Annotated in this window: 53 protein-coding genes and 1 tRNA gene (1 of these 54 only partly in view); 15 read left to right on the top strand and 39 right to left on the bottom strand. The window is 56.4% G+C overall.

The genetic code is table 11. From position 1 onward, the window contains the following. A protein-coding gene (locus QMN93_RS11620; RefSeq protein ID WP_193140005.1) for a LysR family transcriptional regulator crosses the window boundary here: on the bottom strand, nt 1-224 show its start. Its footprint begins 664 nt before the window's first position; 224 of the gene's 888 nt are visible here — the first part of the coding sequence; its start codon is at nt 222-224; its stop codon lies off the left edge, out of view. 108 nt (nt 225-332) lie between these two features. On the opposite strand from QMN93_RS11620, the gene QMN93_RS11615 reads away from it, so the two are divergent. Next, nucleotides 333-1,535, top strand: a complete 1,203-nt coding sequence (locus tag QMN93_RS11615; protein WP_182382628.1) for an MFS transporter — start codon at nt 333-335, stop codon at nt 1,533-1,535. Further along, the gene (locus QMN93_RS11610) at nt 1,532-1,909 is read left to right on the top strand and encodes a DUF4440 domain-containing protein (RefSeq protein ID WP_069303243.1); all 378 of its coding nucleotides are present in this window, start codon (nt 1,532-1,534) and stop codon (nt 1,907-1,909) included. The genes QMN93_RS11615 and QMN93_RS11610 overlap by 4 nt, the downstream gene beginning before the upstream one ends. Nucleotides 1,910-1,961: 52 nt before the next feature. Here QMN93_RS11610 and rpoS read toward each other — a convergent pair whose 3' ends face one another. The 13 genes from rpoS to cysG all read right to left on the bottom strand — a co-directional run bounded on the left by rpoS (nt 1,962) and on the right by cysG (nt 13,041). Continuing rightward, nucleotides 1,962-2,954 (bottom strand): RNA polymerase sigma factor RpoS, encoded by a 993-nt coding sequence (gene rpoS, locus QMN93_RS11605; RefSeq protein WP_008499600.1) that lies wholly within the window; start codon nt 2,952-2,954, stop codon nt 1,962-1,964. A 59-nt stretch (nt 2,955-3,013) separates the two neighbouring features. Beyond that, the gene (nlpD, locus tag QMN93_RS11600) at nt 3,014-4,138 is read right to left on the bottom strand and encodes a murein hydrolase activator NlpD (protein ID WP_033146405.1); all 1,125 of its coding nucleotides are present in this window, start codon (nt 4,136-4,138) and stop codon (nt 3,014-3,016) included. Nucleotides 4,139-4,254: 116 nt separating this feature from the next. Next, nucleotides 4,255-4,881, bottom strand: coding sequence for a protein-L-isoaspartate(D-aspartate) O-methyltransferase (locus tag QMN93_RS11595; RefSeq protein WP_023333224.1), 627 nt, complete (start codon nt 4,879-4,881; stop codon nt 4,255-4,257). Continuing rightward, nucleotides 4,875-5,636 (bottom strand): 5'/3'-nucleotidase SurE, encoded by a 762-nt coding sequence (gene surE / locus QMN93_RS11590; protein ID WP_069303244.1) that lies wholly within the window; start codon nt 5,634-5,636, stop codon nt 4,875-4,877. The genes QMN93_RS11595 and surE overlap by 7 nt, the downstream gene beginning before the upstream one ends. Beyond that, on the bottom strand, nt 5,617-6,666 hold the full coding sequence (gene truD, locus QMN93_RS11585) for a tRNA pseudouridine(13) synthase TruD (RefSeq protein WP_182382629.1): 1,050 nt from the start codon (nt 6,664-6,666) through the stop codon (nt 5,617-5,619). The genes surE and truD overlap by 20 nt, the downstream gene beginning before the upstream one ends. Continuing rightward, nucleotides 6,663-7,142 (bottom strand): 2-C-methyl-D-erythritol 2,4-cyclodiphosphate synthase, encoded by a 480-nt coding sequence (gene ispF / locus QMN93_RS11580; RefSeq protein ID WP_029741541.1) that lies wholly within the window; start codon nt 7,140-7,142, stop codon nt 6,663-6,665. Before ispF ends, truD begins: the two co-directional genes overlap by 4 nt. Continuing rightward, a complete protein-coding gene (ispD, locus tag QMN93_RS11575; RefSeq protein WP_047059983.1) occupies nt 7,142-7,852 on the bottom strand; it encodes a 2-C-methyl-D-erythritol 4-phosphate cytidylyltransferase in 711 nt (236 codons plus the stop codon). The genes ispF and ispD overlap by 1 nt, the downstream gene beginning before the upstream one ends. Nucleotides 7,853-7,871: 19 nt before the next feature. Beyond that, complete coding sequence (gene ftsB, locus QMN93_RS11570; RefSeq protein ID WP_008499609.1) at nt 7,872-8,183, bottom strand: cell division protein FtsB; 312 nt, start codon at nt 8,181-8,183, stop codon at nt 7,872-7,874. Nucleotides 8,184-8,349: 166 nt separating this feature from the next. Next, nucleotides 8,350-8,676, bottom strand: a complete 327-nt coding sequence (locus QMN93_RS11565) for a DUF3561 family protein (protein WP_008499610.1) — start codon at nt 8,674-8,676, stop codon at nt 8,350-8,352. Between the two features lie 58 nt (nt 8,677-8,734). Further along, entirely contained in the window at nt 8,735-9,340 is a 606-nt protein-coding gene (gene cysC / locus QMN93_RS11560; RefSeq protein ID WP_010434543.1) for an adenylyl-sulfate kinase, read from the bottom strand. Beyond that, complete coding sequence (gene cysN / locus QMN93_RS11555; protein ID WP_182382630.1) at nt 9,340-10,764, bottom strand: sulfate adenylyltransferase subunit CysN; 1,425 nt, start codon at nt 10,762-10,764, stop codon at nt 9,340-9,342. The genes cysC and cysN overlap by 1 nt, the downstream gene beginning before the upstream one ends. Nucleotides 10,765-10,773: 9 nt before the next feature. After that, on the bottom strand, nt 10,774-11,682 hold the full coding sequence (gene cysD, locus QMN93_RS11550) for a sulfate adenylyltransferase subunit CysD (protein ID WP_010434549.1): 909 nt from the start codon (nt 11,680-11,682) through the stop codon (nt 10,774-10,776). A gap of 9 nt (nt 11,683-11,691) precedes the next feature. Further along, a complete protein-coding gene (gene cysG / locus QMN93_RS11545) occupies nt 11,692-13,041 on the bottom strand; it encodes a siroheme synthase CysG (RefSeq protein WP_167819077.1) in 1,350 nt (449 codons plus the stop codon). Nucleotides 13,042-13,287: 246 nt separating this feature from the next. Here cysG and QMN93_RS11540 point away from each other — a divergent pair, with 246 nt between their 5' ends. Next, on the top strand, nt 13,288-14,331 hold the full coding sequence (locus QMN93_RS11540) for an aminopeptidase (protein ID WP_182382631.1): 1,044 nt from the start codon (nt 13,288-13,290) through the stop codon (nt 14,329-14,331). Nucleotides 14,332-14,435: 104 nt separating this feature from the next. On the opposite strand, the gene cysH is transcribed toward QMN93_RS11540, so the two are convergent. Genes cysH through cysJ form a run of 3 tightly spaced genes read right to left on the bottom strand, consistent with a single transcriptional unit; the run spans nt 14,436 to nt 18,703 of the window. Next, a complete protein-coding gene (gene cysH / locus QMN93_RS11535; protein ID WP_033146413.1) occupies nt 14,436-15,170 on the bottom strand; it encodes a phosphoadenosine phosphosulfate reductase in 735 nt (244 codons plus the stop codon). Nucleotides 15,171-15,185: 15 nt separating this feature from the next. Continuing rightward, on the bottom strand, nt 15,186-16,898 hold the full coding sequence (gene cysI, locus QMN93_RS11530; RefSeq protein ID WP_029741545.1) for an assimilatory sulfite reductase (NADPH) hemoprotein subunit: 1,713 nt from the start codon (nt 16,896-16,898) through the stop codon (nt 15,186-15,188). After that, entirely contained in the window at nt 16,898-18,703 is a 1,806-nt protein-coding gene (gene cysJ, locus QMN93_RS11525) for an NADPH-dependent assimilatory sulfite reductase flavoprotein subunit (RefSeq protein WP_182382632.1), read from the bottom strand. The genes cysI and cysJ overlap by 1 nt, the downstream gene beginning before the upstream one ends. Nucleotides 18,704-19,009: 306 nt before the next feature. On the opposite strand from cysJ, the gene queD reads away from it, so the two are divergent. Beyond that, complete coding sequence (gene queD / locus QMN93_RS11520) at nt 19,010-19,372, top strand: 6-carboxytetrahydropterin synthase QueD (protein WP_023309002.1); 363 nt, start codon at nt 19,010-19,012, stop codon at nt 19,370-19,372. Nucleotides 19,373-19,400: 28 nt separating this feature from the next. Here the strand turns inward: queD and queE are convergent, their stop codons facing one another. From queE to QMN93_RS11505, 3 genes are read right to left on the bottom strand one after another with little or no spacing between them, the layout of a single operon-like run. Further along, nucleotides 19,401-20,072, bottom strand: a complete 672-nt coding sequence (queE, locus tag QMN93_RS11515) for a 7-carboxy-7-deazaguanine synthase QueE (RefSeq protein ID WP_023333236.1) — start codon at nt 20,070-20,072, stop codon at nt 19,401-19,403. A gap of 54 nt (nt 20,073-20,126) precedes the next feature. Next, nucleotides 20,127-20,834 carry an N-acetylmannosamine-6-phosphate 2-epimerase gene (locus tag QMN93_RS11510; protein ID WP_064673513.1) on the bottom strand — a complete coding sequence of 236 codons (708 nt, stop codon included), beginning with the start codon at nt 20,832-20,834 and terminating at the stop codon, nt 20,127-20,129. Next, nucleotides 20,834-22,393 (bottom strand): PTS transporter subunit EIIC, encoded by a 1,560-nt coding sequence (locus QMN93_RS11505; protein WP_182382633.1) that lies wholly within the window; start codon nt 22,391-22,393, stop codon nt 20,834-20,836. Before QMN93_RS11505 ends, QMN93_RS11510 begins: the two co-directional genes overlap by 1 nt. Before the next feature lie 165 nt (nt 22,394-22,558). Here QMN93_RS11505 and QMN93_RS11500 point away from each other — a divergent pair, with 165 nt between their 5' ends. Then, on the top strand, nt 22,559-23,383 hold the full coding sequence (locus QMN93_RS11500; RefSeq protein WP_193139900.1) for a MurR/RpiR family transcriptional regulator: 825 nt from the start codon (nt 22,559-22,561) through the stop codon (nt 23,381-23,383). A gap of 345 nt (nt 23,384-23,728) precedes the next feature. Then, complete coding sequence (locus tag QMN93_RS11495) at nt 23,729-24,838, top strand: SDR family oxidoreductase (RefSeq protein ID WP_193139902.1); 1,110 nt, start codon at nt 23,729-23,731, stop codon at nt 24,836-24,838. A 53-nt stretch (nt 24,839-24,891) separates the two neighbouring features. Here QMN93_RS11495 and eno read toward each other — a convergent pair whose 3' ends face one another. The 5 genes from eno to rlmD form a co-directional block, all read right to left on the bottom strand. Then, complete coding sequence (eno, locus tag QMN93_RS11490) at nt 24,892-26,190, bottom strand: phosphopyruvate hydratase (protein WP_023309012.1); 1,299 nt, start codon at nt 26,188-26,190, stop codon at nt 24,892-24,894. An 82-nt stretch (nt 26,191-26,272) separates the two neighbouring features. Next, nucleotides 26,273-27,910, bottom strand: coding sequence for a glutamine hydrolyzing CTP synthase (gene pyrG / locus QMN93_RS11485; protein ID WP_023309013.1), 1,638 nt, complete (start codon nt 27,908-27,910; stop codon nt 26,273-26,275). Between the two features lie 223 nt (nt 27,911-28,133). After that, a complete protein-coding gene (mazG, locus tag QMN93_RS11480; protein ID WP_039263346.1) occupies nt 28,134-28,925 on the bottom strand; it encodes a nucleoside triphosphate pyrophosphohydrolase in 792 nt (263 codons plus the stop codon). 67 nt (nt 28,926-28,992) lie between these two features. Then, the gene (gene relA / locus QMN93_RS11475) at nt 28,993-31,224 is read right to left on the bottom strand and encodes a GTP diphosphokinase (RefSeq protein WP_047059994.1); all 2,232 of its coding nucleotides are present in this window, start codon (nt 31,222-31,224) and stop codon (nt 28,993-28,995) included. A gap of 51 nt (nt 31,225-31,275) precedes the next feature. Continuing rightward, on the bottom strand, nt 31,276-32,574 hold the full coding sequence (gene rlmD / locus QMN93_RS11470; RefSeq protein WP_182382634.1) for a 23S rRNA (uracil(1939)-C(5))-methyltransferase RlmD: 1,299 nt from the start codon (nt 32,572-32,574) through the stop codon (nt 31,276-31,278). A gap of 57 nt (nt 32,575-32,631) precedes the next feature. Here rlmD and barA point away from each other — a divergent pair, with 57 nt between their 5' ends. Then, nucleotides 32,632-35,391, top strand: coding sequence for a two-component sensor histidine kinase BarA (gene barA, locus QMN93_RS11465; protein WP_182382635.1), 2,760 nt, complete (start codon nt 32,632-32,634; stop codon nt 35,389-35,391). 95 nt (nt 35,392-35,486) lie between these two features. On the opposite strand, the gene QMN93_RS11460 is transcribed toward barA, so the two are convergent. The 8 genes from QMN93_RS11460 to syd form a co-directional block, all read right to left on the bottom strand. Beyond that, nucleotides 35,487-36,626 (bottom strand): glycerate kinase, encoded by a 1,140-nt coding sequence (locus QMN93_RS11460; protein ID WP_182382636.1) that lies wholly within the window; start codon nt 36,624-36,626, stop codon nt 35,487-35,489. A gap of 77 nt (nt 36,627-36,703) precedes the next feature. Then, entirely contained in the window at nt 36,704-38,041 is a 1,338-nt protein-coding gene (gudD, locus tag QMN93_RS11455; protein ID WP_182382637.1) for a glucarate dehydratase, read from the bottom strand. 15 nt (nt 38,042-38,056) lie between these two features. Continuing rightward, the gene (locus QMN93_RS11450; RefSeq protein WP_182410865.1) at nt 38,057-39,397 is read right to left on the bottom strand and encodes an enolase C-terminal domain-like protein; all 1,341 of its coding nucleotides are present in this window, start codon (nt 39,395-39,397) and stop codon (nt 38,057-38,059) included. Further along, nucleotides 39,397-40,752 carry a galactarate/glucarate/glycerate transporter GudP gene (gene gudP, locus QMN93_RS11445; RefSeq protein ID WP_023309021.1) on the bottom strand — a complete coding sequence of 452 codons (1,356 nt, stop codon included), beginning with the start codon at nt 40,750-40,752 and terminating at the stop codon, nt 39,397-39,399. The genes QMN93_RS11450 and gudP overlap by 1 nt, the downstream gene beginning before the upstream one ends. A 335-nt stretch (nt 40,753-41,087) precedes the next feature. Next, complete coding sequence (locus tag QMN93_RS11440) at nt 41,088-41,537, bottom strand: flavodoxin (RefSeq protein WP_023294459.1); 450 nt, start codon at nt 41,535-41,537, stop codon at nt 41,088-41,090. 24 nt (nt 41,538-41,561) lie between these two features. Beyond that, nucleotides 41,562-42,338: a tRNA pseudouridine(65) synthase TruC gene (gene truC, locus QMN93_RS11435; protein ID WP_033146427.1), complete on the bottom strand. Its 777-nt coding sequence runs from the start codon at nt 42,336-42,338 to the stop codon at nt 41,562-41,564. Next, nucleotides 42,335-42,664 (bottom strand): YqcC family protein, encoded by a 330-nt coding sequence (locus tag QMN93_RS11430; RefSeq protein WP_033146428.1) that lies wholly within the window; start codon nt 42,662-42,664, stop codon nt 42,335-42,337. The genes truC and QMN93_RS11430 overlap by 4 nt, the downstream gene beginning before the upstream one ends. Before the next feature lie 630 nt (nt 42,665-43,294). Continuing rightward, nucleotides 43,295-43,840 carry a SecY-interacting protein gene (gene syd / locus QMN93_RS11425; protein WP_045888075.1) on the bottom strand — a complete coding sequence of 182 codons (546 nt, stop codon included), beginning with the start codon at nt 43,838-43,840 and terminating at the stop codon, nt 43,295-43,297. 69 nt (nt 43,841-43,909) lie between these two features. Here syd and queF point away from each other — a divergent pair, with 69 nt between their 5' ends. The 5 genes from queF (at nt 43,910) to xni (ending at nt 50,344) form a co-directional block, all read left to right on the top strand. Further along, on the top strand, nt 43,910-44,752 hold the full coding sequence (queF, locus tag QMN93_RS11420; RefSeq protein ID WP_087823260.1) for an NADPH-dependent 7-cyano-7-deazaguanine reductase QueF: 843 nt from the start codon (nt 43,910-43,912) through the stop codon (nt 44,750-44,752). Nucleotides 44,753-44,868: 116 nt separating this feature from the next. After that, entirely contained in the window at nt 44,869-46,233 is a 1,365-nt protein-coding gene (gene ppnN, locus QMN93_RS11415; protein WP_047060004.1) for a nucleotide 5'-monophosphate nucleosidase PpnN, read from the top strand. Nucleotides 46,234-46,747: 514 nt separating this feature from the next. Beyond that, nucleotides 46,748-48,043 (top strand): HAAAP family serine/threonine permease, encoded by a 1,296-nt coding sequence (locus tag QMN93_RS11410; protein ID WP_029741560.1) that lies wholly within the window; start codon nt 46,748-46,750, stop codon nt 48,041-48,043. Nucleotides 48,044-48,108: 65 nt separating this feature from the next. Continuing rightward, a complete protein-coding gene (locus tag QMN93_RS11405; RefSeq protein ID WP_033146431.1) occupies nt 48,109-49,476 on the top strand; it encodes an L-serine ammonia-lyase in 1,368 nt (455 codons plus the stop codon). A 112-nt stretch (nt 49,477-49,588) separates the two neighbouring features. Continuing rightward, nucleotides 49,589-50,344: a flap endonuclease Xni gene (gene xni / locus QMN93_RS11400; RefSeq protein WP_048979245.1), complete on the top strand. Its 756-nt coding sequence runs from the start codon at nt 49,589-49,591 to the stop codon at nt 50,342-50,344. 54 nt (nt 50,345-50,398) lie between these two features. On the opposite strand, the gene rlmM is transcribed toward xni, so the two are convergent. The 4 genes from rlmM to QMN93_RS11380 all read right to left on the bottom strand — a co-directional run bounded on the left by rlmM (nt 50,399) and on the right by QMN93_RS11380 (nt 53,421). After that, nucleotides 50,399-51,499, bottom strand: coding sequence for a 23S rRNA (cytidine(2498)-2'-O)-methyltransferase RlmM (rlmM, locus tag QMN93_RS11395; RefSeq protein ID WP_023309030.1), 1,101 nt, complete (start codon nt 51,497-51,499; stop codon nt 50,399-50,401). After that, nucleotides 51,492-51,887, bottom strand: coding sequence for a DUF423 domain-containing protein (locus tag QMN93_RS11390; RefSeq protein ID WP_023309031.1), 396 nt, complete (start codon nt 51,885-51,887; stop codon nt 51,492-51,494). The genes rlmM and QMN93_RS11390 overlap by 8 nt, the downstream gene beginning before the upstream one ends. Before the next feature lie 39 nt (nt 51,888-51,926). Further along, entirely contained in the window at nt 51,927-52,844 is a 918-nt protein-coding gene (gene gcvA, locus QMN93_RS11385; protein ID WP_023309032.1) for a glycine cleavage system transcriptional regulator GcvA, read from the bottom strand. A 349-nt stretch (nt 52,845-53,193) separates the two neighbouring features. Next, nucleotides 53,194-53,421 carry a YgdI/YgdR family lipoprotein gene (locus QMN93_RS11380; protein WP_008499648.1) on the bottom strand — a complete coding sequence of 76 codons (228 nt, stop codon included), beginning with the start codon at nt 53,419-53,421 and terminating at the stop codon, nt 53,194-53,196. Between the two features lie 192 nt (nt 53,422-53,613). Here QMN93_RS11380 and csdA point away from each other — a divergent pair, with 192 nt between their 5' ends. Both csdA and csdE read left to right on the top strand, forming a co-directional pair. Then, nucleotides 53,614-54,819, top strand: coding sequence for a cysteine desulfurase CsdA (csdA, locus tag QMN93_RS11375; protein ID WP_167819061.1), 1,206 nt, complete (start codon nt 53,614-53,616; stop codon nt 54,817-54,819). Further along, nucleotides 54,819-55,265 (top strand): cysteine desulfurase sulfur acceptor subunit CsdE, encoded by a 447-nt coding sequence (csdE, locus tag QMN93_RS11370; RefSeq protein WP_193139907.1) that lies wholly within the window; start codon nt 54,819-54,821, stop codon nt 55,263-55,265. Before csdA ends, csdE begins: the two co-directional genes overlap by 1 nt. On the opposite strand, the gene tcdA is transcribed toward csdE, so the two are convergent. Beyond that, entirely contained in the window at nt 55,256-56,062 is an 807-nt protein-coding gene (gene tcdA, locus QMN93_RS11365) for a tRNA cyclic N6-threonylcarbamoyladenosine(37) synthase TcdA (RefSeq protein ID WP_193139908.1), read from the bottom strand. The genes csdE and tcdA overlap by 10 nt on opposite strands. Before the next feature lie 75 nt (nt 56,063-56,137). Then, on the bottom strand, nt 56,138-57,235 hold the full coding sequence (mltA, locus tag QMN93_RS11360; protein ID WP_033146436.1) for a murein transglycosylase A: 1,098 nt from the start codon (nt 57,233-57,235) through the stop codon (nt 56,138-56,140). 208 nt (nt 57,236-57,443) lie between these two features. Between mltA and QMN93_RS11355 the strand changes: the two genes are divergently transcribed. Further along, nucleotides 57,444-57,520, top strand: a tRNA-Met gene (locus QMN93_RS11355). The last annotated feature ends 2 nt before the right edge of the window (nt 57,521-57,522 follow it).

Genomic DNA, 57,522 nt, shown 5'->3' with positions numbered 1-57,522 from the left:
TCCTTCAGTAGCGCCACGCTGCGTTGATGAAAGAGCGCGCCCGCCTCGGTTAACGTCAGGCGGCGGGTGGAGCGCAGCAGCAGCGTAACGCCCAGCTCATCTTCAAGCTGGCGAATATTGAAGCTGACCACGGCTTTTGTCAGCCCCATTGCCTCGGCTGCGGCAGTGAAACTGCCGGTATCGGCCACCGCGACAAACATCTGCGCCCGCTGCAGGTTAATCATCATCACGCCTTTTACTGTCAAAATATTTTTGACAGTATATCGCGCTTTGTCAGGTTTATCCGTTCTTCCCGGATCGATACGATACGCCACCTCACCGGAGGATCCACCATGACGTATCGCAGCAAAGTCGCCGTTGTTTACCTGCTGGGCTTTTTTCTTGATTTGATCAACATGTTCATTGCCAGCGTCGCCTTCCCGGCAATGGCTCACGCCTTTAACACCACGCCTTCAGCCCTTGCCTGGGTCAGTAACGGGTACATTGCCGGCCTGACGCTGGTGATCCCGTTTAGCAGCGTGCTCACGCGCCGCATCGGGCCAAAGCGAGTCATCCTGCTCTCGCTTTTTCTGTTCAGCGCAGCCTCCGCTGCGGCGGGCCTGTCTGCAACGCTTGAAAGTCTGATCGCCTGGCGAGTACTCCAGGGCGTGGGAGGGGGCTTACTGATCCCCGTCGGACAGGCGCTGACCTGGCAACAGTTTAAGCCTCACGAGCGGGCCCGACTCTCCTCGGCGGTGATGCTGGTGGCGTTGCTTGCCCCGGCCTGCTCTCCTGCTATCGGAGGACTGCTGGTGCAGACGCTCAGCTGGCGATGGATATTTTTCGCCACGCTACCGGTCGCTGTCGTGACCTTTGTTTTGGCCTGCCTGTGGCTTAAACACGAAATGCCCGCGATGAAAGCGGCCAGACTGCTAAACCTGTCGTTGCTCGCGGACCCGCTTTTGCGTTTTTCCATGCTTGTCTATCTCTGCGTACCCGGCATGTTTATTGGGGTGAACGTCACGGGCATGTTTTATCTTCAGCACGTGGCGAACATGAGCCCAGCCGCAACGGGGATGCTCATGCTGCCGTGGTCCGTGGCATCGTTTATCGCCATCACGGCAACGGGACGCTATTTTAACCGTATCGGCCCCCGACCGCTGATCGTCATCGGCTGCCTGCTGCAGGCGACGGGTATTCTGCTTTTGATTAACGTCAGTTCGGCTACGCTGCTGCCTGCCGCTGCGTTTACCCTGATGGGTGCGGGGGGAAGCCTGTGCAGCAGTACGGCTCAGAGCAGCGCTTTTCTGACGACCCGCCGGGAAGAGATGCCGGATGCCAGCGCGCTGTGGAATCTTAATCGTCAGCTGAGCTTTTTTGCCGGAGCCCTGCTGCTGGCGCAGGCGCTGAACCTGGCGCAGGCCTGGCTGCCACCGCTCGCCGCCTGGCACGGGATGTTTATTTTTGCCGCAGGCATGACCTTGCTGCCTGTACTGTACGTTTTTCGTCTTAACAATACGCAGGTGCTCACCCAGCTGCGACAGGAGAATTCATGACGCCTTTCGAACACGACATTATCGACCTCCACATTGCGCTCGAAGACTGGTTAGGCAAAGGTGAAGGTGATTCCGACGCCCTGCTCGCCCGCTTCCGTCCAGATTTTCTGATGATCCCGCCGGGCGGCGCTCATATCGACTATGCCGGTCTGATCAGTTTTCTGGAAAACCAGCGCGGAAGCCGCCCAGAACTGAAGATCGTCATTGACGAATTATCCACGATCCAGCGCTGGGATCGTGGCGCGGTGCTCCACTACCGGGAGACGCAAACCCGGCCGGACCTGCCCGTCAACGTGCGCTGGTCAACCGCGGTGCTCAATCAGGAAGGCGATCGGATAGTGTGGCGTCTGCTGCACGAAACGGCTAAGCCGTAGCGCAAAAGAAAAAGGCCCGTCTCACGACGGGCCTTTTTTGACGAAAGGTTGCTTATTCGCGGAACAGCGCTTCAATATTCAGACCTTGCCCCTGCAGGATTTCACGCAGGCGGCGCAGACCTTCAACCTGAATCTGACGAACACGTTCACGGGTCAGGCCAATTTCACGGCCGACGTCTTCCAGTGTCGCAGCTTCATACCCCAGTAAACCGAAACGACGTGCCAGCACTTCACGCTGTTTGGCGTTCAGTTCGAACAGCCATTTGACGATGCTCTGCTTCATGTCATCGTCCTGCGTGGTGTCTTCCGGACCGTTGTCTTTTTCATCGGCCAGGATGTCCAGCAGCGCTTTTTCGGAGTCGCCACCCAGCGGGGTGTCAACGGAGGTAATGCGCTCGTTGAGACGCAGCATACGGCTTACGTCATCAACCGGTTTATCGAGTTGCTCAGCAATCTCTTCTGCGCTTGGCTCGTGGTCCAGTTTATGGGACAACTCGCGTGCGGTACGCAGATAAACGTTCAACTCTTTGACGATGTGAATCGGCAGGCGGATCGTACGGGTCTGGTTCATAATAGCCCGTTCGATGGTCTGGCGAATCCACCAGGTCGCGTAGGTTGAGAAACGGAACCCGCGTTCCGGGTCAAACTTCTCAACTGCGCGGATGAGACCTAAGTTGCCCTCTTCAATCAGATCCAGCAGAGCCAGACCACGATTGCCGTAACGGCGGGCAATTTTCACGACCAGTCGCAGGTTACTTTCAATCATGCGACGACGCGAGGCTACATCACCACGCAAAGCACGACGTGCGAAATAGACTTCTTCTTCGGCCGTTAGCAGTGGGGAGTAACCAATCTCCCCAAGGTAAAGCTGAGTCGCGTCCAGTACACGCTGTGTGGCACCCTGCGATAACAGCTCTTCTTCAGCCAAATCGTTATCACTGGGTTCCTCTTCTACTAAGGCTTTTTCGTCAAAAGCCTCTACTCCGTTCTCATCAAATTCCGCGTCTTCATTTAAATCATGAACTTTCAGCGTATTCTGACTCATAAGGTGGCTCCTACCCGTGATCCCTGAACGAGACACCCTGGCTGGCATGCCCCGTCAAATTATCGCTGCGGCAAATACTGCAGCGGGTTTACGGATTTCCCCTTGTAACGAATTTCAAAATGCAAGCGTGTAGAACTGGTTCCGGTGCTACCCATGGTAGCGATTTTTTGCCCCGCCTTAACTTCTTGTTGTTCCCGGACCAGCATTGTGTCGTTATGGGCGTAGGCACTCAGGTAATCATCGTTATGTTTGATGATAATAAGATTACCGTAACCGCGCAGAGCGTTACCGGCATACACAACGCGCCCGTCTGCGGTCGCGATGATAGCCTGTCCTTTACTCCCTGCGATATCGATCCCTTTATTTCCCCCCTCGGAGGAAGAGAAGTTCTCGATAACCTTGCCGTCAGTTGGCCAGCGCCATGCAGATATTGGCGAACTGGAGGTCATACTGCTGGCAGTCGGTTCAGTAGAGCTAACCACAGGTGCCGTCACCGGTGCTGTGACAACAGTCGCAGTCCCTTTATTATTCGGCAACATTTTGTTAGCAGTCTGATCACCTGAATCCTCAGAATACGTAATTACAGGTTGTGAAGCAACCACCGTGGTGGATTTTTGTGCAGGCTTAACGCTGTTATTTTGAGCCGTCACATCGGCCGCTGAAACGGTGTTGCCAGGCGTAAGCGGCGTGCCCGTCGCGTTGCCAACCTGGAGCGTTTGCCCGACTTCCAGACCGTATGGGGCCTGGACGTTATTGCGCTGCGCGAGGTCACGGAAATCGTTCCCGGTAATCCACGCAATGTAGAACAGCGTATCCCCGCGTTTCACGGTATAGGTGCTGCCACCGGTATAGCTGCCTTTCGGAATGTTCCCATACTGACGGTTATAGACTATGCGGCCATTCTGGGTCTGAACAGGCTGTTCCACTGGCTGAATCTGCGTCGGCTGCGTCATTGGACGCTGAACCGGCTGGATTGGCGGATTTTGTTGCGCCGTAGAGGTACCCATTTTAGGCGGAGGAGTGATCAACATTCCGCCGGACGTGTTACCCGAGCCGCTGTTTCCGCCGACAGAACTGACGGGCGCAGGCGCGTTATTAGAACTTGTACAGCCTGCCAGCCAGAGCGAAACCAGTGATAATGCCGCAACACGGCTGATGGTGAATTTAGGGCTTCCCGCGCTCATTTATCCCCCAGGAATGTGTTAACTACCAGTGACTTAAAATTTACCGTGATGGCACGAATCTTTCGCGCCACACCATACGCTGAATTTGCCTTAATAACCCTGGATAATTCCGAGTCTCAGGCCAACTCCCCCTTTACCAGAGGCACAAAGCGCACGGCTTCCACGGTGTCGATAATAAACTCGCCGCCGCGCCGACGAACGCGCTTCAAAAGCTGCTGCTCGTCCCCGACGGGCAGAACAAGAATGCCCCCCTCATCCAGCTGCGACAACAGGGCCGCAGGAATTTCAGGCGGGGCCGCCGTCACGATGATCGCGTCAAACGGCGCGCGCGCCTTCCAACCCTGCCATCCATCACCGTGTCGTGTCGAAACATTATGTAAATCAAGTTGTTTCAGGCGACGACGCGCCTGCCACTGTAAACCTTTAATCCGCTCAACGGAGCATACATGATGAACCAGATGCGCCAGGATCGCGGTCTGATACCCCGACCCGGTGCCAATCTCCAGCACGCGGGAGTCAGGCGTCAGCTCCAGCAGCTCCGTCATGCGCGCCACCATGTAAGGCTGCGAAATCGTCTGGCCCTGTCCGATGGGCAGCGCCACGTTTTCCCACGCTTTGTGTTCAAACGCCTCATCTACAAATTTCTCACGCGGAACCTGAGCAAGCGCTTCAAGCACGTGCTCGTCGCGGATCCCCTGCGCGCGGAGTTGTTCCAGAAGAGTTTGTACACGTTTGTTTACCATTGCGCGTTCACTCCTGCGCGTTCCAGCCAGCTCGATACCACATCATGCGCGCTATACGCGGTTAAATCTACGTGCAGCGGGGTAACCGAAACATAGCCTTCCTCCACGGCGGCAAAGTCGGTATCCGGACCCGCATCGCACTTATCGCCGGGAGGGCCAATCCAGTAAAGCGTGTTGCCGCGAGGATCCTGCTGCGGGATCACCTGATCGGCAGGATGTCGGCTTCCGCAACGGGTGACGCGAATGCCTTTAATTTCATCGAGAGGAAGATCCGGCACGTTGATGTTGAGGATGCGCCCGGTACGCAACGGCTCGCGGCCGAGCGCCCGCAGGATCGAACAGGTCACCGCGGCGGCGGTGTCGTAGTGCGTGTGGCCGTTTAACGAGACCGCCAGCGCCGGGAACCCCAGATGGCGCCCTTCCATTGCGGCCGCCACGGTGCCGGAGTAAATCACGTCATCGCCGAGGTTAGGACCGGCGTTAATGCCGGAAACAACGATATCCGGACGCGGCCGCATCAGCGCGTTCACGCCCAGAAAAACGCAGTCGGTTGGCGTGCCCATCTGCACGGCAATATCGCCATTTTCAAAGGTAAAGGTGCGAAGCGACGACTCCAGCGTCAGTGAGTTAGACGCTCCACTGCGGTTACGATCGGGCGCCACGACCTGCACGTCCGCGAATTCGCGGAGGTGTTTCGCCAGGGTCTGAATGCCTGGCGCGTGGATACCGTCATCGTTACTCAGCAATATTCGCATAATCACCCGAGGTGTTGATAAGTTCCCTGACAACACTGGTGGCAAAGCTACCTGCCGGTAGCCAGAAGCGTAACTCGACGGTCACGTCATCCCACCAGTTCCAGCTTAACTGCTGCGGGTAGAGCAGCATCGCGCGGCGTGCCGCCTCGACTTTTTCCCGCACCAGCAAGGATTGCAATTCTGGCGCATCCGCTACGGCTAACTGCTCGGCAGCCAGCGCGTCGCCCTGCGTTCCCCAGTCGCCCGTACCGGGCAGCGCGGCGGTAATCATCAGCGCTTTTGCGTCCACGCGCGACTGCACATCGGCCATTTCTTCGGCCGTTGCCACAAACCAGCTTCCGCGTCCCGCTAATTGTAGCGCATCGCCAACAACAACTTGATTCGCGTCCGGTTTTTTCAGCCTTTCGCTCACAATCTGATTAAACAACGCGCTGCGGGCCGCCGACAACCAAAAACTGCGTTTATTCCTGTCGCGCACCGGGGCATCGCTTTGCGCCCAGCGCAGCGCACCCTGCAGGTTGCTGCCGCCAATGCCAAAGCGCTGCGCGCCAAAGTAGTTCGGTACACCGCATTCACTGATAGCGTTCAGACGTTTTTCAACATCTTCGCGGTGGGACACTTCACGCAGCACCAGCGTAAAGTCGTTCCCCTTCAACGCCCCCAGACGCAGTTTGCGCTTGTGGCGGGCGAATTCCAGTACCTTACAGCCTTCAAGCTCAAATTTGCTTAAATCAGGCATCGTATTGCCGGGAACGCGCGCGCAGAGCCACTGTTCCGTGACGGCGTGTTTATCTTTCTGTCCGGCAAAGCTCACTTCGCGGGCATGAATTTTGAGGAATTTTGCCAGCGCGTCGGCCACAAAGCGGGTATTGCAGCCATTTTTCAGAATACGCACCAGGATATGTTCGCCTTCGCCATCCGGCTCAAAGCCCAGATCCTCCACCACGAGGAAATCTTCCGGGCTGGCTTTCAGCACCCCGTTCCCCTGCGGTTTACCGTGCAGGTATGTCAGGTTGTCGAAGTCTGTCATTTGCTCGCCTTCAGCAGCAGCGCCACGGCTTCACAGGCAATTCCTTCGCCACGCCCGGTAAAGCCCAGCTTCTCGGTCGTCGTCGCTTTGACGTTCACGTCGTCCATATGGCAGCCCAGATCTTCTGCAATAAACACGCGCATCTGCGGAATATGCGGCAGCATTTTCGGGGCCTGAGCAATAATCGTCACGTCGACGTTGCCGAGGGTGTAGCCTTTCGCCTGGATGCGGCGCCATGCTTCGCGCAGCAGTTCGCGGCTGTCCGCGCCTTTAAATGCCGGGTCGGTGTCCGGGAACAGCTTGCCGATATCGCCCAGCGCGGCAGCGCCCAACAGCGCGTCGGTCAGCGCATGCAGTGCAACGTCGCCATCAGAATGCGCCAGCAGCCCTTTTTCATAGGGAATGCGCACGCCGCCAATGATAATTGGGCCTTCTCCGCCAAAGGCGTGTACATCAAAACCGTGTCCAATTCGCATTATGCCTTCTCCTGATGGGTCGAACGGGTAAGATAAAATTCCGCGAGCTGTAAATCTTCCGGACGCGTCACTTTTATATTATCAGCGCGTCCTTCAACAAGCTCAGGGTGGAAACCGCAATATTCCAGCGCAGAGGCTTCGTCCGTGATGGTCGCGCCTTCTTTAAGCGCACGCGTTAGGCAGTCGTGGAGTAATTCGCGGGGGAAAAATTGTGGCGTCAGCGCGTGCCATAAATCGACGCGGTCGACGGTGTGGGCGATAGCCTGTTTGCCCGGCTCGGCGCGCTTCATGGTGTCGCGCACCGGTGCGGCCAGAATCCCGCCAACCTTGCTTGTTTCGCTCAGCGCCAGCAGGCGCGCAAGATCGTCCTGATGCAGGCAAGGACGCGCCGCGTCATGCACCAGCACCCACGACGCGTTTCCGGCGGCCTGAATGCCCGCCAGCACGGAATCGGCGCGTTCGGCGCCACCGTCAACGACGGTAATATGTGGATGATTTGCCAGCGGCAGCTGCGCGAAGCGCGCATCGCCAGGGCTGATAGCGATGATCACACGCGTCACCCGCGGGTGCGCCAGCAGCGCCGCCACGGCGTGCTCGAGGATCGTTTTATCGCCAATAGAGAGGTACTGCTTGGGACATTCTGTCTGCATGCGCCGGCCAAAACCTGCGGCCGGCACCACGGCGCATACGTCCGAAAAAGTTACTGCCATGTCGTAATCCTGGGCCTGATTATCGATTGTTTTGTGCTGAGCCCTGATTGCGTTTAGACGCATCCGGAACCAGACGATAAAAGGTTTCGCCCGGCTTAGTCATACTGAGTTCATTGCGTGCGCGTTCCTCAATCGCCTCTTGCCCGCCATTGAGGTCATCAATTTCAGCAAAGAGTTGATCGTTTCGCGCCTTAAGTTTGGCGTTTGTTGCCTGCTGAGCCGCGACGTCATCGCTCACCCGGCTATAGTCGTGCAGTCCGTTCTTACCGAACCACAGCGAATATTGCAGCCAGATTAGCAAAGCCAGCAACAGCAGCGTTAGTTTACCCATCCTGCCCCCTGAAAAACGGCATCATCATCCCAAGACTTCCCCAGAGCACTACGCCGGGGTAACAGAGATGCCGCAACATCGCGGGCAAATGTACCACATTTTTTCCGCAGAATCGTCCTGCTCAATATCGTTACACAGTTGGTTACGGTTTGAATTATGGCTGAAGTTAGCCCATGAGCCACAAAAATAACAGACCAAACATGAGAACCACCGTCACAATCGTGACCACGGTGCTGTACAGGAGCTTACCGTTGAGCAGCGAGTGCAGCGCAATGCCGACGACAACCGCCACGGGCATCAACGCCAGAAAGAAAGGCCAGGTGTAGAGAAAGAAGAACAGCGTGTTGCCGCCGTAGATGAGAAACGGAATGCCAAGCGCCAGCAGCCATGAGACGAAGCCAATGATGGCCCCAGGAAATGACCAGGTCGTTTCGTCGTCGGTCGCTAGCGGCTCCGACCCGGTGGTGGTGATGTAATGTTCACTGTTGCGCATAGCTAATCCTGTGACCGTGACTGATCGTTCGGGAAGACAGCTCCCGAACGATACCGCCTCAGGATCTGATAATATCGTCCCGTCTGAGCAGGTCTAATAATTGGCTTACTAAATTTGTTACCAATTGTTGACCTTCCAGGTGAATTTCAGGCGATTCAGGCGCTTCGTATACCGCGTCAATTCCGGTGAAGTTGCGCAGTTCTCCGGCACGCGCTTTCTTGTAAAGCCCTTTCGGGTCGCGCGCTTCGCAAATCTCCAGCGGCGTATCGACAAACACCTCGATAAAGCGATCCTGGCCCACGCGTTCGCGCACCATCTGGCGCTCGGCGCGGTGCGGAGAGATAAACGCGGTCAGCACCACCAACCCGGCGTCAGCCATCAGGCTGGCGACTTCGCCCACCCGGCGGATGTTCTCTTTGCGGTCATCGTCGCTAAACCCTAAATCGCTGCACAGGCCGTGACGCACGTTGTCGCCATCCAGCAGGTACGTGCTTACGCCCTGCTGATGCAACGCCTCTTCCAGCGCGCCGGCCACCGTCGATTTACCCGAGCCGGACAGCCCGGTAAACCACAGCACAACCCCACGATGACCGTGGAGCTGTTCGCGCTGGGCAACGGTGACCGGATGAGGATGCCAGACGACGTTCTCATCATGGGCGGCCATTACTTGCCTCCCAGCAGATCGCGTGCGCCCCAGTGCGGAAAGTGTTTACGCACCAGCGCGTTCAGTTCCAGCTCGAAGACGCTGAATTCAGACGTCGCGGCAGCCTGTTTAATCGGTTCGCGCACCATACCGGCTCCGACGGTAACGTTGGTCAGCCTGTCGATAAAGATAAGACCTCCCGTGACCGGGTTCTGCTGATACGGATCCAGCACCAGCGGTTCGTCGAAGGTCAGATCGACCAGACCAATGCCGTTCAGCGGCAGCTCGGTGACGTCACGCTGGGTCAGGTTGTTGATATCCACCTGGAACTGAATACCGTCCACGCGGGCGCGGGTTTTCTTGCCGGCAATTTTGATGTCATAGCTCTGGCCAGCGGTCAGCGGCTGTTCGGCCATCCACACCACGTCCACGGAAGCCCCCTGCACCGCCGCCAGCGTTTCATGCGCGTCAACCAGCAGGTCGCCCCGGCTGATATCAATTTCGTCTTTCAGCACCAGCGTTACGGCTTCACCGGCGCCCGCTTCCTGCAGGTCACCGTCGAAGGTGACGATGCGGGCGATAGTCGATTCCACGCCGGATGGCAGTACCTTGACGCGCTGACCTACCTTTACGGAGCCTGACGCGAGGGTGCCTGAGAAACCGCGGAAATCGAGGTTCGGACGGTTCACGTACTGCACCGGGAAGCGCATCGGCTGGGTATCGACCACGCGCTGAATTTCAACGGTTTCCAGCACTTCCAGCAGCGTCGGACCGCTGTACCACGGCATGTTCGCGCTCTGGGAAGCGACGTTATCCCCTTCCAGCGCCGAGAGCGGTACAAAGCGAATATCCAGGTTGCCCGGCAGCTGTTCGGCAAAGGTCAGATAGCTCTGGCGGATCTCCTCGAACTTCTCTTCGCTGAAGTTGACCAGATCCATCTTGTTGACCGCCACCACCAGGTGTTTGATCCCCAGCAGCGTCGAGATAAAGCTGTGACGACGGGTCTGATCCAGCACGCCTTTACGCGCGTCCATCAGCAGGATCGCCAGGTCGCAGGTAGACGCGCCGGTCGCCATGTTGCGGGTGTACTGCTCGTGCCCCGGGGTGTCGGCGATAATAAATTTGCGCTTCTCGGTAGAGAAGTAGCGGTAGGCCACGTCGATGGTGATGCCCTGCTCGCGCTCCGCCTGCAGGCCGTCCACCAGCAGCGCCAGGTCGAGTTTTTCACCCTGGGTGCCGTGACGTTTACTGTCGTTATGCAGGGAAGAGAGCTGATCTTCGTAAATCTGGCGCGTATCGTGCAGCAGGCGGCCAATCAGGGTACTTTTCCCGTCATCCACGCTGCCGCAGGTCAGAAAACGCAGCAGGCTTTTGTGTTGTTGCGCGTGCAGATACGCTTCCACGCCACCTTCGTTGGCAATTTGTTGAGCAATAGTGGTGTTCATGGCGGCTCCTTAGAAATAACCCTGACGTTTCTTCAGCTCCATGGAGCCTGCCTGGTCGCGGTCAATCACGCGCCCCTGTCGCTCGCTGGTGGTGGACACCAGCATCTCTTCGATGATCTCCGGCAGCGTCTGCGCGCTGGATTCCACCGCCCCGGTCAGCGGCCAGCAGCCGAGAGTACGGAAGCGCACCATCTGTTGTTTGATCACTTCGCCCGGCTGCAGGTCGATGCGATCGTCGTCGATCATCATCAGCATGCCGTCGCGCTCCAGCACCGGGCGCTCGGCGGCCAGATACAGCGGAACGATTTCAATGTTTTCCAGATAGATGTACTGCCAGATATCCAGCTCGGTCCAGTTGGAGAGCGGGAAGACGCGAATGCTTTCGCCTTTGTTGATCTGGCCGTTGTAGTTGTGCCACAGCTCCGGACGCTGGTTTTTCGGATCCCAGCGGTGGAAGCGGTCGCGGAAGGAGTAGATACGTTCTTTGGCGCGGGATTTCTCCTCGTCACGGCGCGCGCCGCCGAAGGCCGCGTCAAAACCGTATTTGTTCAGCGCCTGCTTCAGCCCTTCGGTTTTCATGATATCGGTGTGCTTGGCGCTGCCGTGCACGAACGGGTTAATGCCCATCGCCACCCCTTCCGGGTTTTTATGCACCAGCAGCTCGCAGCCGTAGGCTTTCGCGGTACGGTCGCGGAACTCGTACATTTCGCGGAATTTCCAGCCGGTATCCACGTGCAGCAGCGGGAACGGCAGCGTGCCCGGATAAAACGCTTTACGCGCCAGATGCAGCATGACGCTGGAATCTTTACCGATGGAGTACATCATCACCGGGTTAGAAAACTCGGCGGCCACTTCGCGGATAATATGGATACTCTCCGCTTCGAGCTGCCGCAGGTGTGTAAGACGTTTTTGGTCCATAACCGTTCCTTAAGCCAAATTTACGACAGAAGAACCAAAGCCTTCTGTATCGGTTGTGTGTTGGAACCAGGCGAGCGTGCTGTGCAGCTGCACCACTTCACCCACCACGATCAGGGCGGGCATCGGGGCGTCTTTCGCCAGGGTTGCAAGATGTTCCAGCGTGCCCGTCGCAACGTGCTGATCGACGCGCGTGCCGCGAGAAATGACGGCAACGGGCGTCGTCGCCTCGCGACCGTGCTGAATAAGCTGTTCGCTGATGTCCGCCGCCTTCATCGTGCCCATGTATATCGCCAGCGTCTGGCGGCTCTGGGCGAGATGCGACCAGTCGAACGGCGTGCTGTCGGCCTTGTAGTGGCCGGTCACAAAGGTCACGCTCTGGGCGTAATCGCGGTGGGTCAACGGGATACCGGCGTAGGCCGTTACCGCTGAGGCCGCCGTGATGCCCGGCACCACCTGGAACGGTATGCCCGCTTCGGCTGCCGCCTGCAGCTCTTCGCCGCCGCGACCGAAAATAAACGGATCGCCTCCTTTCAGGCGCACCACGGTTTTACCCGCTTTGGCGGCGTCAACCAGCATCTGGTTAGTGTCGTGCTGCGGCACAGAGTGCTCGCCAGCCCGTTTGCCGACGCAGATTTGCTCCGCGTCGCGACGGATCAGCTCGCGCACGCCGTCGGTGACCAGATGGTCGTAGAACACCACGTCCGCGTCCTGCAGCACCTGCAGACCGCGCAGCGTCAGAAGCCCGGCATCGCCCGGCCCTGCGCCCACCAGAATGATCTCCCCGCCCGTACTGCCGGGGTTATCCAGTTCGTCCTCGAGAATTTTCTGCGCTGCCGTCTCATTACCGGCATGCATCAGGCTGGCAAAGCGGCCGCGAAACACGCGTTCCCAGAAGCGACGGCGTTCCGTTACGCTGGTCAGGCGCGTTTTCAGGTGGTTGCGCCAGTAGCTGGCTTTTTCCGCCATGCGCCCGAGGCTGGTCGGCAGCAGCGCTTCGATTTTTTCACGCAGCACGCGCGCCAGCACCGGTGCGGTACCGCCGGAGGAGATCGCCACCAGCAGCGGAGAACGGTCAACGATCGACGGGAAGATGAACGAACATAACGGCTGGTCGTCCACCACGTTCACCAGGCGGTAGCGGGCCTGAGCGGCGTCGGAAATCCGCCGGTTCAGGTCGCGATCTTCGGTCGCCGCAATCACCAGCACGACGCTGTCGATTTGTGATTCGTCAAAATCCGCTTCTGCCACTACCCGCACCTGCGCCCCTGCGCGTTGCAGAAACGCGATTTTGCGATCGGCAATTTCACCCGTGCCAACAACCAGCACCGGCTTCTCTTTTATCGCGGCAAATAAGGGCAGATAGTCCACAAGCAACAACTCACTAACAACGAGGAATAAAGGGACTATAGGGGGCGGCTTAGACCGAATGAAATTACGAATTGGAATGAGTAGTTACTCAATGGAATAACGCCGTGAAAAAGCTAATACCAAAAAGTGCTTAACACGCGAAATTTCGGGCATTTAAGACCAATTCAAATTGTGTATGGACGATCACAGTTTCATACTAGGCGGGTTATTATTTTGCTCAGTTTTTAAGGACTCACTATGTTTTCCGCAACGCGCCACCGTATTGCTGCCCTGGCGCTCGGCGTTTGCTTTATTCTTCCTGCCCAGGCAAAAAACCAAGCTTATGGTGAAATCGCCACTATGCAGGCGCGGCATATTGCCACCGTCTTCCCTGGCCGCATGACCGGCTCGCCTGCGGAAATGCTCTCCGCGGACTATCTTCGCCAGCAGTTTGCCGGGATGGGCTACCAGAGCGATATCCGCGCGTTTCACAGCCGCTACGTTTATACCTCCAGAAATAAAACGAAAAACTGGCATAACGTGACCGGCAGTACGGTTATCGCGGCGCATGAAGGTCGCGCGGCTGAACAGATTATTATCATGGCGCACCTTGATACCTACGCCCCGATGAGCGATGCCGATACGGATAACAACCTCGGCGGGCTGACGCTGCAGGGCATGGACGACAACGCGGCGGGCCTGGGCGTGATGCTCGAACTGGCCGAGCGGATGAAAGATATTCCAACGCAGTATGGCATTCGTTTCGTGGCTACCAGCGGTGAGGAAGAGGGCAAACTCGGCGCTGAGAATCTCTTTAAACGCATGAACGCTGAGGAGAAGAAAAATACGCTGCTGGTGATCAACCTCGATAACCTGATCGTCGGCGATAAGCTTTATTTCAACAGCGGGCAGAGTACGCCGGGACCCGTGCGGAAACTGACGCGCGACCGGGCGCTGGCGATTGCCCGCAGCCATGGCGTTTTTGCCACCAGCAACCCTGGCGGTAACCCGGATTATCCGCGAGGAACGGGCTGCTGCAACGATGGGGAAGTGTTCGATAAAGCGGGCATTCCGGTGCTGTACGTGGAAGCGACAAACTGGGCATTGGGCAAGAAAGATGGCTATCAGCAGCGGGCTAAATCGAAAGCCTTCCCGGACGGGACAAGCTGGCACAACGTGATGCTGGATAATCAGCAGCACATTGACAGCGCGCTGCCGCAGCGGATTGAGCACCGCAGTCGTGATGTGGTGAAGGTCATGCTGCCGCTGGTGAAGGAGCTGGCGAAAGCGGGGAAAGCCTGAGGTTTTTAAGGCCTGATGCCCTCACCCCAACCCTCTCCCACAGGGAGAGGGAGGATAAGCCTTTGTAGGCCCGGTAAGCGCAGCGCCACCGGGCAAAAAGGTTATCACCCTTCGTGCAGCCCGCACTCGCGCTTCAGCCCAAAGAATCGCGTCTCTTCTTCCGCCATTCCCGGTTCCCATTTGCGCGTGGTGTGGGTGTCGCCCACCGACAGATAGCCCTGGTCCCACAGCGGATGGTACTTCAGCCCGTGTTTTTGCAGATACTGATACACCGTACGGTTATCCCAGTCGATAATCGGCAGCACTTTAAATACCCCGCGCTGGACCGCCAGCACCGGTAAGGTTGCACGACTGCCGGACTGCTCGCGGCGCAGCCCCGCAAACCACGTCTGCGCATTGAGCTCTTTCAGCGCCCGGTTCATCGGCTCAACTTTGTTGATCTCATTGTATTTCTCAATGCCCTCTACGCCCTGTTCCCACAGCTTACCGTAGCGCGCCTCCTGCCAGGCCGCGCTTTCCGTCGCACGGTACACTTTGAGGTTCAGCTTGAGCTTGTCCGTCAGCTCGTCAATAAACTGGTAGGTTTCAGGAAACAGGTAGCCGGTATCGGTGAGGATCACCGGAATGTCCGGACGGATCTGATTCACCAGATGCAGGCTGACCGCCGCCTGAATACCAAAGCTCGACGAGAGCACATAGTCTCCCGGCAGGTTTTCCAGCGCCCACGCCACGCGCCCTTCGGCGTCCAGCTTTTCAAGGCGGGCATTGGTTTCTGCCAGCGCCAGAATGCGTTCGACTTTAGGCAGATCGTTAAGGGCGTTTAGATCGAGTACGGACATAATTACCTCTCGTGGTTACTCCCAGAAATCCCTTGCGGGATCGAGCACCGGGCGAATGATGCCCGCACGCACCGTAAAGTCGCCGAAGCCTTCACCCGCTTCGCGCTCTTTCGCCCAGCGCCCGACAAGCTCGTCGATGGAATCAAGGATTTCCGGTTCCGTAATATTTTCACGGTACATACGCGGAATGCGCGTCCCCATACGGTTACCGCCAAGGTGCACGTTGTAACGACCCGGCGCTTTCCCGACCAGACCCAGCTCGGCCAACATCGCGCGGCCGCAGCCGTTCGGGCAGCCGGTGACGCGCATAACAATATGCTCGTCCGGAATACCGTGTTTTTCCAGAATCGCTTCCACTTTGTCAGTAAATGACGGCAGGAAACGTTCCGCTTCGGCCATCGCCAGCGGGCAGGTCGGGAACGACACGCAGGCCATCGAGTTTTCACGCTGCGGCTTAACCGCATCCATTAACCCGTGGTCGCGCGCCAGCTTCTCGATCTTCGCCTTCTGGCTTTCCGGCACGCCGGCAATAATCAGATTCTGGTTAGCGGTAATGCGGAATTCGCCTTTATGGATCTTAGCAATTTCCAGCAGACCGGTTTTCAGCGGACGGCCCGGATAGTCCAGAATACGGCCGTTTTCGATAAACAGCGTCAGGTGCCATTTATTATCGATACCTTTCACCCAGCCAATGCGATCGCCGCGACCGGTGAATTCGTAAGGGCGGATCGGCTCAAATTTGATGCCCGCACGACGCTCCACTTCCTCTTTGAACGTCTCAACGCCCACGCGCTCCAGGGTGTATTTGGTTTTCGCGTTTTTACGGTCGGTACGGTTGCCCCAGTCGCGCTGCGTGGTCACTACCGCTTCCGCCACGGCCAGCGTGTGCTCCAGCGGCAGGAAGCCGAACTCGCTCGCGGTGCGGGCGTAGGTTTTCTTATTACCGTGCTCAATGGACAGGCCGCCGCCCACCAGCAGGTTAAAGCCAATCAGCTTGCCGTTTTCGGCAATCGCCACGAAGTTCATGTCGTTGGCGTGCAGATCGATATCGTTCTGCGGTGGGATCACGACCGTGGTTTTAAACTTACGCGGCAGATAGGTCTGGCCAAGGATCGGTTCTTCGTCCGTGGTCGCGACTTTTTCCTGATCGAGCCAAATCTCCGCATAGGCGCGGGTGCGCGGCAGCAGGTGCTCAGAGATCTTCTTCGCCCACTCATAGGCTTCGGCGTGCAGCTCGGACTCATACGGGTTCGAGGTGCAAAGCACGTTACGGTTCATGTCGTTGGCGGTCGCCAGCGCGTCCAGCCCGACCGAGTGCAGCATCTGATGCACCGGCTTGACGTTCTTCTTCAGAATGCCGTGGAACTGGAATGTCTGACGGTTGGTCAGGCGGATGCTGCCATAAATCGTGTTTTCACCAGCAAACTTGTCGATGGCCTGCCACTGTTTGGTGGTGATCACCCCGCCCGGCAGACGGCAGCGCAGCAGCATCGCATGACGCGGCTCCAGCTTCTGTTCGGCACGCTCGGCGCGGATGTCGCGATCGTCCTGCTGGTACATGCCGTGGAAGCGGATCAGCAGGAAGTTGTCGCCTTTGAAGCCGCCGGTGAGACCGTCATTCAGATCTTCAGCAATGGTGCCGCGCAGATAGTTGCTTTCCAGCTTCATGCGCTCGGCGTCTGTCAGTTTACCTTCGACCACCAGTGGCCCTGGATGTTTTTCGCTCATTAGTAGACATCTCGCTGATAACGGCGCTCAACGCGCAGCTCACTTAAAAATTCATCCGCCGTTTCGGCATCCATACCGCCGAATTCGGCAATCACTTCCAGCAGTGCCTGCTCAACGTCTTTCGCCATGCGATTGGCGTCGCCGCAGACATAAATGTGGGCACCGTCATTGATCCAGCGCCACAGCTCTGCGCCCTGTTCGCGCAGTTTATCTTGTACGTATACTTTTTCTTTCTGGTCGCGGGACCAGGCCAGATCGATGCGGGTCAGTACGCCTTCTTTCAAATAGCGCTGCCACTCAACCTGGTAGAGGAAATCCTCGGTAAAGTGCGGGTTGCCGAAGAACAGCCAGTTTTTACCCGGCGCTTCATCTGCCGCGCGCTGCTGCATGAAGGCGCGGAACGGCGCAATGCCGGTGCCTGGGCCAATCATGATGACCGGCGTTTCCGGGTTCGCCGGCAGGCGGAAGTTGTCGTTGTGCTCAATAAAGACGCGCACTTCGCCCTCTTCTTCCACGCGATCCGCCAGGAAGCTTGATGCCCCACCCGCACGGGCGCGGCCTTCGATGTCGTAGCGCACCACGCCGACGGTAATATGCACTTCACTCTCCACTTCGGCCTGCGAAGAGGCGATGGAGTACAGGCGCGGCGTCAGCGGTCGCAGCAGGCCGATCAGCGCATCGGCATCCAGCTGAGCCGGAGAGAAACGCACCATATCGACAATTGGCGTCGTCGCGGCGTAATGCTGCAGCTTCGCCTTGTCGCCCACCAGCGGCAGCAGGGATTCGCTGCGCGTTAAGGTGGCATAATTTTCGACGATATTCGGGGTGTTCACCGTCAGCTCGAAATGCCACTGCAGCGCCTCTGCAAGCGGCTGGGTTTTGCCGTCAACGGTGACGGGCTCGTCACCCTTCAGCCACAGCAGCTCAACCAGCTCTTTCACCAGCGCCGGATCGTTTTGATACCAGATACCCAGCGCGTCGCCCGGCTGATAGCGCAGGCCAGAGTCGCCGAGATCGATCTCGATATGGCGCACGTCTTTTTCCGAATCGCGGCCGGTGATTTTCTGGTTCACCGACAGGCTCGCCGTCAGCGGCGCCTCTTTGGTGTACGGGCTGGTGTGGATGTCGTTGACGGCACCCGTCGCGGTGAACGCGGCCTGCGCCGACGTCTCTTTCGGCACGCGCGCTTTCAGCACCTCAACGATGCGCGCACGCCATTCGGCGGCGGCGGTCTGGTATTCAACATCCGCGTCAACGCGGTCCAGCAGGCGCTCCGCGCCCAGCTCCGCCAGCCTGCTGTCGAAGTCTTTACCGGACTGGCAGAAGAATTCATACGAGGTATCGCCAAGGCCAAATACGGCAAACGCCGTGGCATCCAGCTTCGGCGCTTTTTTCGAGAACAGGAACTTGTGCAGCGCCACCGCTTCTTCAGCAGGTTCACCTTCACCCTGCGTAGAGGCGACCACCACCAGCAGTTTTTCTGACGCGATTTGCTTAAATTTATAATCCCCGGCGTTGACCAGGTTCACGTTCAGTTTGGCGGCCAGCAGGTCGTCACGCAGCGCTTCGGCCACGCGGCGCGCATTGCCCGTCTGCGAGGCGGAAATCAGGGTAATGGCCGGAATTTCAACGGCCGTTACCGGTGCACCCGCCACAGCGCCAGGCTGCTGATTGAGCATTCCCCAGAAATAACCGGAGACCCAGGCAAGCTGAGTGGGAGAAAAATCAGAGGTGGCAGCCTGAAGGCGCGCCAGTTGCTCCGGGTTCAGGGGAAGCAAATTTGAAGGTGGGGCCTGTGTTGTCATGCGTCGTTATGTTCCAGTAGCCAAGCGGACTTTAAGCGAATAAATCCAAACTGAAGATAAGGTTAACGGCGAGGATAATAACAATTAAAGAAGGGATGGAAATAATAAATAACCAAATGGACTAACCTGTTTTAGTTGTCATGCTTAGCGATAAAACCGATTAATTAACCCTCTGAAAATTATCGATAAAAGCATCAAAAAACGCCTGTTAACGAGACGCCAGGCTTCAGAGCCGTTTTAGTTAATGCTAAAAATTGTGCTTTCCGGTAATATGCGGCGGTTTTTTCCGCATTACTGAGAGCGATCATGTCCACCACACTGTTTAAAGATTTCACCTTCGAAGCCGCCCACCACCTTCCGCATGTCCCTGAAGGGCATAAATGCGGCCGTCTGCACGGGCATTCGTTCATGGTGCGTCTTGAGATCACCGGTGAAGTTGATCCGCATACCGGTTGGATCATGGATTTTGCCGAACTGAAGGCGGCGTTTAAGCCGACCTACGATCGTCTGGATCATTACTACCTGAATGATATCCCGGGCCTTGAAAACCCGACCAGCGAAGTGCTGGCGAAATGGATTTGGGATCAGATGAAGCCGCTGGTGCCGCTGCTGAGCGCGGTGATGATCAAAGAGACCTGTACCGCCGGCTGTATCTATCGCGGGGAGTAAAAAAAGCCCGGCTAAACCGGGCTTTTTTTTAGGCAATATTCAGGTATTTGTGCGTCTGCATCGACAGGCGCCAGTTGCGCGCAATACAGGTTTCAATGCACAGGCGCGTCGCGTCGTCTTTCTGGCTGATCGGCTGTAGCGCAATGACGCGCTGCTTTTCATCCGTCAGCGTGGCCAGCAGTTCATCCAGCGCTTCGATATCACGCACGCGCCCAACCGGGTGCTTAATCTCATCCGCGCGTTCCAGCGCCTGAGACAGCACGTCATACCCGCCGCGCATATTCACTTTTGGCGATACCGTCACCCAGGTCGTGTGTGAACAGCGCACTTCATGGGTGCCGCTGGTTTCAATCTGGCAGCTGTAGCCGTTCTTTTCGAGCAGCTCGGTCAGCGGCGTCAGATCGTGGATGCAGGGTTCACCGCCGGTGATCACGACGTGGCGCGCCGTCCAGCCCTGACGACCAATAATGGCCAGCAGATCTTCTGAACTGCCCGCGCCCCACTTATCGCTCTCTTTGGTTTTCGCCAGAATGCTAAACAGCGACACTTCCCGATCTGCGAGCTTATCCCACGTATGTTTGGTATCACACCAGGCACAGCCAACCGGGCATCCCTGTAAACGAATGAAAATAGCGGGAACGCCGGTAAAGTAACCCTCGCCTTGCAGGGTCTGGAACATCTCGTTAATCGGGTACTGCATAGTCATCTCAGTAAAGGGGATAAACGATAAGTATCGCAGATCCCCGCCTGATGGTCATGCTCCATCGGTGCTTTGCGCGCCAATCGCCGCCATAAAACGCTCGGTAATTTGCTGTGGACGGGTGATGGCGCCGCCGACGACGACCGTATGCGCGCCCAGCGCCAGGCATCTGGCCGCGCGTTCAGGCGTATCCACGTTGCCTTCGGCAACCACGGGAACCGTCACGGCAGCCAGCACGCCCTTCAGGAACGCGCAGTCGTTCTCCGGAAGCGAATGGCCCGCCGTTTCCGCCGTATAGCCATAAAGCGTGGTGCCGACACAGTCAAAGCCAAGCGCCTGTGCCGTCACGGCTTCGCCCACGGTGGAAATATCCGCCATCAGCAGTACCGCGGGATAGCGCGAGCGGATGCGCGCGACCAGCGTTTCCAGGGATTCTCCACCGGGACGCTCCCGCGCCGTCGCATCAAGCGCAATGATTTCCGGAGAGACGGTCATGAGCTCATCCACCTCTTTCATCGTGGCGGTGATAAACACCTCGCTTTCCGGGTAATCCCGTTTGATGATGCCGATAACAGGCAAAGAGACCTGCTGCTTAATGGCCTCGATATCCACCACGCTGTTGGCACGAATGGCTGCGGCCCCGCCCTGTGCCGCCGCCAGCGCCATGCGCGACATAATAAACGGGCTATGCAGCGGTTCATTTTCCAGCGCCTGACAGGAGACGACCAGTTTTCCCTTCAGGTTATCCAGCACAGTTTTCATTACGATAAGATCTCTTCCACTTCGTTTTTGATAATCGTGACGTGCGGGCCATAAATGACCTGAACCCCGTTACCGCGCACGATAACGCCGCGCGCGCCGGTGGCTTTCAGCGCCGCGTCATCCACTTTACTGCCGTCCTTCACCGTGACGCGAAGCCGCGTGGCGCAGCAGTCCACCTCTTCCAGATTCTCTTTTCCGCCTAATCCCGCGATCACCGCAACGGCGCGCTCGCTCTGCGAGAAGGTCACTTCATTGGCCATCGCCTCCTTTTCCCGACCCGGCGTGGCAAAATCAAAACGGTTAATCAGATAGCGGAAGGTGAAGTAGTAAAGGAAGAACCACGGCACGCCCACCAGGGGAACGAACATCCAGTTGGTTTTGGCCTCTCCCTGCAAAATGCCGAACAGCACGAAGTCAATAAAACCGCCGGAGAAGGTTTGCCCGATGGTGATATGCAGCATGTGTGCGAGCATGAACGCCAGCCCGTCAAACAGCGCATGAATGACGTAAAGCACCGGCGCAATAAACAGGAAGGAAAACTCGATAGGCTCGGTAATTCCGGTCAGGAACGAGGTTAATGCCGCAGAGAGCAGCAGCCCGGCAACGCGCTTTTTGTTCTCCGGTTTTGCCGTGTGGTACATCGCCAGACACGCGCCGAGCAGGCCAAACATCATCGTAATAAAGCGCCCGGACATGAAGCGCGACGTGCCCTCATAGAAATGCTGCGTGTTCGGGTCGGCCAGCTGGGCGAAGAAGATCCGCTGTGTGCCCTCAACGAGGTGACCGTTGACAATCTCGCTGCCCCCGAGCGCGGTGGTCCAGAACGGCAGATAGAAGATGTGGTGCAAACCAAACGGGCCCAGCATGCGTAAAATGAAGCCGTACAGCAGGGTGCCCAGATAGCCGGTGGCATCCACCAGCCCGCCGAGACCAAAAATCAGTTTCTGAAAATGCGGCCAGACCACCGTCATGAGCGCGCCGACGAGTATCGCCGCCAGCGAGCTGATGATGGGAACAAAGCGCGAGCCGCCAAAAAACCCGAGGAACTGCGGAAGCGCAATTTTGTTAAACCGATGATGGAGCGTGCAGGTCACCAGACCAATCACCACGCCGCCAAACACGCCGGTTTCCAGCGTCTGGATCCCCAGCGTCATGCCCTGCCCAACTGCGCCCGGGTTCTCGTGCGCCAGTTTGCCGGTGAGGATCAGCAGCGCGTTGATGGTGGCATTCATAACCAGAAACGCGAGTAGCGCCGCCAGCCCAGCCGTGCCCTTATCGCTTTTTGCCAACCCGACGGCGACCCCAACCGCAAACAGCACCGAGAGGTTCGCAAACACGATTGAACCGGCGCTGCTCATGATAGTGAAAATGGCCTGCAGCCAGCCCACATCTAAAAACGGATAAGCCGCCAGCGTATTGGGATTCGATAACGCGCCGCCTATCCCCAGCAGCAGGCCCGCCGCGGGCAGCACGGCGATAGGCAACATAAAGGATTTACCAAAGCGCTGCGCTTTTTCAAACCATCCCCCCGAAGAAGCACCACTGAACATTTGCATCATTTTTTCATCTCCCCGTTAAACGATGAAAATTTTTACCATATAAATATCATTCAGTGAAAATTACCATCAAAAACCAGGAAGCCGATCATACTTTTTCAAAATGACTGGCATCTTTCCCCTCCTTTCCGCCACACTAGTCGCAGCGAAACACATTAAGGACGTGGCATGTCGGACCATGAAAATCTGCTGCTGAAGCTCCGCCAGGAGGCTTCCGGGTACAGCCCAACGCAACAAAAACTCGGCGAGTTTGTCCTCAGCGATCCTGCCCGGGTGCTCTACCTGACGATCACTGAACTGGCGCGCGAGAGCCACACCAGCGAAGCCAGCGTCACGCGCCTTTGCCGGACGCTGGGCTGCAAGGGCTATAACGAATTTAAAATGGCGCTTGCGCTGGATATTCAGCAGGGCCAGCCCGCGCGTCAGGCGGGGGATGAGATTGATAACGTCGTGGATGAGTCGGTGCAGGCTTTGCAGGATACCGCCAGACTCCTCGACCGCACGCTGCTTGAAAAGGCGGCGCTGGCGCTGCATCAGGCGCAATCCGTGCAGATTTATGGCGTCGCGGCCAGCGCGATCCTCGGCGAGTATCTGCATTACAAGCTGCTGCGGCTGGGCAAACCCGCACAGCTGTTTAGCGATATGCACCGCGCGGCCATGAATGCGGCAACGCTTTCGAAAGATACGCTGGTTGTGGCCATCTCCAGTTCGGGTTCAACGCGGGATTTACTCCACGTGGTGAAGCTTGCCCGCAAGCGCGGCGTTAAGGTTCTGGCGCTCAGCAATACGCCCCGCAGCCCGCTGGCCTCTCTGAGCGACATGCAGCTGGTTGCCGCCAAACCAGAAGGCCCTCTAAGTGCAGGCGCGCTCAATGCTAAGGTTGGAGTGATGCTGCTGGTCGAGCTGTTGACCACGTCCATGATTGCGCTGGATGGTCATTACGGCGACGTTAGCCAGCAAACAGCCAGCGCCACGCTTCCCCTTTTGCTCTGAAAATCATTCGCAGGCTAAATAAATCGGCCTGCGACTTATAGTTAAGGGGTATTTAAAACATTTATTCGATAAATGTTTGGTGTAACAAATTATTATACTTATTACATTTTGAATTACGTTCACCATTCGGCGCAGACCTCATAAAAACAATTAAATTCAATTAGTTAAAATTTAAATTTTAATAGAGTGAATTTTTACCCTTGCGATACTGTCCAATATATCCACCTGATTTCCTTTCCTTAAAATAAGCTTAAGACGCCATTGATTTCGGCGTTTTATTATTTAAATGCCGTTTACTTTTGCACGCCTACAATCCGCCTCATCAATCATAATGAGACGGTATTAATGAAGATGTTATTGATTACAGGCGTGACCGGATTTCTGGGTGGTGCAGTTCTTGAAAAAATCCTGACCAGCGATCAACCCGCAAAACTCCTTTTGCTTGCGCGCGCCAGCGATCCGCAGAGCGGGCTGGAGCGCGTGCTGGAAAACATGCGCAAGTTCAACGTTCCCGAGGACAAGCTGGCCTCCCTGAAGGTGGATAATATCCTGATTGGCGACCTCAGCCAGCCTGAAGCCTTTCTCAACGATCCCCGTCTGGATCGGGTCACGCACGTGGTTAACTGTGCGGCCGTCGCCTCATTTGGTAATAACCCGCTGATCTGGAAAGTCAACGTTGAAGGTACGCTCGCGCTGGCGCGCCGTATGGAGCAGGTTACAGGACTGCAGCGTTTCCTCCACGTCGGCACCGCAATGTCATGCACGCCGGAGCAGGATTCACTGGTCGCCGAAAGCGCTGAATTCAGAGAGAATGCAGAACACCTGGTGGAATACACGTTTTCGAAGTCAACTATCGAACAGCTTATGCGCCAGGAGTGTCCGAACCTGCCGCTGCTCATCGCCCGTCCGTCCATCGTTGTCGGCCATACCCGTCACGGCTGCACGCCGTCGAGCAGCATTTTCTGGGTCTTTAGCATGGGCCTGATGCTGCAGAAGTTTATGTGCTCAATGGAAGACCGGATCGACGTTGTTCCGGTGGATTATTGCGCCGACGCGATGTTAATGCTGCTCAACAGCAACGCTCGACCGGGAGAAGTGGTACACATTTCTGCGGGAGAAGAGAACAGCGTTCGCTTTGCGGATATCGATCAGGCAATGGCGCAGGCGCTGGACAAAGCCCCCGTCGGGGATAAATATGCGCAGGTCAGCTACGAAACGCTGGTCAGAATGCGCCGCGAGCTAAAACATATTTTTGGGCCGTGCAACGAACGTCTGATGCTGAAAGCCATGCGTTTATACGGTGCATTTGCCACGCTTAACGTGCGCTTCAGCAACGATAAGCTGCTGAGCATGGGGATGCCGAAGCCGCCCCGGTTTACGGATTATATCGCCCGCTGCGTGCAAACCACCCAGGGGCTGACCATTCCGGAGCAAATGGCGGTCGATTTTAAATAGCCAAAAAAAATGCCAGTCATTCGACTGGCATTTTCATTTTAAGGCTTAAGCAATTATGCCTGGCCTTTGATCTCTTTCAGACCGTTGTATGGTGCTTTTTCGCCCAGCGCTTCTTCGATACGAATCAGCTGGTTGTATTTAGCAACACGGTCAGAACGGCTCATAGAACCGGTTTTGATCTGGCCTGCAGCGGTACCTACAGCCAGGTCGGCAATGGTAGCGTCTTCAGTTTCGCCAGAACGGTGAGAGATAACAGCGGTGTAGCCAGCGTCTTTCGCCATTTTGATCGCAGCCAGAGTTTCGGTCAGAGAACCGATCTGGTTGAATTTGATCAGGATGGAGTTAACGATGCCTTTCTCGATGCCTTCTTTCAGGATCTTGGTGTTGGTTACGAACAGGTCGTCACCAACCAGCTGGATTTTGTCGCCCAGTACTTTAGTCTGGTATGCGAAGCCAGCCCAGTCAGACTCGTCCAGACCGTCTTCGATAGACACGATTGGGTACTGTTTGGTCAGGTCTTCCAGGAAGTGAGTGAACTCTTCGGAGGTGAACGCTTTGTTGCCTTCGCCAGCCAGAACGTATTTACCGTCTTTGTAGAATTCAGATGCTGCACAGTCCATCGCCAGGGTGATGTCTTTGCCCAGCTCGTAGCCAGCAGCTTTAACTGCTTCTGCGATAACGGCCAGCGCTTCTGCGTTAGAACCCAGGTTTGGCGCATAGCCACCTTCGTCACCAACAGCAGTGTTCATACCTTTAGCTTTCAGAACTTTAGCCAGGTTGTGGAACACTTCAGAACCCATACGTACCGCTTCTTTCAGGGATTTCGCGCCAACTGGCTGAATCATGAATTCCTGAATATCAACGTTGTTGTCTGCGTGCTCACCACCGTTGATGATGTTCATCATTGGTACAGGCATGGAGTATTTGCCTGGGGTGCCGTTCAGTTCAGCGATGTGCTCGAACAGTGGCATACCTTTCGCAGCAGCAGCCGCTTTGGCGTTCGCCAGAGAAACAGCCAGGATTGCGTTCGCACCGAAGTTAGATTTGTTTTCAGTACCGTCCAGATCGATCATGATCTTGTCGATGCCAGCCTGGTCTTTGGCGTCTTTGCCAAGGATTGCCTGAGCAATCGGACCGTTTACAGCGCCAACCGCTTTCAGTACGCCTTTGCCCAGGAAGCGGGATTTGTCGCCATCGCGCAGTTCCAGCGCTTCGCGAGAACCAGTAGAAGCACCTGATGGAGCAGCAGCCATACCAACGAAACCACCTTCCAGGTGAACTTCGGCTTCAACGGTCGGGTTACCACGGGAGTCGATGATTTCACGACCGATGACTTTAACGATTTTGGACATTAGATTTTCCTCAGTACAAGTTAAACTAAAACTCCAGACAAACAACGCGTACCAAAGGTACGCGTTGCCGTTCTAACTTTTTTTACTTCGCCTGACGCTTCTGGTAGTCGCTGGCGGCCTTCACGAAGCCTGCAAACAGCGGATGCCCGTCACGTGGCGTTGAAGTAAATTCCGGGTGGAACTGGCAGGCGACAAACCACGGATGGTTTGGCACTTCAATGATCTCGACTAACTGATCATCCCCGGAGCGGCCCGCAACACGCAGGCCCGCGGCTTCAATAGGTTTCAACAACATGTTGTTGACTTCATAGCGGTGACGATGGCGCTCGGTGATGACCGGCTCGCCATACAGCTTGCGAACCACGCTATCGTCAGACAGCTGGCAGGCCTGTGCGCCAAGACGCATGGTGCCACCCAGATCGCTCTTCTCGGTACGGACTTCGACGTTACCTTCTTCGTCACGCCATTCAGTGATAAGCGCCACCACAGGGTACTTACAGTCTGGCACAAATTCCGTAGAGTTCGCGTTTTCCATTCCCGCTACGTTGCGCGCAAATTCGATCAGCGCAACCTGCATACCCAGACAGATGCCGAGGTATGGAATATTGTTTTCACGCGCATAGCGCGCGGTGGCGATCTTGCCTTCTACACCGCGGTAGCCGAAGCCGCCAGGGATAAGGATAGCATCCAGATCTTTCAGGATTTCAACGCCACGCGTTTCAACATCCTGCGAATCAATCAGCTTGATGTTCACGGAGACACGGTTTTTCAGACCACCGTGTTTCAGCGCTTCGATCACTGACTTATAGGCATCCGGCAGTTCAATGTACTTGCCAACCATACCGATAGTCACTTCGCCTGCCGGGTTGGCTTCTTCATAAATAACCTGTTCCCATTCAGACAGGTTAGCTTCCGGACAATTCAAGCTGAATCGTTTACAAATATAATCGTCCAGGCCCTGCGATTTCAACAGGCCCGGGATTTTATAAATGGAATCGACATCTTTCATTGAAATAACGGCTTTTTCAGGCACGTTACAGAACAATGCAATTTTCGCACGTTCGTTCGCCGGAACCGCGCGATCGGAGCGGCAAACCAGGATATCTGGCTGAATACCAATAGAGAGCAGCTCTTTCACAGAGTGCTGAGTCGGCTTGGTTTTCACTTCACCTGCGGCGGCCATGTACGGCACCAGGGTCAGGTGCATGAACAGCGCGTGTTCACGGCCAATATCCACCGCCAGCTGACGAATCGCTTCCAGGAACGGCAGGGATTCGATATCACCCACGGTACCGCCGATTTCAACCAGCACCACGTCGTGGCCTTCGCCACCCGCAACAATGCGTTCTTTGATTGCGTTAGTGATGTGCGGGATAACCTGAACGGTTGCACCCAGGTAGTCACCACGGCGCTCTTTACGCAGAACGTCGGAGTAGATGCGGCCAGTCGTGAAGTTGTTACGACGGGTCATTTTGGTGCGGATGAAACGCTCGTAGTGGCCAAGATCCAGATCGGTTTCAGCGCCGTCTTCAGTAACGAACACTTCCCCGTGTTGGATTGGGCTCATGGTGCCCGGATCGACGTTGATGTACGGATCCAGTTTCATCATGGTCACATTGAGGCCACGGGCTTCAAGAATGGCTGCGAGGGAGGCTGCGGCAATGCCTTTACCCAGAGAGGATACGACCCCGCCGGTCACAAAAATATAGTTCGTTGTCATGCTGAACCTGAGAAGTTAGGGTGAAACGATGGAATAACCAGGACGGGAAAGTAGTATACCCGAACACGGCGAGCGCCACAAACTTTCATTCTCCGTCTCCATTCCAGGCCATGACAAACATAAGGAGTGAGAAAATAGCCCCTTTTGGGTAAATGTTTTTGACGCAAATCAAGCGCTTGTCATTTAAAAAATCACACAAATTGCGCTTGATCGCAAAATCTCGTTAGAGATCAGATTCCTGGCGCTTTACTTCCTGCCAGACTTCTTCCATCGCTTCGAGGTCAATTCCGCTCATTTCCAGGCCTCGCGAGGCGACAATCCGCTCAACTTCGCGAAAGCGTCGTTCGAATTTTAGGTTGGCTTTTTGCAGGGCGGTTTCCGCTTTTACACCCAGGTGGCGAGAAAGGTTGACGGTCGCGAACAGCAGGTCGCCCATCTCTTCCTCAAGCTTTGCTTCATCCACCACCGCCTGCTGCGCTTCGTGCATGACTTCGTCAATCTCTTCGTGCACTTTATCCAGCACCGGGCCGAGGGAGGTCCAGTCAAAACCGACGGCGGAGCAGCGTTTCTGGATTTTATGCGCGCGCATCAGCGCGGGCAGGCTCAGCGGAATATCATCCAGTGCCGAGTGCTGGGATTTTTCCGCTCGCTCGGCGCTTTTGATCTGCTCCCAGCGGGCCAGCACCTCAGCGCTATTCTCTGCGGTGGCATCGCCGAAGATATGGGGATGACGGCGCTCAAGCTTGTCGCTGATGGCAGCGCAGATATCGTCAAAGTTAAAGCGCCCCTCTTCCTGCGCCATTTGCGCATAGAACACCACCTGGAACAGCAGATCGCCCAGCTCGCCGCGCAGGTCGTCAAAATCTTCGCGGGAAATGGCGTCCAGCACCTCGTAGGTCTCTTCGAGGGTATAAGGCGCAATGGTGGCGAAAGTCTGCTCTTTGTCCCACGGGCAGCCGTTTTCCGGGTCGCGCAGACGTTTCATGATGCCGAGCAGGCGGTCGATTTGAGTCATAGTGTTTTCCATTAAAAAAACAAGCCGGGTGGCGGCAAAGCCTTACCCGGCCTACAGAAGAGTGTGTTTAACCGCCGTGCAGACGACGCGCGTCAATCACATCCGGCACCTGGTTCAGTTTGCCAAGCACGCGGCCCAGCACCTGCAGGTTGTAGATTTCGATGGTCATATCGATGGTGGCAAGCTGCTCGCGGGTATCGCTGCGGCTGGCGACGCCCAGCACGTTGACCTTCTCGTTGGCGAGAATGGTCGTGATGTCGCGCAGCAGGCCGCTGCGGTCGTTGGCAGTGACGCGCACCACCAGCGAGTAGCCGGCGGAATAGCTCTCACCCCAGACCGCTTCCACGATGCGCTCCGGCGCATGCGACTGCAGCTCGGCAAGCTGGTCGCAGTCGGAACGGTGAATCGAAATCCCGCGTCCCTGAGTGATAAAGCCGACGATATCGTCGCCCGGAATTGGCTGACAGCAGCGGGCAATGTGGTGCATCAGGTTGCCCACGCCCTCGACCACCACGCGGCCGTTGTCTTTGCTGCGCTGCTGCGGCGCATAGGTTTTCTGCTGCAGCTGCTTCAGCGCCGCCGCGTCCTGCTCTGCCGCGCTTGGCTTATTGAACTGCGCCTGCAGGAAGTTCACCATCTGATTCAGACGGATATCACCGCCGCCAATGGCCGCTAGCAGCTCGTCAAGCTCGTTAAAGTTGTAGCGCGGCAGCAGGAATTTCTCGGCCTCTTTCAGGCTTATCCCGATATGCTCCAGCTCGTCGTCAAGGATCTGGCGACCGGCAAGGATGTTCTTGTCACGATCCTGTTTACGGAACCAGGCGTGAATTTTCGAGCGCCCGCGGCTGGTGGTGACGTAGCCCAGGTTCGGGTTAAGCCAGTCACGGCTCGGGTTGGGCTGCTTCTGGGTAATGATTTCAATCTGGTCACCCATCTGCAGCTGATAGGTGAACGGTACGATACGTCCGCCAATTTTCGCCCCGATGCAGCGGTGCCCCACATCGCTGTGGATGTGGTAGGCAAAATCGAGCGGCGTAGAGCCCGCAGGCAGGTCGACAACGTCCCCTTTCGGGGTAAAGACGTAGACGCGATCGTCAAAGACCTGGCTGCGCACTTCGTCGAGCATCTCGCCGGAGTCGGCCATCTCTTCCTGCCACGCAATCAGCTTGCGCAGCCAGGCAATGCGGTCTTCGTGGCCAGAACGCGCTCCGCCGGACGTGCCTTCTTTGTATTTCCAGTGCGCGGCCACGCCCAGCTCGGCGTCCTCGTGCATCTGTTTGGTGCGGATCTGAATCTCGACCGTTTTGCCGCCAGGGCCAAGCACAACGGTATGGATAGACTGATAGCCGTTCGGTTTGGGGTTGGCGACATAGTCATCGAACTCATCGGGCAGATGACGGAAGTGAGTGTGTACTATCCCCAGCGCGGCGTAGCAGTCCTGCAGACGATCCGCCACGATACGCACGGCGCGCACGTCAAACAGCTCGTCAAACGCGAGGTGTTTCTTCTGCATTTTGCGCCAGATGCTGTAGATATGCTTAGGCCGGCCGTAGACTTCGGCGCGCACGTTCTCTTCTTTCATCGCCTGGCGCAGGCCGCCGACAAATTCCTCGATATAGTGCTCGCGGTCGATACGGCGTTCATGAAGGAGTTTGGCAATACGTTTATATTCCGCCGGGTGCAGATAGCGGAAGCAGTAATCTTCCAGCTCCCATTTCAGCTGACCAATGCCTAAGCGGTTCGCCAGCGGCGCGTAGATATTTGTACACTCTTTGGCCGCCAGCACGCGCTCGTCTTCCGGCGCATCCTTCACCTCACGCAGGTGGGCAATCCGCTCGGCAAGCTTGATGACCACGCAGCGGAAATCATCCACCATGGCCAGCAGCATCCGGCGTACGTTATCGACCTGCTCAGAGGAGACGGAATCGGTGTGCGCGGCTTTGAGCTGGCGAATGGCCGCCATATCGCGCACGCCGTGGATCAGCTCGACGACGGATTTCCCGACGCTGTCGCGCAGCACATCTTCGCTGACCACGTCCGCATCCGCTAGGGGGAAGAGAAGCGCGGCCTGCAGCGTTTCAATATCCATGTTCAGCATGGATAAGATTTCCACCATCTCCACGCCGCGCCACAGGAGAAGATCGGCGTCGGGATGCCCCTGCGTGGTGCGCAGACAATAGGCCCAGGTTTCGGTTAAGCGTTCACACGACTGCTGGCTGGAAATTCCCAGACTTGCGATCCATTTTTGTGGGTCAAATTCCCCAGCTTTATTGAGATGTGCACTTCTTACCGCAACCATTGTCCTCTCCTTTAGGGACCTGGGCCTGTCGAAGTCGACAAGCCAAACAAATTAGATGTGCTCGAACAACACCATCGATTCCAGATGTCCAGTGTGCGGGAACATGTCCAGCATTGCCAGACGCTGAATCTGGTAACCCGCGCTGATTAATGCCTCGCTGTCCCGGGCAAGCGTTGCCGGGTTACAGGAAACATAGACCACACGCTTCGGCGCGAGTTTAATAATATGTGCCATCACACCCGGGGCACCGGCCCGCGCCGGGTCGAGCAAAATTTTATCAAAGCCCTGTTTTGCCCACGGCTGTTGGGTGACATCTTCCTCAAGATTTTGATGAAAGAATGTCACATTTTGCAAGCCGTTCTGCTGCGCGTTCTCCTGCCCTTTAGCCACCAGCGCCTCAACGCCTTCCACGCCGACGACGCTGGCCGCTTTTCGCGCCAGCGGCAGCGTGAAGTTGCCCATTCCGCAGAACAGATCGAGCACCCGATCGCTTTTCTGAACATCCAGCCACGTCAGCGCTTTCTCAACCATCAGTTGGTTAACGCCGTCATTCACCTGAATGAAATCCCGCGGGCTGAACGTTAAGCGTAGCCCGTTTGACGCATACCAGGGCGCCTCACCGGTAACCTGCTCAAGTATCTCGCTTTGTGGTGCAAGGAAAAGCGCCAGGTCGTGGGAATGCGAAAAGCGTTCCAGTTTTTCGCGATCTTTTTTCGACAACGGCGCGGTATGGCGCAGCACCATCAGCGGTCCATTGTTGGCCATGACCAGTTCGACATGCCCGAGGTGGCGAACGCCGTCCAACCCGGAGAGACAAATGCGCACCTCCGGAAGCAATGCCTCAAGATGGGGCACCAAAATGGGGCACTGCTGCACATCGACGATGTCACTGGAACCGGCCTTGCGAAACCCCATCTCCAGCCGCGCCGTTTTTGGCTGATAGCTGAGGCTCAGGCGCGCGCGTCGCCGATAGCCCCAGGGCGCATCGGCGAGAATTTCGTTAACGTCATGTTTAAGCTGACGCGCCAGCGCGCGGCTTTTGCTTTTTTGCTGTAATTCTGTGCTCGCATGCTGTTGCTGGCAGCCTCCGCAAACGCCAAAATGTGGGCAGCGGGGCTTCACGCGCTCCGGGCTATCGTTGAGGCGGCGCTTAACCTGTCCGCGCGCGAACTGGCGTTTATCTTCCGTCAGCGTAATTTCTGCTCGTTCTGTCGGCAATAAACCTGTTATAAACAGAGCTTTACCGTTGTGACGTGCCACTCCCTGACCAAACGGATCGAGGTCCGTGGCTTCAACAGTAATGATTTGACGCGTCGTCACGCGTCGCTTTGCAGAGTAGAATTGCGCCATCGCCGAGATTTTTCTCACATAAACATAATTATCTTAATTGTCCCATAACGGAACGCCATGACCAACTACAGCCTGCGCGCGCGCATGATGATTTTGATCCTCGCCCCCACCGTTCTCATCGGTTTGCTGCTGAGTATCTTCTTTGTTGTGCACCGCTATAACGATTTGCAGCGACAGCTTGAGGATGCAGGCGCCAGCATTATCGAACCGCTTGCCGTTTCCAGCGAGTACGGCATGAACCTGCAAAACCGCGAATCCATTGGCCAGTTAATCAGCGTGCTCCACCGCCGTCACTCGGACATCGTACGCGCCATTTCCGTTTACGACGAACATAACCGCCTGTTTGTCACCTCGAATTTTCATCTCGATCCGGCAGCCCTGAAGATCCCGGACGGTACACCATTCCCGCGCCACCTCACCGTACTGCGGCGGGGCGATATCATGATCCTGCGCACGCCGATCGTGTCGGAAAGCTATTCCCCCGATGAGTCAGCGCAATCCGACGCCAAATCCAGCAACAATATGCTGGGATACGTGGCGCTGGAGCTGGATCTCAAGTCGGTCCGGCTACAGCAGTACAAAGAAATTTTTATCTCTGGCGTGATGATGCTGTTCTGCATTGGCATTGCGCTGATCTTCGGCTGGCGCCTGATGCGCGACGTGACGGGCCCCATCCGCAACATGGTTAATACGGTTGACCGCATCCGCCGGGGACAGCTCGACAGCCGGGTGGAAGGGTTTATGCTGGGCGAGCTGGACATGCTGAAGAACGGCATCAACTCAATGGCCATGTCGCTGGCGGCGTATCACGAAGAGATGCAGCACAACGTTGACCAGGCCACGTCCGACCTGCGCGAAACGCTGGAGCAGATGGAGATCCAGAACGTTGAGCTGGATCTGGCGAAAAAGCGCGCCCAGGAAGCGGCACGTATTAAGTCGGAATTCCTGGCCAATATGTCGCATGAGCTGCGTACGCCGCTCAATGGCGTGATCGGCTTTACCCGCCTGACGCTGAAAAGCGAGCTTAACCCGACTCAGCGCGATCACCTGCACACCATTGAACGTTCGGCTAACAACCTGCTGGCGATCATCAACGACGTGCTGGACTTCTCCAAGCTGGAAGCGGGCAAGCTGATCCTGGAGAGTATTCCCTTCCCGCTGCGCAGTACGCTCGATGAGGTGGTGACGCTGCTCGCGCACTCGTCGCACGACAAGGGCCTTGAGCTGACGCTCAACATTAAAAACGACGTGCCGGATAACGTCATTGGCGATCCGCTGCGCCTGCAGCAGGTCATTACCAACCTTGTCGGGAATGCGATTAAATTCACCGAAAGCGGTAACATCGACATTCTGGTAGAAAAACGCTCCATCAGCAGCAATAAGGTGCAGATTGAAGTCCAGATCCGCGATACCGGCATCGGTATTCCTGAGCGGGATCAGTCGCGTCTGTTCCAGGCGTTCCGTCAGGCGGACGCCAGTATCTCCCGCCGTCATGGCGGTACCGGCCTGGGGCTGGTGATCACGCAGCGCCTGGTGAACGAGATGGGCGGCGATATCTCTTTCCACAGCCAGCCGAACCGCGGTTCAACCTTCTGGTTCCACATTAATCTGGACCTCAATCCGAACGTTTTGACCGATGGCCCGGTGACGGACTGCCTGAAAGGCAAGCGCCTGGCCTACGTCGAACCTAACGCGGCGGCAGCGCAGTGTGCGCTCGATATTTTAAGCACCACGCCGCTGGAGGTAGTTTACAGCCCAACCTTCTCAGCGCTTGCCATTGAGCATTACGATATTCTGCTGATGGGGATCCCGGTCACCTTCACCGGCGAACTGACCATGCAGCAGGAGCGGCTGGCGAAAGCCGCCTCAATGACCGACTATCTGCTGCTGGCGCTACCCTGCCATGCCCAGATTAATGCAGAGGAGTTGAAAAACGACGGAGCCGCCGCGTGTCTGCTTAAGCCGCTCACCTCAACCCGCCTCCTGCCCGCGCTCACGGAGTATTGCCGTCTTAGCCAGCATGCTCTCCCTCTGATTAACGACGAGCAAAAATTGCCGATGAGCGTGATGGCGGTGGATGATAATCAGGCCAACCTGAAGCTGATTGGCGCATTGCTTGAGGACCAGGTTCAGCACGTTGAGCTCTGCACCAGCGGCGCGCAGGCGGTTGAACAGGCGAAGCAGATGCAGTTCGATTTAATCCTGATGGATATTCAGATGCCGGGCATGGATGGCATTCGGGCCTGCGAGCTGATCCACCAGCTGCCGCACCAGCAGCAAACCCCGGTCATTGCGGTCACCGCGCACGCGATGGCCGGTCAGAAAGAGAAGCTGCTGAGCGCCGGAATGAATGACTATCTGGCGAAGCCCATCGATGAAGAGAAACTTCATAACCTGCTGTTACGCTATAAGCCGGGTCACATTGGCGGGACGTACACGGTTTCCAGCGAGCCGGTTGAAATCAGCGTTAACCAGAACGCCACCTTTGACTGGCAGCTCGCGCTGCGCCAGGCGGCAGGTAAACCCGATTTAGCCCGCGAAATGCTGCAAATGCTGGTCGCGTTTCTGCCGGAAATTCGCAATAAGGTGGAAGAGCAGCTGGTGGGGGAAAACCCGGAAGCGCTGCTGGAGGCGATCCACAAGCTGCACGGCAGCTGCGGGTACAGCGGCGTGCCGCGGCTGAAAAACCTTTGCCAGCTGCTGGAGCAGCAGCTGCGTGCCGGCACGCCGGAATCGGAGCTTGAACCGGAGTTTCTGGAGCTGCTGGATGAGATGGATAACGTAACGCGCGAAGCGACGAAGTTGCTGGGAAGCTGAGATAAAAGCCCGGTGGCGCTACGCTTACCGGGCCTATGATTGCGGGTGCGGCCTGATGCCCTCACCCCGATCCTCTACCACAGGGAGAGGGAGAACTACATTCCCTGCCCCACTTTCAGCACCGCCGCGATATTCCTTGCGGCCATCCTGACGTTCTCGCTGGCATTTTCCAGCGCATCCTCCAGCGAGCAGATGGTGTAGATCACGCTAAACACCGCATCAATGCCGTGATCGTGTACCACGCCAACGTCCGCCGTCAGGCTGCCTGCAATGCCGATGACGGGTTTGTTAAAGCGTTTCGCCACTTTCGCCACGCCCACCGGGACTTTGCCGTGGATCGTCTGGCTGTCGATGCGGCCTTCTCCCGTGATCACCAGATCCGCATCGGCCACCTGGTCGGCCAGGTGTAGCGCATCGGTCACGATCTCAATGCCCTGGCGCAGCTCCGCGCCGCAAAAGGCGTACAGCGCGGCCCCCATGCCACCCGCCGCGCCGCCGCCAGCAAGGTTTAGCACGTCGATATCCAGATCCCGGGCAATGACTCTCGCATACTGCGCCAGCGCGTTGTCCAGGGTGACGATCATCTCGGATGTGGCCCCCTTTTGCGGGCCAAATACGGCTGACGCGCCATCCTTTCCGGTGAGCGGATTCGTCACATCACAGGCGACCTCTATCCGGCACTCCGCCAGACGTCTGTCCAGCCCGCTCAGGTCGATACGCGCGAGTTTTCCCAGCTCGCCCCCGCCCTGCCCAAGGGGCTGCCCGCTGTCGTCCAGCAGCTTCGCCCCCAGCGCCTGCACCATCCCTGCCCCGCCGTCATTGGTGGCGCTGCCGCCAATGCCGATGATGATATGCTTAACGCCCGCGTCCAGCGCGTGACGAATAAGTTCGCCCGTGCCCCACGAGGTGGTTTTCAGGGGATTACGCTGCGAAGGAACGACCAGCTCCAGGCCGCTTGCCGCCGCCATTTCAATAAAGGCACTTTGCTCGTCACCGGATAAGCCATAAAATCCTTCCACGCGCTCACCCAGCGGGCCGGTCACCGGAACATGCACAATGCGTCCCTGCGTTGCCGCGATCATCGCCTCAACCGTCCCTTCGCCACCGTCCGCGACCGGCAGTTTGACGTAAACCGCCTCGGGAAAGATCTCGCGAAAACCACGTTCTATCGCTGTCGCAACCTCAAGCGCACTCAAACTTTCCTTATACGAGTCCGGTGCGATAACAATTTTCATAAGCCATCCTTACGCATAGTCGTTACGTTAAGCATACACCACGTAAAAGACCGCTTGTGGGAGCGGTCCCAATGCGTTTATCGTACCATGCACGGGCGTTTATTGTCGAATGTCCAGTCGGGGATCAGGTACTGCATCGCCATGGCGTCGTCACGGGCGCCCAGACCGTGTTTTTGATACAGCTCATGGGCTTTCATGACCTGGTCCATATCCAGCTCAACCCCCAACCCCGGCGTGGAAGGCACCTGCACCATGCCACCTTTGATCTCAAACGGCTGCTTAGTCAGACGCTGGTTACCCTCCTGCCAGATCCAGTGCGTGTCGATAGCGGTAATCGTGCCCGGCGCGGCGGCGGCAACGTGCGTGAACATCGCCAGCGACACGTCGAAGTGGTTGTTAGAGTGCGAGCCCCAGGTCAGGCCAAACTCGTGGCACATTTGCGCCACGCGCACCGACCCCTGCATCGTCCAGAAGTGCGGGTCCGCCAGCGGAATGTCGACAGACTGCAAGGACAGGGTGTGTCCCATCTGACGCCAGTCGGTGGCAATCATATTGGTCGCGGTCGGCAGCCCCGTTGCGCGGCGAAATTCCGCCATGACTTCACGTCCTGAGAAGCCTTGCTCAGCCCCACACGGATCTTCCGCATACGCCAGAACGCCTTTCAGCTGTTTACCGATCGCAATGGCCTCATTTAGCGACCATGCGCCGTTCGGATCCAGCGTCACGCGCGCCTGCGGGAAACGTTTTGCCAGCGCGGTGACGGCTTCCGCCTCTTCCTCACCGGCCAGCACGCCGCCCTTCAGTTTGAAATCGTTAAAGCCATATTTTTCGTACGCGGCTTCCGCCAGGCGCACCACCGCATCCGGGGTCATCGCCTCGTCGTGGCGAAGTCGGTACCAGTCGCATTGTTCACCCGGCTGGCTCTGATAAGGCAATGGCGTCAGCCTGCGGTCGCCGACAAAGAACAGATAGCCCAGCATTTCCACTTCGCTGCGCTGCTGCCCCTCGCCCAACAGCGACGCAACGTTAACGCCCAGATGCTGACCCAGCAGATCCAGCATCGCGGATTCAATCCCGGTCACCACGTGAATGGTGGTGCGCAGGTCGAAAGTCTGCAGGCCACGCCCTCCGGCATCGCGATCGGCAAAGGTATTGCGCACGGTGTTGAGGACATTTTTATACTCACCCAGCGTTTTGCCCACCACCAGCGGAATGGCATCTTCAAGCGTCTGGCGGATCTTCTCCCCGCCCGGAATTTCGCCCACGCCCGTATGCCCGGAATTGTCTTTGATAATGACAATATTGCGGGTGAAGAATGGCGCATGCGCGCCGCTCAGGTTCATCAGCATGCTGTCATGGCCCGCAACCGGAATGATTTGCATGGAAGTGACGACAGGGGTCGTAAAAGTACTCATCGTGTAATCCTTTTATCAGTGACGTCCAAAAACAGGGCGCTTACGGTCAAATGTCCAGCCGGGGATAAGGTACTGCATCGGGCCCGCGTCGTTACGCGCGCCGCCCGGTAGCTTTTTATACGCCTCATGGGCTTTATGGATCTGATCCCAGTCAATCTCCACGCCCAGGCCCGGCGCATCCGGTACGGCAATCTTGCCGTTGATGATTTCCAGCGGATTTTTCGTCAGGCGGGCTTCCCCTTCCTGCCAAATCCAGTGGGTGTCGATGGCGGTCGGGTTACCCGGCGCCGCAGCGCCAACGTGGGTAAACATCGCCAGCGAAATATCAAAGTGGTTGTTCGAGTGACAGCCCCAGGTCAGCCCCCAGTCATCGCACAGCTGCGCCACGCGCACTGCGCCTGAAAGCGTCCAGAAGTGAGGGTCCGCCAGCGGTATGTCGACGGCGTTCAGCATCACCGCATGACCCATTTCACGCCAGTTGGTGGCGATCATATTGGTCGCGACAGGCAGCCCGGTGGCGCGACGAAACTCGGCCATGACTTCACGGCCCGAGAAGCCCTGCTCCGCGCCGCAGGGGTCTTCCGCATAGGTCAGGACATCCCCCAGCCCTTTGCACAGGCTAATCGCTTCCTCCAGCAGCCAGGCGCCGTTGGGATCGACGGTGATCCGTGCATCCGCAAAGCGTTTTTTCAGCGCCCGGGCCGTTTCAATCTCCTGCTCGCCGGGCAGCACGCCGCCCTTCAGCTTGAAATCCTTAAAGCCGTAGCGATCCTGCGCGGCTTCCGCCAGGCGCACCACCGCGTCGCTGGAGAGCGCTTCCTGGTGGCGCAGGCGATACCAGTCGTGATCGCCCGTGGATCGGGCCAGATACGGGAGATCGGTCTTATTGCGATCGCCAACGTAGAACAGATAGCCCAGCACGGTGACCGCATCACGCTGTTTGCCGGGCCCCAGCAGCTCGCAAACCGGAACATTGAGCGCCTTACCCAGTAAATCGAGCAGGGCGGCCTCCAGCGCGGCGACCGCGTTGACGCGCAGTTCAAACGTCCAGGCGCCTTTACCGAACGTATCAAAGTCCACCGACTGATTGCCCTTATGCACCCGCTGAACGACCTTGTTCAGACGGGCGACCTCCTGGCCCACCACCTGCGGAATGGCATCGACCAGCGTCTGGTAGATCACCTCTCCGCCCGGGGCTTCGCCCACGCCGGTATGCCCTGCGCTGTCTTTCAGCACGACGATATTACGGGTAAACCAGGCGCTATGTGCCCCGCCGATATTGAGCAGCATGCTGTCCTGCCCGGCCACCGGAATAACCTTCATCTCCGTAACGATTGGGCTCGATTGCGTTGTCATCATCCACGCTCCGCAACAGGTTTAAGTTCGACGCGTTTGATATCCCCAACCAGCACCAGGTAACTCAGCACCGCCACCAGCGCATGCACACCTACGTAGATTAGCGCACCGTTGAAAGAGCCGGTGGTGCCGACGATGTAGCCGATAGCGATGGGCGTAACAATCCCGGAGATGTTGCCGAACATGTTGAACAGGCCGCCGCTCAGACCGCTGATCTCTTTCGGCGCCGTATCCGCCATCACCGCCCAGCCCAGCGCGCCAATGCCTTTGCCGAAGAAGGCCATCGCCATAAAGCCGATAATCATCCATTCGGCGTTGACGTAGTTACAGAATACCATGGTCATGGAGAGCAGCATGCCGAGCACAATCGGGGTTTTACGCGCGATGTTCAGTGACCCCGTGCGGCGCATCAGCCAGTCGGAAATCACTCCGCCGAGCACGCCGCCGACGAAGCCGCAGATTGCCGGGACCGACGCGACAAATCCCGCTTTCAGAATCGACATGCCGCGTGCCTGCACCAGGTATACCGGGAACCAGGTGATGAAGAAGTAGGTTAAGGCGTTAATACAGTACTGGCCCAGATAGATGCCGATCATCATGCGCGAGCCGACGAGCTGCTTGATCTGCGCCCATTTCTGGCTGAACGGGACTTTTGCTTTTGCGGATTTCTGATCCATATTGATCAGCGCGCCGCCTTCCGCGATGTACTCCAGCTCTTTTTTGTTCACGCCAGGATGCTGATTGGGTTCGTGGATCACTTTCAGCCAGACGAAGCTGATGACGATCCCAAGCCCGCCCATGAAGAAGAAGACGTGCGACCAGCCCACCTCATGCGTCAGCCAGCCCATGATTGGCGCGAAGATCACCGTCGCGAAGTACTGTGCGGAGTTGAAAATCGCCACCGCCGTTCCCCTCTCCTGCGCCGGGAACCAGGCAGCGACAATACGGCTGTTCCCCGGGAAGGAAGGTGCTTCCGCTAAGCCTACCAGGAAGCGCAGCGTGAAGAGCGCCACGATAATGCCGAAGCCGCTGAAGATATCGACGAAACCCTGCAACAGGGTAAACATCGACCAGATAAAGATGGACCAGAAATAGACGCGTTTAGATCCAAAACGGTCCAGCAGCCAGCCGCCAGGAATTTGCCCGATGACGTAGGCCCATGAGAATGCGGAGAAAACGTAACCCATGCCCACCGGATCAAGGCCGATATCTTTTGCCATTTCCGAACCAGCAATCGACAGCGTGGCGCGGTCACCATAGTTAAAGGATGTGACGATAAACAGCATCACCACTATCCAGTAGCGGGCATTAGTGCGCTTTTCAGCGCTGCTCGCTGCGTGGCTTAATGTACTCATTGTTGCACTCCTGAAACATAGCTTTCGCCTGGTTCATTCTGTACAGCACCGGTAGGGTAATCAGAATGAGATTGGTGTTTTGTCGTTTTGGTACGGCCTGACGCCGTTTTATAGTGACCGGGAAAGTATATGAAGGAGTGGTACGTTCTCTCACCGTGCAAAAACACAGTATTGAAGGGTGCATGAGAGGTTGTTTATGGCATAAGCCCAGGGGAATGGAAGGTGGTTCACGGATTTGGCGTTTGGAGCGGGGTGTATCGCCGGGTGGCGGCTATGCCTTACCCGGCCTGAAAAACCCGCAGGCCCGCGCAAGCGAAGCGCCGCCGGGCAGAGTGTTATTTGAGAAGGGAGGCCCAGTTCTCCACCCACGGGTTCGATTCGCTTTCGGGTTCAGGATGCTCACCGGCATCAATCAGCAGCATCTCGCCGACGCGCTGGGCGCTCTGCTCCTGAAGGAGCGCATCGAACTGCTTGCCGCCGCCGCAGAAGTTGGCGTAAGAGCTGTCGCCCAGGGCAATGATGCCGTAGTGTACGTCCGGCTGATAGCCAAGCTGGTCTTTAATGCCCTGAAACAGCGGCACGATGCTGTCCGGCAGATCGCCCTGCCCGGTGGTGGAGGTCACCACCAGAATGTATTTATCTTTATACTTTTCCCAGTCTGCCAGTTCCGGATCTTCATAGACCGTGGCTTTATGGCCCTGGCTGGCGAGTATTGCCTCAGCCTCTTCCGCTACCAGCAGCGAGTTGCCGTACATTGTGCCGACAAAAATGCCTACTTCAGCCATGATATTTTCCCATAATGAATGCGTTTACCGTTCATCCTGAACGTTGCCCGATACAAACTCAACCCTTTCATTTTCGGGGAGTTGTCCCAGCCAGCCAAACTGTGACAGCGCCTGCATCCAGACGTCGTCCAGCCCCGCACGGATGGTCAGCGGTTCGCCGGTAAACGGGTGCGTCAGGCTCAGCTCGCTGGCGTGCAGCATCAGACGATGGCAGCCAAAGTGTTCGGCCGCACTGCGGTTCTGGCGCAAATCACCGTGTTTGCTGTCACCAATAATCGGGTGGCGCAGGTGCGCAAGATGGCGTCGCAGCTGGTGCTTACGCCCGGTTTTAGGCAAAAGCTCAACCAGGCTGTAGCGTGTGGTCGGGAATTTGCTGGTTGCAACCGGCATTTCGGTCGTCGCCATGCCGCGATAATCCGTTACTGCGGGCTGCGAACCTTTGTCATCGCGGGCAAATTTATCGGCGATTTTGTCCAGTTCCTCCACCAGCGGATAGTCCAGCGTGGCGGCTTCCGTCAGCCAGCCGCGCACGATCGCGTGGTAGCGCTTTTGCATCTGATGCTGTTCAAACTGCTGTGACAGCAGACGCCCCGCCTCGCTGGAAAGCCCCATCAGCAGCACGCCGGAGGTCGGCCTGTCGAGACGATGGGCGGTAAAAACATGCTGACCAATCTGGTCGCGAACGGTCTGCATCACCACCACTTTCTCATCGCGATCGAGCCAGCTACGGTGTACCAGCCAGCCTGACGGTTTATTCACCGCCACCAGCCACTCGTCCTGATAGAGGATCTCAAGCGTCATGCATCTTCACCGGCAAACAGGGCATCCAGTTTTTCCAGTTCGACCAGCATCACGTCGCGCGCAGGGTGGGTCGTCTCGAGCGCCATTTCATAATAGGGAGAGACAGCAAACGCCTGCGGAAGCGGGTGACCGCCCTCAAGCAGGGCGTGCATGCGCGGAATTAACACCCACTGCAGCCATTCAAACGGGGCCAGCGTATCCAGGCAGAAGGGCTGAGTGCTCGCGAACGCTTCTGGCTGCGGCGCGGTCTCCTGCCACAGCTGATGTTGGCGCAAAAGGGCTTCGATGGCGTGCAACTGAGCACGAACGCTATCGTGTTGCGTCATAGTAACCTCAACTGAAAAAGTGAACGGCGCGCAGCATAGCATTGCGGAAGGCAGAAATAAAAAAAGGGAGCACTGTAAAAACAGTGCTCCCGGTTCGTTTCGCAGCATTCCAGCTACAATTCGTGCTCCCTGCTCATCCGTGACAACTTTTCCTGACGCCCGAAGGCCTGGTCATCCGTAAGCCGATGCATCCTGCACACATCTTCCTGACGTGTTTGTCTCATCCTGAAACGTCCTGGCCTTCCTGACCCACCGACCATCCTGACCGGCTCTCGTTCTCCTTCCTGGAGGTGTCCCTTACGCATCCTGCGTTATCCACTTCGCTTCATCCTGAAGCCTTCCTGAAGCGCCATCCTGACGAGTCCTGTGTGAGAAACGCCATCATCCTGATGTTCGTTTCTCGTGTCGGCGTCCTGTCGACAGAAATAGAATCCGCTATTCCGCTTCGTCTTACAACCCACCCTTTCTGGGTTGTAAGCCGTAAGAAATCCCTAAAAACAATACGATGAACAGGTAATTCATTGAAAAACAGAGCGATATTAATCTGAATTAAATGAGGTAATACTGAATCTTCAGCGATCTCTCACAAACGTTGTAAGAGATCTCTCACACGCGCTATAGCATCATGGATTACAGAAGTGGCTCAAGTCGGGTAAGGAAATCCGCAAGAGAGGGGGCGAGAGTCTCGCGATTGCGGGTGCCGATAGTCTCTTTAACCACTTCACCTGACAGGTTACAGACGGAGATAACGTCCAGTTCGCTGTCCAGCGTGGCAATAAAGAGCGTCGGAGATAGCTTCAGGCGTTTTTGCGTGACCAGGTGACCAATCAGGTTTTCCTGAACACGCTGCAGATCGTCTTCGCTCCAGGTCTGCAACAGCGTCAGCGTGATATCAGCAAAGCGCGCAGGCATATCCCCTGCGAACTGCGTGGTATAAAACGCATGAACTGCTGGTTGTACCACAATGTCCATTGCCCGCTCAACCGCATTTACATTTTGCTCGCCGTCGAAAGGTTTTGGTTGCCAGATAACGTAATCGTCGACTGAAGAGATAATGCACGGCGAAGGTACGCCATACAAATCAGCACTTTGCGGCCATGTCTGGTCCTTTTCATGCCATGCGTCGCAATAGCGGGTCGTGAAGCTAGTGAGGGCATTTGCAGTTTCGATGTCCACCGATTTCTCTCTTCTTGTCAGACAGGATAAACTCAGGCCATAAGTGTACCTGTAAAGTGGCTATGAAACATGTCTTACGAAAATCATCAGGCGTTAACCGGCTTAACGCTGGGTAAATCGACCGATTACCGCGATACCTACGATGCAAGCCTGCTGCAGGGCGTGCCGCGCAGCCTGAACCGCGATCCTCTGGGCCTGCATGCAGACGCATTGCCGTTTGTCGGCGGTGACATCTGGACGCTGTACGAACTCTCGTGGCTTAACGCGCGCGGTCTGCCGCAGGTGGCGGTGGGCCACGTTGAGCTGGATTACGCCAGCGTTAATCTCGTGGAATCCAAAAGCTTTAAGCTCTATCTCAACAGTTTTAACCAGACAAAATTCAGCAGCTGGGACGACGTTCAGCACACCCTGGAACGTGATTTAAGCGCCTGCGCGCAGGGAAAGGTGAGCGTTTCACTGTATCGCCTGCACGAGCTGGAAGGGCAGCCGGTCGCCCACTTCAACGGGACCTGCATCGACGATCAGGATATCGAGGTGGAGAATTATGAATTCAGCGCCGATTACCTTGAAAACGCGGCGAGCGGAAAGGTGGTCGAAGAGACGCTGGTCAGCCACCTGCTGAAATCCAACTGCCTGATCACCCACCAGCCGGACTGGGGTTCGGTGCAGATCCAGTACCGCGGCCCGAAAATTGACCGGGAAAAGTTGCTGCGCTACCTGGTGTCGTTCCGCCATCACAACGAATTTCACGAGCAGTGCGTGGAGCGTATCTTTAGCGATATTCAGCGTTTCTGCCAGCCAGAAAAACTGAGCGTTTACGCGCGCTACACCCGCCGTGGCGGTCTGGACATCAACCCGTGGCGCACCAACACCGCTTTTGTGCCAGCAACGGGACGGCTGGTGCGTCAGTAATATAAATATTTTCACAATATGCGCGGTATCTTCCGCGCTTTAGGTTGTGAAACGTCACGCGCCAGGGCTATTGTAATCAACAGGGAAAGACGATAATCGTCCCGTAAGGAGCTCACTTGATTACACATATTAGCCCGCTTGGCTCAATGGATATGTTGTCGCAGCTGGAAGTGGACATGCTTAAGCGCACGGCCAGCAGCGATCTTTATCAACTGTTTCGTAACTGTTCACTTGCCGTACTGAACTCCGGAAGCCTGACAGATAACAGTAAAGAACTGCTGTCCCGCTTCGAAAGCTTTGATATCAACGTGCTGCGCCGCGAGCGTGGCGTGAAGCTTGAAGTCATCAACCCGCCGGAAGAGGCTTTTGTCGACGGCCGTATCATTCGTTCACTTCAGGCTAACCTGTTTGCCGTGCTGCGTGACATCCTGTTTGTTAACGGGCAGATCCACAACGCAGGCCGTTTCCAGCATCTCGACCTGGAAAGCTCGGTCCATATCACCAACCTGGTGTTCTCCATTTTGCGTAACGCCCGTGCCCTGCACGTTGGCGAAGCGCCGAACATGGTCGTCTGCTGGGGCGGTCACTCCATTAACGAAACCGAATACCTTTATGCGCGTCGGGTGGGCACACAGCTTGGCCTGCGCGAGCTGAATATCTGTACCGGCTGCGGTCCGGGTGCGATGGAAGCGCCAATGAAAGGTGCCGCAGTGGGACACGCGCAACAGCGTTACAAAGAGGGACGGTTTATCGGCATGACCGAGCCGTCGATCATTGCCGCTGAGCCGCCTAACCCGCTGGTTAACGAGCTGATTATCATGCCGGATATCGAGAAACGTCTTGAAGCGTTTGTCCGTATCGCCCACGGCATTATCATCTTCCCGGGCGGCGTGGGGACAGCGGAAGAGCTGCTCTATCTGCTGGGTATTCTGATGAACCCGGCCAACAAAGATCAGGTTCTGCCGCTGATCCTGACCGGTCCAAAAGAGAGCGCCGACTACTTCCGCGTGCTGGACGAGTTTATCGTGCACACGCTGGGCGAATCCGCGCGTCGTCACTATCGCATCATCATTGACGATGCCGCAGAAGTGGCGCGCCAGATGAAAAAAGCGATGCCGCTGGTAAAAGAAAACCGTCGCGATACCGGCGATGCGTACAGCTTTAACTGGTCAATCCGTATTGCGCCGGACCTGCAGATCCCGTTCGAGCCAACGCACGAAAATATGGCGAACCTGAAACTCTATCCGGACCAGCCGGTGGAAGTCCTGGCTGCCGATCTGCGTCGTGCCTTCTCCGGGATTGTGGCGGGCAACGTGAAAGAGATGGGCATCCGCGCCATTGAACAGTACGGTCCGTACAAGATCCACGGCGACCCGGAGATGATGCGCCGCATGGACGACATGCTGCAGGGCTTTGTCGCTCAGCACCGCATGAAGCTGCCGGGCTCAGCCTATATTCCTTGCTACGAAATCTGCACATAACGCTCAACAGCATCTGATCAAAGCCGGGTCGCTCTGTTGCGCGTCCCGGCTTTTTTATTACCGAGGTAATTCATACGCATCACTTATGTCTTTTACAAACTATGCGCAAACGCAAACGATTACCTTGTTTTTTCAACCGTAAATTATCAGCCTTAATCCAAATTACCTGCCAGAAAATACTAAAAACCCATTTCTTTACAGCTAAAGACACCTATATCACGGGCCAGTCTTTCAGCTCACATGTCGTTGGTGGTAGCCTTCGCGCCCGTAAATTCTCTTTGACGTTTTTTTAACAGATAAATGGTCTAAAGATGCCCACATCATAAGTGGATTATTGCATTTGGGATCAGGATCACTGATAGATTCATAACTAGAATGTATCTTTCCGCCCGCCAATAGTTACGGGCGAAAATTATTAAAAAACCGTCACTGAACGAATTTCATATTACCGTCAGGCACTTTTTCATCGGATTTGACTAAAAACCTGACAATTTGCTTCCTCCAGGAGATACAGATGGAAACCACTCAAACCAGCACCGTTGCTTCGATTGAATCCCGAAGTGGTTGGCGCAAAACGGATACCATGTGGATGCTTGGCCTTTACGGCACAGCAATCGGCGCTGGTGTACTGTTCCTTCCTATCAACGCAGGCGTCGGCGGTCTGATCCCGCTGATCATCATGGCTATCATTGCTTTCCCGATGACCTTCTTCGCACACCGCGGTCTGACCCGCTTCGTGCTGTCCGGTAAAAACCCGGGCGAAGACATCACTGAAGTTGTTGAAGAGCATTTCGGCGTTGGCGCAGGTAAACTGATTACCCTGCTCTACTTCTTCGCTATTTACCCTATTCTGCTGGTCTACAGCGTGGCAATCACCAACACCGTTGAAAGCTTCATGATGCACCAGCTGCACATGACGCCGCCGCCGCGTGCGATTCTGTCGCTGATCCTGATCGTGGGCATGATGACCATCGTTCGCTTCGGTGAGCAGATGATTGTGAAAGCAATGAGCGTACTGGTCTTCCCGTTCGTTATTGCTCTGATGGTACTGGCTTGCTACCTGATCCCACAGTGGAACGGTGCAGCGCTGGAAACCCTGTCCCTGAGCAGCGCATCGGCAACCGGTAACGGCCTGCTGATGACCCTCTGGCTGGCAATTCCGGTGATGGTGTTCTCCTTCAACCACTCTCCAATCATCTCTTCTTTCGCCGTGGCGAAACGTGAAGAGTACGGTAATGGCGCAGAGAAGAAGTGCTCCAGCATCCTGGCGCGCGCTCACATCATGATGGTACTGACCGTAATGTTCTTCGTCTTCAGCTGCGTACTGAGCCTTTCTCCGGTGGATCTGGCGGCAGCGAAAGAGCAGAACATCTCTATTCTGTCTTACCTGGCGAACCACTTTAACGCACCGGTCATTGCGTGGATGGCACCAATCATCGCGATTATCGCCATCACCAAATCCTTCCTGGGCCACTACCTCGGCGCGCGTGAAGGCTTCAACGGTATGGTGATTAAATCTCTGCGCGGTAAAGGCAAGAGCATTGAAATCAACAAGCTGAACAAAATCACTGCGCTGTTCATGCTGCTCACCACCTGGGCGGTAGCGACCCTGAACCCAAGCATCCTGGGTATGATTGAAACCCTGGGCGGCCCGGTCATCGCGATGATTCTGTTCCTGATGCCGATGTACGCGATTCAGAAAGTCCCTGCTATGCGCAAGTACAGCGGTCATGTGAGCAACGTGTTTGTGGTTATCATGGGTCTTATCGCAATCTCTGCGATCTTCTACTCCCTGTACACCATGTTCTGATTATCACCCGCGCCGTCTTCGGACGGCGCACTCCTCCCTCTCTGACTGAAAGCAATGGACGCATCATGATTAGCGTATTCGATATCTTCAAAATCGGTATTGGTCCTTCCAGCTCTCACACCGTCGGACCAATGAAAGCCGGTAAGCAGTTCACGGATGACTTGATTGCACGCGGCATCTTGCATGACATTACCCGCGTGGTTGTCGATGTATACGGCTCGCTTTCCCTGACCGGGAAAGGCCACCATACCGATATCGCCATTATCATGGGCCTGGCGGGAAACCTGCCGGACACCGTTGATATTGATGCGATCCCTGGCTTCATCCAGGATGTGAACACCCACGGTCGCCTGCTGCTGGCGAACGGTGAGCATGAGGTTGAATTCCCGGTTGACCACTGCATGAATTTCCATGCGGACAACCTGTCGCTGCACGAAAACGGCATGCGCATTACCGCGCTGGCCGGCGACAAAGCGGTATACAGCCAGACGTATTACTCTATCGGCGGCGGCTTTATCGTCGACGAAGACCACTTTGGTCAAACCAATACCTCTTCTGTAGAAGTGCCGTATCCGTACAAAACGGCGGCGGATCTTCAGCGTCACTGCCAGGAGACGGGCCTTTCCCTCTCCGGTCTGATGATGAAAAACGAGCTGGCGCTTCACAGCAAAGAGGAGCTCGAACAGCACTTCACTAACGTCTGGGAAGTGATGCGCGGCGGTATCGAGCGAGGGATCACCACCGAGGGCGTTCTGCCGGGCAAGCTTCGCGTGCCGCGTCGTGCTGCTGCGCTGCGCCGTATGCTGGTGAGCACCGACAAAACGACGACAGACCCGATGGCCGTCGTAGACTGGATCAACATGTTCGCGCTGGCGGTGAACGAAGAGAACGCTGCCGGGGGCCGTGTGGTCACCGCGCCGACTAACGGCGCCTGCGGTATCGTTCCGGCGGTGCTGGCGTACTACGACAAGTTTATCCGTGAAGTGAACGCGAATTCGCTGGCGCGCTACCTGCTGGTCGCCAGTGCGATTGGTTCGCTGTATAAGATGAACGCGTCTATTTCCGGTGCGGAAGTGGGCTGTCAGGGTGAAGTCGGCGTGGCGTGCTCCATGGCGGCGGCGGGTCTGGCCGAACTGCTGGGTGCAAGCCCTACACAGGTGTGCATTGCTGCGGAAATCGGCATGGAACATAACCTTGGGCTGACCTGTGACCCGGTTGCCGGACAGGTACAGGTACCGTGCATCGAACGTAACGCGATTGCCTCCGTGAAGGCGGTGAACGCGGCACGTATGGCGCTGCGCCGCACCAGCGAGCCGCGCGTCTGTCTCGATAAGGTTATCGAAACCATGTACGAAACCGGTAAAGATATGAACGCCAAATACCGCGAAACTTCTCGCGGCGGCCTGGCCATGAAGATCGTGACCTGCGATTAAGCCCCTCAGGAAGCCTCGTTTTGCGAGGCTTCTTCCTGTTTTCCCCACCATTCATAGTTTCACGCTGCTGACAGTGTTACCCTTCACGCATGAGATAGAAGGGAGATTATCTGTGGCCGTTCATTTACTTATCGTCGATGCTCTTAACCTGATCCGCCGTATCCATGCGGTACAGGGGACGCCTTGTAAAGACACCTGCCTGCACGCGCTGGAGCAGCTTATCCGCCACAGTGAGCCCACCCACGCGGTCGCGGTATTTGATGACGAAGCCCGCAACACGGGCTGGCGACACCAGCGTCTGCCCGACTACAAAGCCGGACGCGCACCGATGCCGGACGATCTTCACGCTGAATTGCCCATGCTGCGCGCTGCATTTGAACAGCGGGGCGTTCCCTGCTGGGGTGCACAGGGAAATGAAGCCGACGATCTCGCGGCCACCCTGGCCGTAAAGGTGGCAAGCGCCGGACATCAGGCCACTATCGTTTCAACTGACAAAGGCTACTGCCAGCTGCTTTCTCCGACTATCCGCATTCGCGACTATTTTCAAAAACGCTGGCTGGACGCGCCGTTTATTGCCAGCGAGTTCGGCGTCTCGCCTGAGCAACTGCCGGATTACTGGGGGCTGGCAGGCATCAGCAGCTCTAAGGTTCCGGGTGTCGCCGGTATTGGGCCGAAGAGCGCCGCGCAGCTGCTGAAGGATTTTCAGAGTCTGGAAGGGATTTACGCCCGTCTGGATGAGGTGCCAGAAAAGTGGCGCAAGAAGCTGGAGGCGCATAAAGAGATGGCGTTTATCTGCCGGGAAATCGCAACGCTACAGACGGATTTACAGCTGGACGGGAATTTACAGCAGTTGAGATTAGAGCGTTAACGCTTTTCTGTAGGCCCGGTAAGCGTAGCGCCACCGGGCAAAACAAAGCACGTACTATCGCTCGTCGCGACGTCCGCCAACCGCAGCCCACCAGCGACGAATATGCACCGTCACCTCTTCACGGTCGTGATACAGCTGACGCGCCTGGATCTCCACGTTAATACCGTGCTCGTCCATCTGCTCCTGAATGTAGGCCAGGTTCTGCGATACTTCCTCATAGCGCTTTTTCATCGGCAGCTTGAGGTTGAAAATGGTCTCACGACACCAGCCGTTCACCAGCCAGGAGGCCATCAGCGCGGCGACTTTTGCCGGCTTCTCAACCATATCGCACACCATCCACGAGATGTTGTTACGGTTCGGGCGATAGCGGAAACCGTCTTCCCGCAGCCAGGTAACCTGCCCGGTGTCCATCAGGCTTTGCGCCATTGGACCGTTATCAACGGACGATACCCACATATTGCGTTTCACCAGCTGATAGGTCCAGCCGCCCGGGCACGCGCCAAGGTCGACGGCGTACATGCCGTTTGCCAGACGTTCATCCCACTCATCCGCCGGGATAAAGACGTGGAACGCCTCTTCCAGCTTGAGCGTGGAACGGCTTGGCGCATCGGACGGGAAGCGCAAACGCGGAATGCCCATAAAGAAGGGAGAGTTGTTGGTGGTGTACGAATAGCCTGTATAGCAACAGCCCGGTGCGATAAAGAAGATATGCACCACCGGACGCTTCGGCGTTTCGTAGTTCGTCAGCACGCCTGCATCACGCAGCGCCGCACGCAGCGGCACGGTGAACTTACGGCAGAACTTCATCAGCTCTTTACTTTCGTTGGTATCCGCCACTTCAACGCGCAGATCGCCGCCCTTCTCCACCACGCCCTGCAGCATGCCGACAATTGGCGTGATGCGGTCTTCAGGCGGAAGATCTTTCAGCAGCTCACCCGCGACAAACATCTGGCGAGCAAAGATCAGCGAGCTGAACGGCAGCTCGCGCGCCAGCTTGTCCGCGTCTTCAGGCTGATAGCACTCGAATACCACATAGCCCGCGTTTTCTTTTACGCGGGCAAAGCCGAAGACTTCGCGCTTCGCCGCTTTATCGGTAATTTCCGCGGCGCACTCTTTCTCAAACCCCGGGCGACAATATAAAACAACCTTATTCATGAACAACGCCCTTGCGTTTCAGACGGATAGCTCCGATAAACATTAATACCCAACCCGCCAGGAAGCTGAAGCCGCCGACAGGTGTAACGAACGCCCACAGGCGCAAATGTGAGAGCGCAAGGCAGTACAGGCTACCGCTGAACAACACGGTACCCAGCGCCATAAACACGCTGCTCCAGTAAAACCAGATACTGATACGACGCTGCATCGCCACCGCCAGCCCAAAAATAGCCAGCGTGTGGAACGCCTGATATTCAAGGCCGGTCTGGATCCAGCCCATCTCTACTGCGCCTAAAGACTTGCTTAATACATGTGCGCCAAAGGCGCCCAGTGCAACAAAAATAAAGCCACTCACCGCGGCAAAAATCAGCATGAATCGGCTGGTCATGTTTAAGTCCTGAGTTGATGCGTGCCCGGCACACAAACGTTATTGCTCATACCTGAAGCGGAATTTTTCTTGCTCGGTTGCCGCTTTCGCCAGTATCCACTGCCGGAAGGCGGCTATTTTACCCAGTTCTGCCTGACTGTCATGACAAACCAGATAAAACGCATTCTTGCTGACCAGTACATCATTAAAAGGGCAAACCAGGCGGCCTGCCTCAATTTCGGACTGCGCCATGACGTTGTTCGCCAACGCCACGCCCTGCCCGTGTATGGCAGCCTGTAACACCATCGCACTGTGGCTAAAAATGGGTCCCTGCTGCACGTTAATATGTGTAAGACCTAATTGACGGGTATAAGTTTGCCAGTCGCGGCGAGAGGCATCATGCAAAAGCGTATGCTGAGCCAGGTCAGCGGGTGACTTCAGCGCCTTCTCACCTGTTAACAGCAGGGGAGAACAGACCGGCAGGAGATATTCTGCGTATAATTTTTCAACGCGCAAGCCCGGCCAGTTACCGCGACCATAAAAAATGGCGACATCTACGTCATCGGCCAGCTTGTCCTCCTGACGATCTACCGCCTGGATTCGAACGTCGATCCCCGGATAAGCTGAGTTAAAGCTTGAGAGTCTTGGCACCAGCCAATGAATGGCAAAACTGGGCAATAAACTGACGGTCAGAGCACCTTTTGCACTGCGAGCCTGCAGCTTACGCGTGGCTTCCGTGAGCTGGGAAAAAATCTCTTTAATATCCTGAAAATAGCTCTGCCCCTCTTCGGTCAACAGCAACGAACGGTTGCGTCGACGAAACAGCTTAAGGCCCAGAAAATCCTCCAGAGACTTGATTTGGTGACTTACTGCGGCCTGTGTCACAAAAAGCTCATCTGCTGCGCGGGTAAAGCTCAGATGACGTGCTGCTGCATCAAAAACTCGTAATGCATTAAGAGGTGGCAATCGCTTTGACATGGTTATCTGGCTTAGATGTTAACGGGATTTAACAAATAGGAAACAACGTTTAACCTATTAGTTTTTTTTATCTGAGCCATTATAATTTGTCCGTTGAGGAACTACCAGCAAATACCTATAGTGGCGGCACTTCCTGAGCCGGAACGAAGAGCTTTTTTCGGAATGCGTGTTCTGAAGGGCTTTTGGCTTACGGTTGTGATGTTGTGTTGTTGTGTTTGCAATTGGTCTGCGATTCAGACCACGGTAGCAACGCTACCAATTTTTCACTTCCTGTACATTTACCCTGTCTGTCCATAGTGATTAATGTAGCACCGCCAATTTGCGGTGCTTTTTTTTCGCCTGCGATCTGTTAATGCTCGATCTCTTTCATCTCTTTCACGTCCGTGCGGTTGATCTGCTGCTTGTTCCCGTTAGCATCTTTGTACGAAATCATCCCGGTATCATTATCGGTAGTCGGTTTCCCTTCCGAAACGATAGAACGACCATCGTTGGTGTGCATCACGTAGTTGTTACCGGAACAGGCGCTCAGGGCAAAAGTAAACGCACAGGCAGAAATGATTGCAGCTGTCTTATTCATGATTATTCTCCTTTAGCAATTAATGCTATTCAAACCTCGATTTATAACAGGCTAAAACATCCGCCTAACACTATTTAGCATAACCTGCTTTTTTGAGGCCGTAAGGATAAGCAGACAATTCTGATAGATATCAACCTCCTTGCCCTGCCGCTGAAATTGCGCGACGATCGCTAAATTGAAATGAGGAATCCCATGAACGCTTTCAGTCCTGCGCAGTTCCGCGCACAGTTTCCGGCCCTGGCCGATGCCGGTATTTACCTGGATAGCGCCGCCACCGCCCTGAAGCCACAGGCGGTGATTGAGGCCACGCAGCAGTTCTACAGCCTGAGCGCCGGGAACGTGCATCGCAGCCAGTTTGCCGAAGCGCAGCGATTAACCGCGCGCTATGAAGCCGCACGCGATCAGGTCGCACGCCTGATCAATGCCGAAAGCGGGAAAAACATCGTCTGGACGCGCGGCACGACCGAAGCCATCAATATGGTGGCCCAGTGCTACGCGCGCCCGCTGCTTCAGCCGGGCGATGAGATCGTCGTCAGCGAGGCGGAACATCACGCCAACCTGGTGCCATGGCTGATGGTGGCAGAGCAAACGGGTGCACGCGTGGTGAAGCTTCCACTGGGTGCAGACCTTCTTCCCGACGTTGCCCGTCTCCCAGAGCTGATTACCCCCCGCAGCCGCATTCTGGCGCTCGGACAGATGTCGAACGTCACGGGTGGTTGCCCGGACCTGGCTCAGGCTATTCGCATAGCCCATGCCAGCGGGATGGTGGTGATGGTCGACGGCGCTCAGGGCGTGGTGCACTTCCCCGCTGATGTGCAGGCGCTTGATATCGATTTCTATGCCTTCTCTGGTCATAAGCTCTACGGGCCAACCGGTATTGGGGCGTTGTACGGCAAGCCTGAACTGCTGGCAAAAATGACGCCGTGGCTCGGTGGCGGCAAAATGATCACCGAAGTGTCGTTCGATGGCTTCAAAACTCAGGATGTTCCCTATCGCCTGGAGGCCGGTACGCCGAACGTGGCGGGGGTGATTGGCTTAAGCGCGGCGCTGGAGTGGCTGGCAGAAACAGACATCGTTCAGGCTGAAAGCTGGAGCCGGGGGCTGGCGACGCTGGCAGAGGAAGAACTCAAAAAGCGCCCGGGCTTCCGCTCGTTCCGCGTTCAGGATTCAAGCCTGATGGCCTTTGATTTCGCGGGCGTTCACCATAGCGACATGGTGACGCTGCTGGCCGGGTACGGCATTGCCCTGCGTGCCGGACAGCACTGCGCCCAGCCGCTGCTGGCGGCGCTTGGCGTTAACGGTACGCTGCGCGCCTCGTTTGCGCCGTACAATACCCAAAGCGATGTCGACGCGCTGGTTGCCGCCGTTGACCGCGCCCTTGAAATACTGGTGGATTAATGACTAGCGCTGCTTTAGCCGGACATCCGTTTGGCACGGTCATCACAGAAGAGACCTTAAAACAGACCTTCGCCCCGCTCCAGCAGTGGGAAGATAAATATCGACAGCTGATCCTGCTGGGTAAACAGCTCCCGGCCCTTTCAGACGATCTTAAAACACAGGCGAAAGAGATTGCAGGCTGTGAAAACCGCGTCTGGCTGGGCGTGAGCGTCTCCGGCGGGAAGCTGCACTTCTTCGGCGACAGCGAAGGCCGCATCGTCCGGGGCCTGCTGGCCGTATTGCTGACCGCTGTGGAAGGGAAAAGCGCGGCGGAATTGCTGGCACATTCGCCGCTGGCGTTATTTGATGAGCTGGGGCTGCGCGCGCAGCTCAGCGCCTCGCGCGGTCAGGGGTTGATCGCGCTGGGCGACGCGGTACTGGATGCCGCACGTCAGGCTCAGGCCTGACGTTCCGCCTTCGCCAGCATTTTCTTGAGGGCGTGAGACACCGCCACAAAGCCAAAGGAGGCGGTCACCATGGTGGCCGCACCAAACCCGGAGGCGCAATCCATTCGTTTTGGTCCTTCCGCCGTGCTTTTCATCGCGCAGACTGAGCCATCCGCCTGCGGGTAGACCAGCGCTTCGGTCGAGAACACGCAGTCGACGCCGAGCTTGCCTTTGCTGTTCTTCACCACGTTAAAATCGCTCTTCAGCCGCTCACGCAGCTTGGCCGCCAGCGGATCCTGGATCGTTTTCGCCAGGTCGGCCACCTGGATCTGCGTCGGATCGATTTGCCCGCCCGCACCGCCCGTCGTGACCAGCGGCACCTTGTACCGACGGCAGTAAGCGATCAACGCCGCTTTTGGCCGCACGCTGTCGATGGCGTCAATCACATAGCTGTAGCCTTTGCTCATGTACTCCGCGACGTTATCTGCCGTCACAAAATCATCAATCACCGTGACCCGACATTCCGGGTTTATCAGGCGAATACGATCCGCCATGACCTCAGACTTCGCCAGGCCGACGTTATCGCACAGGGCGTGGATTTGACGGTTGGTGTTGGTAACGCAAACGTCATCCATGTCAATCAGGGTAATTGCGCCAATACCGGTTCTCGCCAGCGCTTCTGCCGCCCACGACCCCACACCACCAATGCCCACGACGCAGACGTGCGCATCCGCAAACAGCTGCAGGGCTTTTTCACCATATAAACGTGCCGTTCCGCCAAAACGCTGGCGCCAGGCGTCGCTGATTACCACAGACATAAGACCTCAGATGTAAAAAGGGTGAGGTTTTCCTCACCCTGAACAGTAATCCGTATTGCGCTCAGAATACCACAATCAGCCGCTGAATACGTTTCCGGCACCCGGCGCCGCCTTCAGTACCCACACGCGTCCGTAGTGGTTATACCAGCCCGCGCGATGGCCTGCGTCAGGGCCAATACCCTGATAGATGTCGAAGTGCTGGCCTTTGATCGCCCCGCCGACGTCCAGCGCCACCATCAGACGCAGCTCATACTGGCCGTTGAACTTGCCGTTATTGTCCAGCAGAGGGACTTCAGCCAGCAGCGTGGTGCCTGCAGGAATAATCGAACGATCCGATGCTACCGACGCGCGGCCAATCAGGGGAACTGCACTCGCCCCTTTCACCGGCGCGAAGTTTTGCGGTTTGAAGAAGACGAACGACGGGTTCTGCTCCAGCAGCTCGCGCACCTCGGCTTCGCTGTGTTTCTCGCCCCACTCGCGGATCGCCTGCATCGACATATCTTCTTTCTTCACTTCACCGCGGTCGATCAGCACTTTACCGATACTGCGATAGGCGTGGCCGTTTTTACCGGAATAGCTGAAGAAGTTGAGCGGCGACCCGTCGCCAAAATCAATGTAGCCGCTGCCCTGAACGTCCATGATGAAGTTATCCATCAGGGAGTTGCTGTAGGCCAGAACGTAATTTTCGCTCAGCGCACCGGCGTAGATCTCAGCGCGAGACGGCAGACGACCGCGTTTTGGCGGCATACGGTAGATAGGATACTGGAACTCGCCCTGACGCGAGTGTCGTGCCTGGATAACCGGGGTGTAGTAACCGGTAAACTGGACGTTGCCGTAGTTATCGGCCCCTTCCATCTGCCAGGCGTCGATACCAAACTGGCGCATGTTGCGCGTATCGCCGCCTGCTTTAAGCCAGTCCTGGACCGCGTTATACACGCTACTCTGGGCGCCATACAGACGCGGCGACGCGTTGCGGATCTGGTAGACCTGCTCGGAGAAATCACCGGCATTAATCGGTGCGCCGACAGCATCAGGCTGATTAACTAAAGAGAAAGGCTGGGATAACTTCCCGTCTTTATACTGTTGACCGCGATCGGTCGGTTTGGAAGAACAGGCCGCAAGAATCGCTACCATTGCGCCCGCCATCAGATACTTCGCCCAACGTCCTTTCATTATATCTCGTCTTTAAGTTGCCCATTTCCGCATGATGAAGATAACAAACCGCCAGGGCTAATGAAATGCGATCGCATGCCCTTTGGCAAATTTTGCGCAAAAAATAGTCCAAATAGAGCCATGTCGTTCAATTTGCATACAAAATCATGATTTATGTGAAAAAGGGGTTGCATCACAAACCTATCCGAGTATAGTGCGCATCCACGGACGCGGGGTGGAGCAGCCTGGTAGCTCGTCGGGCTCATAACCCGAAGGTCGTCGGTTCAAATCCGGCCCCCGCAACCAAT

It is taken from the genome of Enterobacter sp. R-1.6.2, from assembly GCF_035064085.1.
Lineage (GTDB): Bacteria > Pseudomonadota > Gammaproteobacteria > Enterobacterales > Enterobacteriaceae > Enterobacter > Enterobacter asburiae_B.
The sequence above is the reverse complement of the archived record's forward strand: the minus strand, read 5'-3'. Positions and strand labels throughout refer to the sequence as shown.

Bases quoted from the DNA above. Each gene is read 5' to 3' on its own strand.
- QMN93_RS11500 (WP_193139900.1), top strand. From the start codon at position 22,559: ATGTCGGACCATGAAAATCTGCTGCTGAAGCTCCGCCAGGAGGCTTCC.
- gcvA (WP_023309032.1), bottom strand. From the start codon at position 52,844: ATGTCAAAGCGATTGCCACCTCTTAATGCATTACGAGTTTTTGATGCA.
- QMN93_RS11540 (WP_182382631.1), top strand. From the start codon at position 13,288: ATGTTTTCCGCAACGCGCCACCGTATTGCTGCCCTGGCGCTCGGCGTT.
- QMN93_RS11510 (WP_064673513.1), bottom strand. From the start codon at position 20,834: ATGAAAACTGTGCTGGATAACCTGAAGGGAAAACTGGTCGTCTCCTGT.
- cysI (WP_029741545.1), bottom strand. From the start codon at position 16,898: ATGAGCGAAAAACATCCAGGGCCACTGGTGGTCGAAGGTAAACTGACA.
- QMN93_RS11610 (WP_069303243.1), top strand. From the start codon at position 1,532: ATGACGCCTTTCGAACACGACATTATCGACCTCCACATTGCGCTCGAA.
- surE (WP_069303244.1), bottom strand. From the start codon at position 5,636: ATGCGAATATTGCTGAGTAACGATGACGGTATCCACGCGCCAGGCATT.
- queD (WP_023309002.1), top strand. From the start codon at position 19,010: ATGTCCACCACACTGTTTAAAGATTTCACCTTCGAAGCCGCCCACCAC.
- cysH (WP_033146413.1), bottom strand. From the start codon at position 15,170: ATGTCCGTACTCGATCTAAACGCCCTTAACGATCTGCCTAAAGTCGAA.
- queF (WP_087823260.1), top strand. From the start codon at position 43,910: ATGTCTTACGAAAATCATCAGGCGTTAACCGGCTTAACGCTGGGTAAA.
- truD (WP_182382629.1), bottom strand. From the start codon at position 6,666: ATGACAGACTTCGACAACCTGACATACCTGCACGGTAAACCGCAGGGG.
- gudD (WP_182382637.1), bottom strand. From the start codon at position 38,041: ATGAGTACTTTTACGACCCCTGTCGTCACTTCCATGCAAATCATTCCG.
- QMN93_RS11595 (WP_023333224.1), bottom strand. From the start codon at position 4,881: ATGGTAAACAAACGTGTACAAACTCTTCTGGAACAACTCCGCGCGCAG.
- mltA (WP_033146436.1), bottom strand. From the start codon at position 57,235: ATGAAAGGACGTTGGGCGAAGTATCTGATGGCGGGCGCAATGGTAGCG.
- ispF (WP_029741541.1), bottom strand. From the start codon at position 7,142: ATGCGAATTGGACACGGTTTTGATGTACACGCCTTTGGCGGAGAAGGC.
- csdE (WP_193139907.1), top strand. From the start codon at position 54,819: ATGACTAGCGCTGCTTTAGCCGGACATCCGTTTGGCACGGTCATCACA.
- mazG (WP_039263346.1), bottom strand. From the start codon at position 28,925: ATGACTCAAATCGACCGCCTGCTCGGCATCATGAAACGTCTGCGCGAC.
- truC (WP_033146427.1), bottom strand. From the start codon at position 42,338: ATGACGCTTGAGATCCTCTATCAGGACGAGTGGCTGGTGGCGGTGAAT.
- QMN93_RS11450 (WP_182410865.1), bottom strand. From the start codon at position 39,397: ATGACAACGCAATCGAGCCCAATCGTTACGGAGATGAAGGTTATTCCG.
- gudP (WP_023309021.1), bottom strand. From the start codon at position 40,752: ATGAGTACATTAAGCCACGCAGCGAGCAGCGCTGAAAAGCGCACTAAT.
- QMN93_RS11390 (WP_023309031.1), bottom strand. From the start codon at position 51,887: ATGACCAGCCGATTCATGCTGATTTTTGCCGCGGTGAGTGGCTTTATT.
- queE (WP_023333236.1), bottom strand. From the start codon at position 20,072: ATGCAGTACCCGATTAACGAGATGTTCCAGACCCTGCAAGGCGAGGGT.
- rlmD (WP_182382634.1), bottom strand. From the start codon at position 32,574: ATGGCGCAATTCTACTCTGCAAAGCGACGCGTGACGACGCGTCAAATC.
- eno (WP_023309012.1), bottom strand. From the start codon at position 26,190: ATGTCCAAAATCGTTAAAGTCATCGGTCGTGAAATCATCGACTCCCGT.
- csdA (WP_167819061.1), top strand. From the start codon at position 53,614: ATGAACGCTTTCAGTCCTGCGCAGTTCCGCGCACAGTTTCCGGCCCTG.
- QMN93_RS11615 (WP_182382628.1), top strand. From the start codon at position 333: ATGACGTATCGCAGCAAAGTCGCCGTTGTTTACCTGCTGGGCTTTTTT.
- QMN93_RS11495 (WP_193139902.1), top strand. From the start codon at position 23,729: ATGAAGATGTTATTGATTACAGGCGTGACCGGATTTCTGGGTGGTGCA.
- QMN93_RS11380 (WP_008499648.1), bottom strand. From the start codon at position 53,421: ATGAATAAGACAGCTGCAATCATTTCTGCCTGTGCGTTTACTTTTGCC.
- ispD (WP_047059983.1), bottom strand. From the start codon at position 7,852: ATGGCAGTAACTTTTTCGGACGTATGCGCCGTGGTGCCGGCCGCAGGT.
- QMN93_RS11460 (WP_182382636.1), bottom strand. From the start codon at position 36,626: ATGAAAATTGTTATCGCACCGGACTCGTATAAGGAAAGTTTGAGTGCG.
- ftsB (WP_008499609.1), bottom strand. From the start codon at position 8,183: ATGGGTAAACTAACGCTGCTGTTGCTGGCTTTGCTAATCTGGCTGCAA.
- QMN93_RS11410 (WP_029741560.1), top strand. From the start codon at position 46,748: ATGGAAACCACTCAAACCAGCACCGTTGCTTCGATTGAATCCCGAAGT.
- relA (WP_047059994.1), bottom strand. From the start codon at position 31,224: ATGGTTGCGGTAAGAAGTGCACATCTCAATAAAGCTGGGGAATTTGAC.
- QMN93_RS11505 (WP_182382633.1), bottom strand. From the start codon at position 22,393: ATGATGCAAATGTTCAGTGGTGCTTCTTCGGGGGGATGGTTTGAAAAA.
- QMN93_RS11565 (WP_008499610.1), bottom strand. From the start codon at position 8,676: ATGCGCAACAGTGAACATTACATCACCACCACCGGGTCGGAGCCGCTA.
- barA (WP_182382635.1), top strand. From the start codon at position 32,632: ATGACCAACTACAGCCTGCGCGCGCGCATGATGATTTTGATCCTCGCC.
- tcdA (WP_193139908.1), bottom strand. From the start codon at position 56,062: ATGTCTGTGGTAATCAGCGACGCCTGGCGCCAGCGTTTTGGCGGAACG.
- nlpD (WP_033146405.1), bottom strand. From the start codon at position 4,138: ATGAGCGCGGGAAGCCCTAAATTCACCATCAGCCGTGTTGCGGCATTA.
- pyrG (WP_023309013.1), bottom strand. From the start codon at position 27,910: ATGACAACGAACTATATTTTTGTGACCGGCGGGGTCGTATCCTCTCTG.
- cysC (WP_010434543.1), bottom strand. From the start codon at position 9,340: ATGGCCGCCCATGATGAGAACGTCGTCTGGCATCCTCATCCGGTCACC.
- cysD (WP_010434549.1), bottom strand. From the start codon at position 11,682: ATGGACCAAAAACGTCTTACACACCTGCGGCAGCTCGAAGCGGAGAGT.
- QMN93_RS11405 (WP_033146431.1), top strand. From the start codon at position 48,109: ATGATTAGCGTATTCGATATCTTCAAAATCGGTATTGGTCCTTCCAGC.
- QMN93_RS11430 (WP_033146428.1), bottom strand. From the start codon at position 42,664: ATGACGCAACACGATAGCGTTCGTGCTCAGTTGCACGCCATCGAAGCC.
- QMN93_RS11440 (WP_023294459.1), bottom strand. From the start codon at position 41,537: ATGGCTGAAGTAGGCATTTTTGTCGGCACAATGTACGGCAACTCGCTG.
- rlmM (WP_023309030.1), bottom strand. From the start codon at position 51,499: ATGAATAAGGTTGTTTTATATTGTCGCCCGGGGTTTGAGAAAGAGTGC.
- rpoS (WP_008499600.1), bottom strand. From the start codon at position 2,954: ATGAGTCAGAATACGCTGAAAGTTCATGATTTAAATGAAGACGCGGAA.
- cysN (WP_182382630.1), bottom strand. From the start codon at position 10,764: ATGAACACCACTATTGCTCAACAAATTGCCAACGAAGGTGGCGTGGAA.
- cysJ (WP_182382632.1), bottom strand. From the start codon at position 18,703: ATGACAACACAGGCCCCACCTTCAAATTTGCTTCCCCTGAACCCGGAG.